Annotated in this window: 50 protein-coding genes and 1 pseudogene (1 of these 51 only partly in view); 11 read left to right on the plus strand and 40 right to left on the minus strand. The window is 69.6% G+C overall.

Annotated elements, in window-relative coordinates:
• Positions 1–536 carry the 5' portion of a hypothetical protein gene (locus MFF56_RS14495; protein ID WP_238230215.1) on the minus strand. Its footprint begins 427 nt before the window's first position, so 536 of the gene's 963 nt are visible here — the first part of the coding sequence; the start codon lies at positions 534–536; its stop codon lies off the left edge, out of view.
• A gap of 120 nt (positions 537–656) precedes the next feature.
• On the opposite strand from MFF56_RS14495, the gene MFF56_RS14500 reads away from it, so the two are divergent.
• Together MFF56_RS14500 and MFF56_RS14505 are read left to right on the plus strand one after the other, a co-directional pair.
• Positions 657–1,094, plus strand: coding sequence for a hypothetical protein (locus tag MFF56_RS14500; RefSeq protein ID WP_238230216.1), 438 nt, complete (start codon positions 657–659; stop codon positions 1,092–1,094).
• A 413-nt stretch (positions 1,095–1,507) separates the two neighbouring features.
• A complete protein-coding gene (locus tag MFF56_RS14505) occupies positions 1,508–2,422 on the plus strand; it encodes an EF-hand domain-containing protein (protein WP_238230217.1) in 915 nt (304 codons plus the stop codon).
• Here the strand turns inward: MFF56_RS14505 and MFF56_RS14510 are convergent.
• Positions 2,419–3,366 carry an HD-GYP domain-containing protein gene (locus MFF56_RS14510; RefSeq protein ID WP_238230218.1) on the minus strand — a complete coding sequence of 316 codons (948 nt, stop codon included), beginning with the start codon at positions 3,364–3,366 and terminating at the stop codon, positions 2,419–2,421. The two genes, MFF56_RS14505 and MFF56_RS14510, sit on opposite strands and share 4 nt — an antisense overlap.
• A 121-nt stretch (positions 3,367–3,487) precedes the next feature.
• Positions 3,488–3,640 (minus strand): hypothetical protein, encoded by a 153-nt coding sequence (locus tag MFF56_RS14515; RefSeq protein ID WP_238230219.1) that lies wholly within the window; start codon positions 3,638–3,640, stop codon positions 3,488–3,490.
• A gap of 481 nt (positions 3,641–4,121) precedes the next feature.
• Here MFF56_RS14515 and MFF56_RS14520 point away from each other — a divergent pair, with 481 nt between their 5' ends.
• Positions 4,122–4,847 carry a hypothetical protein gene (locus MFF56_RS14520; protein ID WP_238230220.1) on the plus strand — a complete coding sequence of 242 codons (726 nt, stop codon included), beginning with the start codon at positions 4,122–4,124 and terminating at the stop codon, positions 4,845–4,847.
• On the opposite strand, the gene MFF56_RS14525 is transcribed toward MFF56_RS14520, so the two are convergent.
• From MFF56_RS14525 to dnaQ, 3 genes and pseudogenes are all read right to left on the minus strand, one after another.
• On the minus strand, positions 4,844–5,362 hold the full coding sequence (locus MFF56_RS14525; protein ID WP_373324081.1) for a MucR family transcriptional regulator: 519 nt from the start codon (positions 5,360–5,362) through the stop codon (positions 4,844–4,846). The genes MFF56_RS14520 and MFF56_RS14525 overlap by 4 nt on opposite strands.
• Before the next feature lie 63 nt (positions 5,363–5,425).
• Positions 5,426–5,560, minus strand: a pseudogene (locus tag MFF56_RS32300) (MucR family transcriptional regulator); the annotation flags it as partial.
• A 350-nt stretch (positions 5,561–5,910) separates the two neighbouring features.
• Positions 5,911–6,660 carry a DNA polymerase III subunit epsilon gene (gene dnaQ, locus MFF56_RS14530; RefSeq protein ID WP_238230221.1) on the minus strand — a complete coding sequence of 250 codons (750 nt, stop codon included), beginning with the start codon at positions 6,658–6,660 and terminating at the stop codon, positions 5,911–5,913.
• Between the two features lie 69 nt (positions 6,661–6,729).
• Between dnaQ and MFF56_RS14535 the strand changes: the two genes are divergently transcribed.
• Genes MFF56_RS14535 through MFF56_RS14545 form a run of 3 tightly spaced genes read left to right on the plus strand, consistent with a single transcriptional unit; the run spans position 6,730 to position 8,316 of the window.
• On the plus strand, positions 6,730–7,122 hold the full coding sequence (locus MFF56_RS14535) for a hypothetical protein (RefSeq protein WP_238230222.1): 393 nt from the start codon (positions 6,730–6,732) through the stop codon (positions 7,120–7,122).
• Positions 7,123–7,138: 16 nt separating this feature from the next.
• Positions 7,139–7,816, plus strand: a complete 678-nt coding sequence (locus tag MFF56_RS14540; protein WP_238230223.1) for a RusA family crossover junction endodeoxyribonuclease — start codon at positions 7,139–7,141, stop codon at positions 7,814–7,816.
• Complete coding sequence (locus MFF56_RS14545) at positions 7,813–8,316, plus strand: L,D-transpeptidase (protein WP_238230224.1); 504 nt, start codon at positions 7,813–7,815, stop codon at positions 8,314–8,316. Before MFF56_RS14540 ends, MFF56_RS14545 begins: the two co-directional genes overlap by 4 nt.
• Positions 8,317–8,407: 91 nt before the next feature.
• Here the strand turns inward: MFF56_RS14545 and MFF56_RS14550 are convergent, their stop codons facing one another.
• The gene (locus MFF56_RS14550; protein WP_238230225.1) at positions 8,408–9,085 is read right to left on the minus strand and encodes a hypothetical protein; all 678 of its coding nucleotides are present in this window, start codon (positions 9,083–9,085) and stop codon (positions 8,408–8,410) included.
• A gap of 124 nt (positions 9,086–9,209) precedes the next feature.
• The gene (locus MFF56_RS14555) at positions 9,210–11,330 is read right to left on the minus strand and encodes an ATP-dependent helicase (RefSeq protein WP_238230226.1); all 2,121 of its coding nucleotides are present in this window, start codon (positions 11,328–11,330) and stop codon (positions 9,210–9,212) included.
• 165 nt (positions 11,331–11,495) lie between these two features.
• Between MFF56_RS14555 and dnaE the strand changes: the two genes are divergently transcribed.
• A complete protein-coding gene (dnaE, locus tag MFF56_RS14560) occupies positions 11,496–15,449 on the plus strand; it encodes a DNA polymerase III subunit alpha (RefSeq protein ID WP_238230227.1) in 3,954 nt (1,317 codons plus the stop codon).
• Positions 15,450–15,452: 3 nt separating this feature from the next.
• On the opposite strand, the gene MFF56_RS14565 is transcribed toward dnaE, so the two are convergent.
• From MFF56_RS14565 to MFF56_RS14590, 6 genes are all read right to left on the minus strand, one after another.
• Entirely contained in the window at positions 15,453–16,895 is a 1,443-nt protein-coding gene (locus MFF56_RS14565; RefSeq protein ID WP_238230228.1) for a hypothetical protein, read from the minus strand.
• 11 nt (positions 16,896–16,906) lie between these two features.
• The gene (locus MFF56_RS14570; RefSeq protein WP_238230229.1) at positions 16,907–17,668 is read right to left on the minus strand and encodes an HNH endonuclease; all 762 of its coding nucleotides are present in this window, start codon (positions 17,666–17,668) and stop codon (positions 16,907–16,909) included.
• Positions 17,669–17,684: 16 nt separating this feature from the next.
• On the minus strand, positions 17,685–19,385 hold the full coding sequence (locus tag MFF56_RS14575; RefSeq protein ID WP_238230230.1) for a hypothetical protein: 1,701 nt from the start codon (positions 19,383–19,385) through the stop codon (positions 17,685–17,687).
• Between the two features lie 16 nt (positions 19,386–19,401).
• Positions 19,402–20,505, minus strand: a complete 1,104-nt coding sequence (locus MFF56_RS14580) for a DotG/IcmE/VirB10 family type IV secretion system protein (protein WP_238230231.1) — start codon at positions 20,503–20,505, stop codon at positions 19,402–19,404.
• 76 nt (positions 20,506–20,581) lie between these two features.
• Positions 20,582–21,475, minus strand: a complete 894-nt coding sequence (locus MFF56_RS14585) for a DotH/IcmK family type IV secretion protein (RefSeq protein WP_238230232.1) — start codon at positions 21,473–21,475, stop codon at positions 20,582–20,584.
• 38 nt (positions 21,476–21,513) lie between these two features.
• Complete coding sequence (locus MFF56_RS14590) at positions 21,514–22,308, minus strand: DotI/IcmL family type IV secretion protein (RefSeq protein ID WP_238230233.1); 795 nt, start codon at positions 22,306–22,308, stop codon at positions 21,514–21,516.
• Positions 22,309–22,507: 199 nt separating this feature from the next.
• Here MFF56_RS14590 and MFF56_RS14595 point away from each other — a divergent pair, with 199 nt between their 5' ends.
• Together MFF56_RS14595 and MFF56_RS14600 are read left to right on the plus strand one after the other, a co-directional pair.
• Complete coding sequence (locus MFF56_RS14595; RefSeq protein ID WP_238230234.1) at positions 22,508–22,987, plus strand: hypothetical protein; 480 nt, start codon at positions 22,508–22,510, stop codon at positions 22,985–22,987.
• A 344-nt stretch (positions 22,988–23,331) separates the two neighbouring features.
• The gene (locus MFF56_RS14600) at positions 23,332–23,535 is read left to right on the plus strand and encodes a hypothetical protein (protein ID WP_238230235.1); all 204 of its coding nucleotides are present in this window, start codon (positions 23,332–23,334) and stop codon (positions 23,533–23,535) included.
• Between the two features lie 9 nt (positions 23,536–23,544).
• On the opposite strand, the gene MFF56_RS14605 is transcribed toward MFF56_RS14600, so the two are convergent.
• The 4 genes from MFF56_RS14605 to MFF56_RS14620 all read right to left on the minus strand — a co-directional run bounded on the left by MFF56_RS14605 (position 23,545) and on the right by MFF56_RS14620 (position 30,140).
• Positions 23,545–25,245, minus strand: a complete 1,701-nt coding sequence (locus tag MFF56_RS14605; RefSeq protein ID WP_238230236.1) for a hypothetical protein — start codon at positions 25,243–25,245, stop codon at positions 23,545–23,547.
• Positions 25,246–25,269: 24 nt separating this feature from the next.
• Positions 25,270–26,433 carry a hypothetical protein gene (locus MFF56_RS14610; RefSeq protein ID WP_238230237.1) on the minus strand — a complete coding sequence of 388 codons (1,164 nt, stop codon included), beginning with the start codon at positions 26,431–26,433 and terminating at the stop codon, positions 25,270–25,272.
• Between the two features lie 137 nt (positions 26,434–26,570).
• Positions 26,571–29,237, minus strand: a complete 2,667-nt coding sequence (locus tag MFF56_RS14615; protein WP_238230238.1) for a DNA topoisomerase 3 — start codon at positions 29,235–29,237, stop codon at positions 26,571–26,573.
• Between the two features lie 60 nt (positions 29,238–29,297).
• A complete protein-coding gene (locus MFF56_RS14620) occupies positions 29,298–30,140 on the minus strand; it encodes a DUF6551 family protein (RefSeq protein WP_238230239.1) in 843 nt (280 codons plus the stop codon).
• A 169-nt stretch (positions 30,141–30,309) separates the two neighbouring features.
• Here MFF56_RS14620 and MFF56_RS14625 point away from each other — a divergent pair, with 169 nt between their 5' ends.
• Entirely contained in the window at positions 30,310–30,684 is a 375-nt protein-coding gene (locus tag MFF56_RS14625; protein WP_238230240.1) for a hypothetical protein, read from the plus strand.
• Positions 30,685–30,703: 19 nt separating this feature from the next.
• Here the strand turns inward: MFF56_RS14625 and MFF56_RS14630 are convergent, their stop codons facing one another.
• From MFF56_RS14630 to MFF56_RS14705, 16 genes are all read right to left on the minus strand, one after another.
• Positions 30,704–31,729 carry a hypothetical protein gene (locus tag MFF56_RS14630; RefSeq protein ID WP_238230241.1) on the minus strand — a complete coding sequence of 342 codons (1,026 nt, stop codon included), beginning with the start codon at positions 31,727–31,729 and terminating at the stop codon, positions 30,704–30,706.
• A gap of 39 nt (positions 31,730–31,768) precedes the next feature.
• A complete protein-coding gene (locus tag MFF56_RS14635) occupies positions 31,769–36,025 on the minus strand; it encodes a strawberry notch C-terminal domain-containing protein (protein WP_238230242.1) in 4,257 nt (1,418 codons plus the stop codon).
• Positions 36,026–36,109: 84 nt separating this feature from the next.
• The gene (locus tag MFF56_RS14640) at positions 36,110–37,297 is read right to left on the minus strand and encodes a hypothetical protein (protein WP_238230243.1); all 1,188 of its coding nucleotides are present in this window, start codon (positions 37,295–37,297) and stop codon (positions 36,110–36,112) included.
• 155 nt (positions 37,298–37,452) lie between these two features.
• Positions 37,453–37,833, minus strand: a complete 381-nt coding sequence (locus MFF56_RS14645; protein WP_238230244.1) for a response regulator — start codon at positions 37,831–37,833, stop codon at positions 37,453–37,455.
• A 68-nt stretch (positions 37,834–37,901) separates the two neighbouring features.
• Positions 37,902–39,737 carry a shufflon system plasmid conjugative transfer pilus tip adhesin PilV gene (gene pilV, locus MFF56_RS14650; RefSeq protein WP_238230245.1) on the minus strand — a complete coding sequence of 612 codons (1,836 nt, stop codon included), beginning with the start codon at positions 39,735–39,737 and terminating at the stop codon, positions 37,902–37,904.
• Positions 39,738–39,802: 65 nt separating this feature from the next.
• Positions 39,803–40,342, minus strand: coding sequence for a hypothetical protein (locus tag MFF56_RS14655; protein WP_238230246.1), 540 nt, complete (start codon positions 40,340–40,342; stop codon positions 39,803–39,805).
• A gap of 16 nt (positions 40,343–40,358) precedes the next feature.
• Positions 40,359–41,414 (minus strand): ATPase, T2SS/T4P/T4SS family, encoded by a 1,056-nt coding sequence (locus MFF56_RS14660; protein WP_238230247.1) that lies wholly within the window; start codon positions 41,412–41,414, stop codon positions 40,359–40,361.
• The gene (locus tag MFF56_RS14665; RefSeq protein ID WP_238230248.1) at positions 41,414–42,487 is read right to left on the minus strand and encodes a type II secretion system F family protein; all 1,074 of its coding nucleotides are present in this window, start codon (positions 42,485–42,487) and stop codon (positions 41,414–41,416) included. Before MFF56_RS14665 ends, MFF56_RS14660 begins: the two co-directional genes overlap by 1 nt.
• Positions 42,484–44,361, minus strand: a complete 1,878-nt coding sequence (locus tag MFF56_RS14670; RefSeq protein ID WP_238230249.1) for a GspE/PulE family protein — start codon at positions 44,359–44,361, stop codon at positions 42,484–42,486. The genes MFF56_RS14665 and MFF56_RS14670 overlap by 4 nt, the downstream gene beginning before the upstream one ends.
• Before the next feature lie 58 nt (positions 44,362–44,419).
• On the minus strand, positions 44,420–45,331 hold the full coding sequence (gene pilP, locus MFF56_RS14675) for a type IV pilus biogenesis protein PilP (protein ID WP_238230250.1): 912 nt from the start codon (positions 45,329–45,331) through the stop codon (positions 44,420–44,422).
• A gap of 3 nt (positions 45,332–45,334) precedes the next feature.
• Positions 45,335–46,726, minus strand: a complete 1,392-nt coding sequence (gene pilO2, locus MFF56_RS14680) for a type 4b pilus protein PilO2 (protein WP_238230251.1) — start codon at positions 46,724–46,726, stop codon at positions 45,335–45,337.
• 7 nt (positions 46,727–46,733) lie between these two features.
• Positions 46,734–48,557, minus strand: a complete 1,824-nt coding sequence (locus tag MFF56_RS14685) for a secretin GspD/PilQ domain-containing protein (protein WP_238230252.1) — start codon at positions 48,555–48,557, stop codon at positions 46,734–46,736.
• 23 nt (positions 48,558–48,580) lie between these two features.
• The gene (locus MFF56_RS14690; protein WP_238230253.1) at positions 48,581–49,318 is read right to left on the minus strand and encodes a TcpQ domain-containing protein; all 738 of its coding nucleotides are present in this window, start codon (positions 49,316–49,318) and stop codon (positions 48,581–48,583) included.
• Positions 49,315–49,797, minus strand: a complete 483-nt coding sequence (locus tag MFF56_RS14695; RefSeq protein WP_238230254.1) for a helix-turn-helix domain-containing protein — start codon at positions 49,795–49,797, stop codon at positions 49,315–49,317. Before MFF56_RS14695 ends, MFF56_RS14690 begins: the two co-directional genes overlap by 4 nt.
• A gap of 223 nt (positions 49,798–50,020) precedes the next feature.
• The gene (locus MFF56_RS14700) at positions 50,021–50,209 is read right to left on the minus strand and encodes a hypothetical protein (RefSeq protein ID WP_238230255.1); all 189 of its coding nucleotides are present in this window, start codon (positions 50,207–50,209) and stop codon (positions 50,021–50,023) included.
• 82 nt (positions 50,210–50,291) lie between these two features.
• Positions 50,292–51,077, minus strand: a complete 786-nt coding sequence (locus MFF56_RS14705) for a hypothetical protein (RefSeq protein ID WP_238230256.1) — start codon at positions 51,075–51,077, stop codon at positions 50,292–50,294.
• A gap of 129 nt (positions 51,078–51,206) precedes the next feature.
• Here MFF56_RS14705 and MFF56_RS14710 point away from each other — a divergent pair, with 129 nt between their 5' ends.
• The gene (locus tag MFF56_RS14710) at positions 51,207–51,494 is read left to right on the plus strand and encodes an HU family DNA-binding protein (RefSeq protein WP_238230257.1); all 288 of its coding nucleotides are present in this window, start codon (positions 51,207–51,209) and stop codon (positions 51,492–51,494) included.
• On the opposite strand, the gene MFF56_RS14715 is transcribed toward MFF56_RS14710, so the two are convergent.
• The 6 genes from MFF56_RS14715 to MFF56_RS14740 form a co-directional block, all read right to left on the minus strand.
• Positions 51,472–51,921 carry a hypothetical protein gene (locus tag MFF56_RS14715; RefSeq protein ID WP_238230258.1) on the minus strand — a complete coding sequence of 150 codons (450 nt, stop codon included), beginning with the start codon at positions 51,919–51,921 and terminating at the stop codon, positions 51,472–51,474. The two genes, MFF56_RS14710 and MFF56_RS14715, sit on opposite strands and share 23 nt — an antisense overlap.
• Positions 51,887–52,333, minus strand: coding sequence for a hypothetical protein (locus MFF56_RS14720; RefSeq protein ID WP_238230259.1), 447 nt, complete (start codon positions 52,331–52,333; stop codon positions 51,887–51,889). The genes MFF56_RS14715 and MFF56_RS14720 overlap by 35 nt, the downstream gene beginning before the upstream one ends.
• 71 nt (positions 52,334–52,404) lie before the next feature.
• Positions 52,405–52,815, minus strand: coding sequence for a hypothetical protein (locus tag MFF56_RS14725; protein ID WP_238230260.1), 411 nt, complete (start codon positions 52,813–52,815; stop codon positions 52,405–52,407).
• On the minus strand, positions 52,812–53,219 hold the full coding sequence (locus MFF56_RS14730) for an RDD family protein (RefSeq protein WP_238230261.1): 408 nt from the start codon (positions 53,217–53,219) through the stop codon (positions 52,812–52,814). Before MFF56_RS14730 ends, MFF56_RS14725 begins: the two co-directional genes overlap by 4 nt.
• A 171-nt stretch (positions 53,220–53,390) precedes the next feature.
• Entirely contained in the window at positions 53,391–54,782 is a 1,392-nt protein-coding gene (locus tag MFF56_RS14735) for a hypothetical protein (protein ID WP_238230262.1), read from the minus strand.
• A 6-nt stretch (positions 54,783–54,788) separates the two neighbouring features.
• Positions 54,789–55,880 (minus strand): replication initiation protein, encoded by a 1,092-nt coding sequence (locus MFF56_RS14740; protein WP_238230263.1) that lies wholly within the window; start codon positions 55,878–55,880, stop codon positions 54,789–54,791.
• Positions 55,881–55,905: the final 25 nt, after the last annotated feature.

Here is a 55,905-nt window from a genome sequence, read left to right on the forward strand (position 1 = left end):
CCGTAGGCCGCATGTCGCGGTCCCAGAGCCTCGATCTCCTGCCGCGAGAGCCATTTCGGCGCCTGACGGGCGACGTGTTCGACGTCCCTGTCGAGATCGGGAATCGTGGGCCGATCCTCCGCCCCCCGCCCCCGCGCGGCTCCCGCCTCGAGCCTGAGGCGGCCCGCACCGAGTGCGAGCACATGGGCTTCCTCGTCCGCCAACAGGCGTCGCGCGTCCGCCAAGGCCGTGACGAGAACGGGATGTTCACGGACGTCAGGGCTGCGCCGACCGGGGGTTCCCGATCCCGCCAGCCACCAATCCACCCCGCTCTCGAAGTAGGCCGGCGTCCAGGGCGCATCGAGACCTTTGCGCGTGATGTCGAGGAGGTACGTCCCCTCGAGGCTCGCCGCGCCTTGGATGCGGCCCGGCACCCAGACGGACAGAACCGCCTCCTCCGGCGAGCGGATCATCATCCGGACGAGGTTCCTTCCGTGCCCGGGAATCTCCAGATCGGGCTCGAACCACCGGATCTCGTCGCGGCGCTTGGTCTGCATGGTGCGTCCTCCGTGGCTTCCGGGCTAACGAGGCTCGGCGCAACGCGCCAGCGCTTGTCCTTTGCAAGGAACCGCAGTGTCATCCCTCCGCCGGACGGGCGGGTTTTTCAGGAGAGCGAGATGACGGGCTACTTCCACCGGTCGGGGCTCGTCGCGCGCGAGGAGATCGAGGGGCGTGTCCGGCAACTGCTGGCGAGCGCCGAGACGGATCCGAGGCCGGCCATCCTCGACGAGATCGACGTCCTGCTCCATGCCGCCCACGTCGATCCGGCGGTGGAGACCCGGACGGGCGCGATGCCGCTGTCGCGGGCCTACCGGACCTTCCAGGGGTCCTCCGCCACGGTCTTCAAGGACGTGTTCGCCATCCCTTCCTACACCCGCTGCCGCGATGACGCGGAGGCGCTCGTGCGCGACATCGCCGGTCCCGGAACAGCCGCGGGCATCGCATCGGACGCGAGGGCCGAAGGTTGCGACGACCTGCTCGCGCTCCGCATCGTCCAGCGCTTCATGGACCCGGGGCGTCGCAACGTGCGGATCGCCCGACGCCTCGCGGCCTGAGCGGCTCGGCCATTCCTTCTTGACGGACGAGCGCATCCACTCGATCGTTCGACGGGACGAAGGAACAGTACCGCATGGCGCGCACAACTCTCACTCTGGCCGCGGCCGTCGCGGCGGCGTTCGCCGCGGCCACGGCCTCCGCGCAGAACGCGCCCGCCCCGCCGTCGGCGCAGGGCCCCGCTTCGCTCGCGCCCGCCACGTCGGCAGGTTCCGCGGAGCGGAGCGCCCGGAAGATCCGACGCCCGCAGCCTGCCGTCCCCGCCGCCGTATCCGCTCCGGCATCCCCCGATTCGATTCCGCGCGGTGCCGATGCGACGCCCCGGCGGCCGGGAGTCCCAGCCGGGGCGGCCACGCTCGCCGCCGCGCTGGCGCCGGATCTCCGCTCGTCGATCGGCGTCCAAAAGGCGATCTTCGTGCAGCGGTTCGTGGCCGAGAGCCTCTACCGGTTCGACCGCGACAACCGCAGGCTCGTCACCGCCGAGCAGCTCGCCCAGAACATCGCTCTGATGGAGAGGAACGTCCGCGAAGGCGCGGACCGGTGGTGGCGCGAGACCGACGGGGCGAAGGCCGGAAAGGTCGGCCGCGAAGATGCGCTCGCCGCGGCCGCCGAACAGTTCCGCAAGCAGACGGGCTTGGCCGCCGATCGGACCGAAACGCTCCAGCAGGCCGGCATCCGCGAAAGCTTCGAGCGCGGCGCGGCGCAGCAGTTCGCCCGCTTCGACGTCGACGGGAACGGGGTCGTCGACCGGTCCGAGGTGGATCTGCGCATCGCCGAGGAGATCGAGAGGATCGGGCGGTCGGCCCGCATCGCGAGAGCTCTCGTCGAGGACGGGACGCGCGGCCGCAAGGGCTACCTGGACCTCGACAAGGCGACGCTGGCGCTCGGAGAGGCCTTCGACGAGCTCGACGCGAACCGCGACGGTACTCTGGGGATGGAGGAGCTTCCCGCCGCGGCACGTGCGCCCGAGCCCAAGGCGCTCGCTGCCGCGAAGCCGCAACCCCAGCCCAGGACCGGCGCCGTCGCGGCCAAGCCTCCGGCCGCGATCGCCGCGGCGCCAAGCAGGCCCCCGGAGGCGCATCCGAAGACGCCGACTCCCAAGCAGGGCTCCACACCGGCCGCGTCGGCGCCCGCTCCGGATGCCCGATCCGGGGAAGCCACCGACGCGGCGGTGGCGCGTCAAGCGGTCAAGGTCCGCCCGCAGCCGAATCCGAAGCCCGCGCCCGCGGCCGCCCGGCAGCCCGGCCCCGGTCCTTCCTTCTTCTCCGAGCCGCTCCCGAAGGTGCGCGGCTACGGCGTCACCGGGGCCTCGTCGACGGAAGCCCGTTAGGCGGCGCAGGCCCCGGGGACCGGGGACGTTTCGGGCTGGGACGACAGGGCAGTCCGCAACGCGTCCGCCGAGATCCCGCCGACGACCGAGCCGTTCGGCTGCACGAGCGCCAGCAGGCGGACCTTCGCGCCTTCGCCGTCCATCTCGTAGAGCAGACGGGCGCCGCTCGCCTTGAGAACGAGCCCGTCCGGCAGTTCGCCGGGGCCGAAGTCGAGCATCGGGTCGGAAGCGACGTAGTCCCGCAGGGTGCGGATCTTCTCGCGCCGCGCCGCCGCGTCCCGACCGTTCGTCGCTTCCGCGGCGAGAGACGGGTCCGTGTCGAGCCGCAGGCGCACGAAGACGCGGAGAAAGCCGGGATCGAAGGAACGGCGACCGAAGGCGGGCGAAGGGGCGTCGCCGCACATCGCAAGCAGCGCGTCCTCGGCGGCCATGGGGCCCTTGTAGGGGCGGCGGGCGGTGAGCGCCTCGTAGACGTCGGCGATCTGGACGATCCGCGCCGCGAAGGGAATGTCCTCGCCCTTGAGCGCATGGTAGCCGTACCCGTCGTACCTTTCGTGATGGTAGCGGGCGATCACGGCATGAAGGGGAGGCGCGCCTTCGACGGAAAGGAGTGCGGCTCCGTAGGCCGCATGCAGCCGCATCTCCTCCGCCTCCGCCGGATCGAGGCGGCCGGGCTTGTAGAGGATGGCGTCGTCGATCGCGATCTTGCCGATGTCGTGCAGCCGTGCGGCCTCGTAGATTTCGGCCGCCGTTCCGGGATCCACGTTCAGCGCCCTGGCGAGGTTCCAGGCCAGGAGGGCGACCGCGTAGGCGTGGTCCGCGACCTCGGGCCGCCGAGCCGCCTCCTCACGCGCGTAGAAGGCCTCCCGCTGACGCCACGCCGGGAGGGCTGCGGCCTGCTCGATCAGGACGCGCGCCGCATGGTTCTCGATTGCGCCTGACAAGAGCCGCCCTCCGGTTGCCTGGGCATTGGAGCGGCTGTGGACGCAAGGCGCAAGCCGCGCCCCGGCCGGAGGGAGCGCCTCGGCTCCGTTCCTACGACGCCGCGCTTCCTGCGGGCGTGCTTCAGGCCGCGGGCTGCTCCGGAAGCCCGGCGTTCCGGCGCTCGCGGCCGATCTCGTCGAGCAGGAGGCCGAGGCGTTCGACTTCATCGACGGCCCCTTCCGCGACGGCTTGGTCGTGGGCTTCGACGATGTCCGCGATCTCCGCGGCGGTCATCGACGTGAGACGTTCTGCGCGCGGCGGCTGCTTCGGCCTGGGGAACTGCAAGACGATGCCCATCGGTTGGCCCTCAAATCTGCAACAGGCCGGGAGAGGCCCAGAAAAATGCCGCGGCTCCGGCCGCCGAAACGGCATCGCATGCGAGGCGCAGGCCGGGATCGCGCCTATCGCGCGGACCTCGCAGCAGCACCGTCCCGAACGCGATCCCGAAGACGGCCGCACACGGAACGGCGGCGGCGGCTGCGCCTGACAGGATCTGTCCGGCGAAAGCTCCCGTCGCGACGGCCGCAGCGGTGGCTGCCGCTTGTCCGACGAGCTCGGTATCGATCCACGTCCTCGCAACTTCCACGCAACCGACCTCCGACCGAAAGCCATCCTGCCCTAGGGGAATGAAGGAATCGTTGTCCCAATCGGGCCATGTTGACGGAACATTCCTTCGATGCGCTATTGGTTCCGCAGCGAAGGAGCGCACAGCCAGATGTCAGTCCCCATGTATCACGGTACGGTCGCTTCGAAGAAGGGCGGGCTCGTCTTCGCTCCCGCCGGAACGCCGGGCGAACTCTCGTCGGCGCGCATCGGCGACGTCGCTGCGGCGCTCGCCTCCGTGATCGACCTCGGAGGCCGCGAGATCCGCTGGTACGCCTGCGACGACTTCCGCAAACTCGGCCCCTCCGACGGACGGGTGGCGTTCCTCAACCCGCGCATGACCGACCTCCCCCGGGACGTCCTGCACCTCGCGGTCAACGTCGACCGCAAAGCCCTCAAGGCACCCTTCGAGGCGCTGGTCTGCGCGGTCGAGATCGCCGGCCGCTTCGTCGCGTTCGCCTCCGGACTCGGCGACTGCATCTCCCGTCCGGCGCTCGCCTGGGTCGCGGCCGCTGGCGCGATCGCGACGTCCCATCCCGATCTTTCCGTCCGGACCATCGCCCGCGGATCGACCAAGGGGCAGACGTCCGACGTCCAGTTCGCGCACGCCTATACGGCCACCGCCCTGAACCAGGAGTTCTCCCTGGCGGGTCTCGTGGCCGGACTGGCCGTCGCGCCCGACAAGGGGCTGAAGCGGCTCGTGGCGGACCTGGAGGCCATCAGGAAGAGCTTCGAGGTGGAGACCCTCCGGCTACCGGTCGCACCGGACGCTCTCGCGGCGCGCGTGCGCGTGGCAGCCTCGAACCTCCAGGCCGTCCCCGTCGATCTCGCGGCCTAGGAGCTCTTCGGGTCCCCGTCGAAGCGTGCGTCGCGTTCGACGGGGCCGCTCGACAGGCGTCTGAACGTCACCGGATCGATCTCGCTCACGCGGCCGCGCGTACGGATGAGCCGCGGCGCCATCATCGGATATTCCTTCGGCAGCCCGAACCGCCTGCGGTACGCCTCCGGATCCTCTCCGCGCGCGTCCGCGATGAAGCGGCCCAGGTTCCCGTGAGCCTTTCCGCCCGCGAGATCGATCACTGCGTCGGGGCTCACGCTGAGCGCCGGCGGCACGGCGGGGGCGTCGTCCGGCAGGGACGCCAGAGGCGGAGGAACGGCGACGGCACGCTTGCGCCGTGCCGCACCCTCAAGCGTCTCCGGGGCGAGCGATGCCGGAAGGGTGGCGTCGGTCTTCGCGCCGGCCGCGGGTGCGGCGGCCTCGACCGGCGCGGGAGGTTCGTCACGCTTGGCGTAGGCGGCCGCGACGACGGAGGCCCGCTCCTCGGGTGAGGCCAGGACGGCGGCGGGCGACATGGGTATGGGACCTGCGGCGCCGGCCGGCCGAGGCTCCGAAAGAGCCTTCAGCGTCCCATGCACCTCCAGGATGAGGGTTCGGAGCATCTCGGGGGGCACGTCGGATTTGGAAACGTGCGCGCGCACGAGGTCGGCCGTCAGGTCCAAGATGTCGACGTAAGGTACCCCTGATCCTGATTCCTGCATCTCGCCTGCCATTGGATGTCCCCTGGCACGCTCCGGAAGCGCGTCCAGAGTGCTTGTCGCACCGTCGCACCGATGCCGGTGCTCCGATCACTCGCGGCACCGCCAACGGTCAAGCTTCCCGCCGTCGGTAGGTCGCTCCCCATGCCGTTGGAAACTGCCGATGGTCCGCTTCGGCCGTCATGAGGTGGACGCAAAATCGCAGATCGGACCGGTCACGCAACTGGACGATCCCGAGCAGAGTGGAATGAATGACGAACCGATCGTCAACGAAGCGTGAAACCAACGCTGATTTGACTTCATCTAACGGTTAGCGCGACATGCTGCCGCAGGTTTGGAGCCGTCCAGCGGTTATCGGTGGATCGTCACGGAGATGGCGTCGGCACCGCATCCGTCGGGCGGGTCGCCCAGATCGCCTTGGTGAGCTGATCCGCGACGAAGGCCGAATGTCTCTCCGTCTCGTGCTCGCTTGGGACGAGGCGCATGAGAGTGGCACCTACTTCCGGGCCGTGCCTGCGCAGCACGGATGGTGCGGCGCCCCGCTCCGTGTCGCCCGCCTGCGCGGCAGGGCCGAAACCGTGTGCGAGGCCGCCGGTGCCCGTCATGGAGAGCCACACGTCGGCCAGCAGCTCGGAATCCACGAGAGCGCCGTGCTTCGTCCGCTGGGTCCGGTCGATGCCGAACCGCGTGCAGAGCGCGTCGAGGTTCGCCTTCGATCCGGCGGGAAGACGCCGGCGCGCCTCGACGAGCGAGTCCGTCACGCGCCCACGGTCGAGCGATGGCAGGGACAGGAGGCCGAACTCGAGATCGAAGAAGCCCAGATCGAACGGAGCGTTGTGGAAGATCGTCGGACTGTCCCCGATGAACTCCACGACGTCGGCCGCGACCGCGGCGAAGATGGGAGCATCCTTCAGCATCTCGTCGGTGATGCCGTGGATCGCGGTGGCATCCGCCGGTACCGGGCGCTCCGGGTTGACGTAGGTGTGGAAATGGCGGCCGGTGCGGAAGCCGTTCACGATCTCCACCAAGCCGATCTCGATGATGCGATCGCCGCTCCTCGGATCCGTGCCCGTGGTCTCCGTATCGCCTACGACGATCCGCTGGCTGTAGATCATACCGGCGTGCCCCTTTCAGAAGGAATGGTGATAGGATCCCGCGCCGCACCCGTCAACGAAGGAACGACCATGAGGTTCTCGACCCTTGCATGCCTCTGGGTCGGCGCATGCCTCGCCTCCTACCCGCTCGGCCAGGGAGCGGGGGCCCCCACGGGCCGCGTCGGGGATCTGGTCCGGGAACTCGCCGACGCGCGCGGCGGTCTCTCCGACGGCTGCGCATCCATGCTGCAGGACCTCGCCTCCGCTCAGATCCGCAGGTACGGCTCCTACGAGCAGCCGTCGCGGCCGCTCCACGCCCGCAAGGCGGCCGAGCGGCTCCAGGCCTACCTCGACGCCCATTGCCCGCTGGGACCGGCGCTCGCGATGCGGGCCGCGGCCCACGACGAGGCGGGGGCTTGGCGGGCGGCCGCCGGCCTGCCTCCTCTCGCGCTTGAGCCTTTCGCCGCCCCGGGCCATCCTTGAAGGAACGGAGTGACCGATGGGCGCGAGAATCAGCGAGTCCGAAGCCCGTCGGCTGGGCATCGCCTGCGCAGCCCCCGGCGCGAGGACGAAGGCGGCCGCAACCGGCCGGCGCGCCGCGCCTCCCCGGAAACCCGCCAAGGGCGGTCGGCTTCCGAATGCCCTCGCCCCTTTCCCCGAGGTCTCGTTCGCCGTCTCCCTCGAGCCGCGCCCCAAGGAACGACCCCGCACGTTCCTTCCGCCCGCCGAGCTCGCCAGGGCGTTCGCGGCCGCCCAGGGCAATCCGAGCCGCTTCCTCTCGATCGTCCGGGGCGGCGACGAGGATACACGGATCCGCCACCACACCTACACGCCGAAGCAGACTGCCGCCTTCGAGGGCGCCGTCCGGATGGCGGGAGCTGCGGCGATGCGCGGCCGCGAGCCCATCGCCGTCTCGATGGGCATCGACGCCATCCTGGCGTTCGATGGCGACGCCGGTCTCTGGCCGACGGACAACACGGACGGGGATCTGGACAACCTCGTGAAGGCCGTTCTCGACGCGGTGAACGGGGTCGTGTTCAAGGACGACCGTCTCGTGGTCGAGATGCGCCTCGCCAAGATCTGCCTGCCGGAGCCCGCCATCGCGCTGCGCGTCAGGCCCGCGGACCCGACCCTCGGAGGCCTCCTCGACCTCCTCACCCACGGAACCCGCCGGTGAACGCCTGCCTGCTCCCCGTCGCCGCCGCGGCGTTCCTGCTCGCGGGCGCGGCGCTGGCCGGCGAGGCCGTCCCGTACGACGGCGGCGAGGAGCCCGGAACCGTGGTGGTCGACACCCGCGGCCGGACGCTGCTCCTCGTCACGGGACCGGAGGACGCGATCGCGTACGACGTCGCGGTCGGGCGCCGCGACGAGCAGTGGACGGGCGTCGTCTACGTCGGCCGGAAGACCGAATGGCCCTCGTGGTCGCCCACGGCCGCGATGCGCCGCCGGGATCCGAAGCTGCCTGCTGTCGTGGCGGGCGGCTCCGGCAACCCGCTCGGGTCCAGGGCCCTCTACCTCTACGTGGACGGCAAGGACACCGCGTACCGGATTCACGGGACGAACGCGCCGGGTTCGATCGGCCGCGAAGCCTCGTCCGGCTGCATCCGCATGCGCAACGCGGACGTGGAGGATCTCTACGGGCGCGTCGACAAAGGCGCCCTCGTCGTGGTGCGCTGACCGCCGGCATCGGCTCCGCGGAACTCCGGGACGGTGCCGGCGGGTCCCGCCCGCCGGAAGGAGCGGGCCCGAGCCGAGCCTTTCGGCCCGCTCAGGCCCGCGGACCCGGGGCCGACGTCTCGGCGACGTCCGGCGGCGCGATCACGGTGCGCGCCCGTTCCACCCGTTCCTCAAGGGAAGTCGCCGACCAGCGCAGGCTCTCGACGACGCGCGCGGCGGCCTCGACGACCAGGGGGCGCACGGGGGCCGACATCTCGTTGATCTGCGAGAGAGCGTCGTCGAGGAGAGCCAGCGGCGGGGCGTGGCCGCAGCAGACGTAGGCTGCCGCGAGGTCGTGGGCGAGGTTCATGCCGCCGCCCGTCAGGGCGATGCCGACGAACTCCTCGCCGCCGATGCTGTAGCTGACGAGGCAGGTCGCTCCCCCGTGCTCCGCCATCCGCTGCGCCGCCGTCTCCTTGCTGGTCCCGTAGGCCATCTCGCAAGGCCAGACGTAGTTCATCATGGGCTGGTTGGCGTCCCGCCACTCGTCGTGCCCGCGGGTGCCCTCGAATTCCTCGATCGCAGCCTCCAGGCCCTCTTCGGTGGTCAAGTCCTCGTCGCCCTCGTAGCCGTGCTCCCGCAGAACGTCGGCCGTGGGCTTGGGATGAACGACGATGTCCTCGTAGTCGTTGTCGCTTCTGATCTTGTCCCAGTCGACGTGAATGGACGCGACGTCGCGGTGTCGGAGACCGAGGCGGGAGGCGTCGGTCGGGAGCGTGCAATCGGACATGATCGGTCTCTCGCGGGACGGGTGGGCCGGGGCGCGGACCCGAAGCTGGCGGGAAGCGGACGGCCTCCATGCCGCGGACCATAGGCGGCGGTCATGCAAGGCGCCACGACCTCACCGGCCGACGTCACCGGCCGCGGCGGGCCGGCATCCGCGAGGTCCGCGAGGCCTTGGCGGGCCTCAGATCGCCGTTCGGGGCGGCCGTGAGCTTGAGGTCGGCCTCGGCGATCAGCGCCGACGGGCCCGCCCCCAGGAAGGCTCCGAATCCGATGCGGTTCGTCGCGTAGGAGATCCGGACCCCGTTCCGGGCGCGGGTGAGCGCGACGTGCGCGAGGCGGCGTTCCTCGTCGACGCCTCCGCCGATCGGTCCGTTCCAGGCGTCGCCCGGCCGCCCCCGCATGCCCTCGTCGACGGCGCGAGGGTTGGGGAAGACGCCCGATTCCCAGCAGGGCAGGAAGACCTCGTCGAACTCGAGGCCCTTGGCGGCGTGGATCGTCGAGATCCTTACCCGGGCGCCCTCGCGCAGGCCCTCGAATTCGAGGTCCGACATCAGGGCAAGCGTCTCCAGGAACTCGTGCAGTTCGTCCGCGTCGCGGGCAGCGCGTCGCAGCATCGCCACCGTGGCGCGCCGCTCCTTCCTGTCGCCCTCGCTGCGGTCCAGGTGCTCCTCGTAGCCGGTGCGCGTCACCGCGATCTCGACGAGCCCTTCGGGCTTCGTGCCGGCGGCCCGGGCGTAGAGGAGGCGCAATCCCTCGGCCAGGGTCTCGAGCCTCTCGCGGGCCCGCTCCTCCAGATGCCCCGCCTCGGCTACGGCGAGGCAGGCCTCGTGGAACGTCCTGCCCGAGGCGGCGACGTGGCCGACGACCGCTTCGACGGCAGCCTGGCCGAGCCCGCTCGCGGGCTTGTTCGCGATCCGCCGGAAGGCGAGGTCGTCGCGGGGGCTCGTGGCGAGGCGCAGGAAGGCTACGACGTCCTTGGCCTCCTCGCGGTCCAGCGCGTTGCGGCCGCCGACCACCGCGAAGGGCACCTTCGCGCGCAGGAACGCCTCCTCGTAGGGCTTGAGCACCCAGGCGCTCCGCACGAGCACGGCGATCTTCGCCGGGTCGGCGCCGTCGGCGATCAGCTGCCGCGCGGCCTTGGCGACCCCGTGCGCCTCGGCCACCTCGGAATCGTAGGCCACGACCTGAGGAGCGGGGCCCGACCGACCCGATACGAGAGCGCCGGGACGCGCGCCCCCGTTCCAGCGCACGACCTCGTTGGCCGGCCGCAGGATCTCGTCGGTGCAGCGCCGGTTGCGGGTCAGGACATGGAGCTTCGCTCCGGCGCCCGCGATGGCCTGCATCGCTCCCGGGTAGGCCCCCTGGAAGGCCATGATGTTCTGGTTCTCGTCGCCGACCGCGAAGACGCTGTCCGCGGAGGCCGCGAGGGCTCGGGCGAAGCGGACCTGGACTGCGTTGGCGTCCTGCGCCTCGTCGACGAGGAGGTGGGCGACGGAACCCGCCTCGGCGCGGGAGATCCGGGAATCCTCCTCCAGGAGGACGAGCGCCTTCAGCACGAGATCGCCGAAATCGGCCATGTTGCGGACCTCCAGCGCGCGCTGGTAGGCGAGGTAGGTCGCCGCGAAGACCTCCTGGCTCTGATCGCGCCGTCCCCGGGCGGGGTCGGCCACCATCGAGGCGGTGAGACCCCACGACTTCCATCGGGCGATGGCCCTGGCGGCCTCGCGGACGAAGGCCGTCGTCTCGCGGCGCCGATCGCCGTCGTTCTCGGCGGAGAGCCGCTCCCAGTCCTCGTCGGAGAGAGCCGGATCGCGGTCCGGCAGCGGCACCGCCCGCAGGAGCCTCCGATCCTCGACGACGCTCCTGAGAAGCTCGGCGGCCTCGGCCTGGGGCAGGACCGTGAAGGATCGGTCCGGAAAGCCGGCATCCGAGGGGTGCCGGCGCAGGATGCGCGCGCCGATGGAATGGAACGTGCCCAGGCGCAGCGCCGCCGCCGCCGCGCCCGCGCTCGACCCGACGCGCTCCCGGATCTCGCGCGCCGCCTTGTTCGTGAAAGTCGTTCCGACGATCGACGAAGGATCGACGCCGCGCTCGCGAACGAGATGCGCGATCCGCGCGGTCAGCGTGCGGGTCTTGCCGGTGCCGGCGCCGGCCATCACGACATGGCCGCCGGCGACCGCGGCGGCGGCCGAGCGCTGCTCGGGATCCAGGTCGTCCAGAGGGGAACGAAGGAGTGAAACGAGATCCACCGGAACTCCGAAGCTGGGGCGCTATTTTCTTGACGGGTGCATCGCCCGGCGTCAAGTTTCGTTCCTTCGATACGCGGGGGACGCGCACCTGGGGCGCCCCCGGGGAGCTGGCGCCTTGCGTCGATTCCTTCTTCCATCGGCGCCTGCGCCGGAACACGACGGGCCATGACCGACCGACCGTTCGTCCACCTCAACGTCCTCAGCGATTTCTCCTTCTCGCACGGCACGCGCGGCGTCAGCGGCGTGAAGGAACTGGTCGCCCGCGCCGCCGCGCTCGGCCAGCCCGCGCTGGCCCTGACCGACGACATGAACATGTTCGGCGTCTACAAGTTCTCCTCGGCCGCGGCCGAGAAGGGGGTGCAGCCGATCGTCGGGACGAAGATCCGGGTTCGGGCGGGGGCGACGAACGTCTTCGGCACGATGCAGCTCCTCGCCCAGTCCGAGACCGGCTACGTCAATCTCTGCCGTCTCCTGAAGGTCGCGCTCTTTCCCGACGCCGAGGGTCGGATCTCCGCGCACAAGGACCGGTCCTACGTCCAGCTCGGCCATCTCCTCGACGCCGAGTACTCCCAGGACGTGATCTGCCTGTCGGGCGGCAAGGACGGCTTCATGTCCCGCATCTGGGACGCCGCCCGCCAGAACGCGCCGGGCGCGGCCGACTGGCTGTCCTGGGTCGAGGATCCGGGCGGTCTCGCGGCCATCTTCGGCGACCGCTTCTTCGTCGAGATCTGCCGAAACGGCGTGGAGACCGACGAGGATCTCGCCCGTGAGGCGTGGCTCATCGACACCGCCTACCGCCAGGGGCGCCCGGTCGTCGCCACCTCGCAGGTCCTCTACGCGGGCGAGGAGCGGCACGACGCCCTGGAGATCCTCTCCGCCGTCGCCCGCAAGGAGACGGGCTCCATCACGGTCGGCCCCGGCACCCTCCGGGCGCGGGTGGAGGCGCGCTACCACATGCGGAGCGACGCGGAGATGCGCGCGCTCTTCGCAGACCTGCCGACGGCCTGCGACAACGCGCTGGAGGTCGCGCGCTGCACCGCCTTCAAGGTCGCCAAGCGCAAGCCGCGCCTGCCGCGGTTCGACGCCGCCGGCCGCAGCGAGGAGGACGAACTCGTCCATCAAGCCCGAACGGGTCTGGAGGAACGCTTCGCCGAACTCGGCACCGGCGAGGAGGCGAGGCAGGAGTACCGCGACCGGCTCGAGTTCGAGCTCGACGTCATCGTCAAGATGAAGTTCCCGGGCTACTTCCTGATCGTCTCCGACTTCATCAAGTGGGCGCTCGCCCACGACGTGCCGGTGGGACCCGGCCGCGGCTCGGGCGCGGGCTCGCTCGTCGCCTACGCGCTGCGGATCACGAACCTCGATCCGCTCCGCTTCGGCCTCCTCTTCGAGCGCTTCCTCAACCCCGACCGCGTGTCGATGCCGGACTTCGACATCGACTTCTGCATCCAGGGCCGCGCCTCCGTCGTCCAGTACGTGCGAGAGCGCTACGGGAGCGACCTCGTCAGCCAGATCGCCTCCTTCGGCGAGATCAAGTCCAAGACGGCGATCAAGGACGCCGGACGGGTGCTCACGCACGAGCGGGACGGCGGCTACGGTTTCAACGAGACCGACGGGATGACCAAGCTCGTCCCGATGGTCCAGGGCAACCCGTACCCGCTCAAGCGCGCCTACGACGAGATCCACGACCTGCGCCAGTTCGTCGACGCCTCGGAGAAGACCCGCGTGCTGTTCGACAACGCGCGCAAGATCGAGGGCCTGCTGCGCCAGCGCGGGGTCCATGCCGCCGGCATCCTGATCGGCGACGTGCCCCTGGAGCAGCTGCTGCCGGTCACCTGGAACGCGACGGACGGCATGCCGCTCGCCCAGTTCGACCTCAAGGGCGCGGAGGACGTCGGGCTCGTGAAGTTCGACTTCCTGGGCCTCGAGACGCTCTCGATCCTGAAGCTCGCGCGGCAGTACGTGAAGGCCTCCCGGGGGGTCGAGCTCGACTTCGACAAGATCCCGCTCGACGACGCGGGCGTCTACGAGATCTTCGCGCGCGGCATGACGAACGCGATCTTCCAGTTCGAGAGCGGCGGCATGAAGCGCGCGCTCCGGGAGATGAAGCCGACGCGCATCGAGGATCTGATCGCAGCCAACGCGCTCTACCGGCCGGGCCCGATGGAGATGATCCCGGTCTACAACGACTGCAAGAACGGCCGCCAGGAGCCCGACTATCCCGAGCCGCGCGAGAAGACGAAGCCGATCCTGGAGGAGACCTTCGGGATCATGGTCTACCAGGAGCAGGTGATGGCCGTCGCCCGGGCCGTCGCGGGCCTGACGCTCGGCGAGGCCGATCTGCTGCGCCGCGCCATGGGCAAGAAGATCAAGGCGGAGATGGACGCTCAGAAGGCGGGCTTCGTGAAGGGCGCGCTGGCGAACGGAACGTCGGCGCGCACCGCGGAGGAGCTCTTCGACAAGATCGCGAAGTTCGCCGAGTACGGCTTCAACAAGAGCCACTCGGCGGCCTACGCGCTGATCGCCTACCACACGGGCTGGCTGAAGAAGCACTATCCGCACGAGTTCTACGCCGCGGCGCTCTCCTTCGGAGCGACCAAGACCGACGCCGCCGCCGAGATGTCCCTGGTCAAGGAGGATCTCGACGCCTTCGGGATCCCGCTGCTGCCCCCCGACGTGAACCGGTCGGTGGGGCGTTTCGCGCCGGAGCGCTCGGAGCAGGGCGCCGCCATCCGCTTCGGTCTCGTCGGCATCAAGGGCCTCTCGGGCGGCATCGACGCCATGGTGGCCGAGCGGGAGGCCAACGGCCCCTTCCGGACGGTCGCCGACTTCGGCCGCCGCACGGTGGGCCTGTTCAACCGCAGCCAGATCGAGAACCTCGCGGCCGTGGGCGCCTTCGCGGGCCTGCCGATCGTGGCCGGCGGGCCGCCGGAATCCAACCGCGCCAAGGCCGCGGCCGCCGCGCAGTTCTTCGCCAAGGGTGCGAAGCGCGAGGCGAAGTCGACCGACCAGTTCGGCCTGTTCGCGGCGGAGGAGACGGCCCGGGAGGAACTCCCGGCCGAGATGCACGCCACGGCCGAATGGCCCGACATCCCCGACCGCGAGTACCGTGCCGTCGGGTTCTACTTCGATCAGCACCCGCTCAAGATGCTCCGGCCGCGGATGGCGAAGGCCGACATGGAGAGCCCCGACGTCCGGGTCGGCACCCGCGGCTCGATCTACGAGGTCATGACGGCGCGGCGCGAGAGCGAGACGCGCGCGGTGGTCGTCGCGATGATCGAGAACGTGCGCAAGACGACGACGGAACGCGGGCCGCGCCTCGACGTCGAGGCCTCCGACACCGGGGGCAACTACCGCGTCTTCATCTACCCCAACCGGCGCGGCCAGACCCGGTCCCTGGACGAGATGCACGCGATCCTGGACGCGGCCCGGGGATCGCGCCAGCCCGCGGCGATCCTCGGGCGCATGGTCTGGCAGGCCGACGACCCGCGCCTCCACGTGGACGACGTGCAGCCCGCCAAGGACTTCCTCGCCCCGTACGCCACCGACGTGCGCATCGATCTCGACCCGCGGCGCATCCGGCTCGGCATGGCCGAGATGGGCGAGCTGCGGGCCCTGCAGCAGACCGCGTCCGAGGCCCGCGCCCGCCTCGAGCGGGCCGATGCCGGAAGCCAGGAAGCGCAGATCCGGGCCCGGGACGTGGCGGACGCCGAGGCCGCCGTGGAGACGCGTCGGCGCTCGCTCCTGGACGTGGCCGAGAACGCCCGCTTCGACCAGATCCTCGGGCTCGTCGAGCAGATGAAGCTGCCGCCCCATGCGCGGGAGGGCGTGCGCATCGACCTGTTCTGGATCCAGAACGGCCAGAAGCAGAAGCTCGCCCTCGACGGGCGCTTCGCGCTCACCACGGCCCGCAGGAAGGATCTCGAGGCCGTCGACATCGTCGAGCAGGTCCGGGAGTATCTGCGGGAGGACGTGAAGACCCAGGCGCCCGCCGGTGCCGCGACGCGGCGTCAAGCCGTGTCGCTCGCCCCCGCCGCCGTCCAGGCGGCCCGGCCCCGCGCGCGCACGCCGTCGGCTCCGCCGCCGCGGGTCGCCGTCTCCGCCCCCGTGATGCGATGACGCTCAGACGGGCGCGAAGCGCTCGCGGTAGCGCATCAGGATCGCGGTCCGGTCCGTCCTGTCCATGGTGATCAGGCGGTCCATGTCCCAGAGGAAGTTGATGTCGCGGCGCAGGAGGCCGGCGACGTAGAGCGCCATCTTCTTGTCGCCGCCCCAGGCCTGGGCGATCTCGGCCTCGCCGACGTTGAAGCTCTCGGGCACGTCGGCGATCTGAGGCACCAGTCCCAGGGTGACGGCGTCGCGGATGAACGCGTCCTTCTGCTCGTCGAACACGGCGCAGCGGACCCAGCCGATGCCGTAGGAGACCGGCGGGTAGCCGAGCTCCATCAACCGCGTCGCGTGGACGAACATCGTCCCCTTGTCGAAGCCGCGCACCCAGACGCCCTGCCACGAGGTGTGCGGGCGTTCCTCGCCCGCGCGTCCCTGGCTGCTCCGGCCCTTCTCCTCCGGCAGCGCGGCGGCGCGCCACAAGGCCTCCGCGACGATGCCGGCCGACCACGAGAAGTCCGAGAACCGGCCGCTCATGAAGTCGATGACGCCGTCCGAGCAACGGTCGACGATGGAGTCGCCGTAGGTCTCGCCGACGTAGGCGCCGCGCACGACGAGATCGGCGAACTTCGAGAGCTGCGTGAATTCGTTCTGCGGGATCCAGTTCCTGCTGCGGCGCTCGCTCTGGTTGGTCGCGTTGCCGAAGCCGAAGATCGGCGCGTGCCGGTCGTCCATCTTCTTCACGGCGATGTCGGAGAAGACCGGCTTCTCGCTGTCGACCACCCACTCCGACGGGGAGGCGAGCCGGCGCAGGCGGGACTTGTCGACGAACTCGAAGGGGCCCTGCGGCGCGGGCTGCTCGAGGATGCGCCACGCGTGCGTCAGGCGGGGGATGCGCAGGGTGATGCGCTTGGTGTCGCGGGGCGCGCGCACCATCGTGTTCGTGAATTCCTCGTAGGCCACGCCCCGCTTCAGCGCCTGCGCCGCCTCCTGGCGCGGATACTCGAATTCCGGGAGCAGGCCGCGCAGGTCGTCGCGCAGGGTCTTGCCCTTGAACGCCTCGTCGACGGACAGCCGCGGCCTGTTCTCGCGCAGGAGCCCGAAGGCGATGTTCATCACCCGGTAGAACAGCATGGTGAGGATCGCGCCGGCACGCTCCGGCGGCTCGTACTTCAGGTCGCAGTTCCACTCGCGGAGGGCCTCGCCGGGCCCGACCGGAAGGTACTTGTCGTGGCGGAGATGGGAGGCCTTCCACATCTCGGTCTTCCGGAAGAGCACCTCGTAGGGAAGGTTCGACCACCAGAGAACGTCCGTGGCGAGCTCGTGCGGCCCCGAGATGCGGTCGTAGGTCGTGCGGACCCCGTCCTCGGTCACCGTCGCGATCGCGTTTCCGGGGTCGTCCTGGGTGTCGTCGAAGATGACGACGCCGAACCGCCGGTCTGTCCCTTCCAAGGCCACGTGTCGCGCTCCTAGGCCTGGGGCAGGAAGGGCAGGGCGCCGAGGTAGAGCTTGAGGGTGGTCATCCAGGTTCGCGGCTGACGCGCCCCGAAGGGGCCGCCGGTGGAAAGCCAGAAGTCCACGATCTCGTTCATCCGGTCCTCGCCCGAGCCGCCCCTGCGGACGCCGGTCGGGAGGAGCCGGATGCCGTGGAGCCTCTCGTGGCGCTCCGCGTAGAGGTCGTCGGGCATCAGCATCATGATGTTGGCGAGGTCGGAGGGATTGCGGACGCCGCCCAGGAGCTCCTCGGCCTTGGCCCGCCGGTCGTCCAGACGCTTGAGGATCGCCGTGGCCACGTCCCTGTACTCCCGCAACACATCCTGGTCGGCGCGCGGACGCGCCGCGTCCGCCCCCGAGAGATCCGCCGCGCGTCGCGCGATCTGGCAGGCCCGCACGAGGCAGTTGAGGTCCGCCTGCTCCATCTCGGGGAGGAAGATCAGGACCCCTTCGCCCTTGTGCCCCGCGAGGCCGATGTGGAAGCAGGCGTGGCAGTACATGCAGGCGACCGCGAGGTTCTCGGGCCTGTTGTCGTGATGGTCGTCGTTGCGGTGATGGATCTCCTGCCATTTCTGCGATTGGAAGCCGCAGTACTGGCAGGTGTACTTCTGCGTATCGAGGACGCGCTGCCGACCCGTCTGGAAGACGTGGTCGGCTTCATGGGCGTCCGGGTCGTGCATGCGCCAACCCTGCGTCTTGCAGGACAGGACGATCGGCAGAAGCTTCTTCTGGGACATCGCGCGTCCGGACTCCTCACTGCTGGACGATCACGCCCTTGCCGACGACGACGACCCAGTCCGAACCGTAGCGGCGGATGGCCTTGACCTCGCCGACGCCCGGAATGATCTGGCCGACGCCCACCTCGACGACGCCGCCCCGGCCCTCGACGGAAGCGACGCCGCGGCTCACGCCCTTGAGCGAGAAGCCCTGCACGACCTTCGGCTTCGGCGGAGGCGTGCCGTCGTCGGCCGAGGCCTCCCGGTAGACCGCGCGGGACTCGCCCCGCCGGTCGGGGCGGCCCTGACGCTCGGTCGACGCCTCGCGCTGCACGCGCTCGGCGCGGCGGGGGTTCGTCTCGTCCCTGTCCGGCAGCGACGCCTGCGGACGCCGCGTCTCGCCGATGCGGCGCTCCAGGTCGCCCATCCGGTTGCGGAGATCGTCCCGCTCCGATTGCGCGGAGCGGGCGGCCTCGTCCTGTCGGCCGCGGAGCGCCGCGAGATCCGAGGCGATCGCGGCGAGCTTCGACTCGATGTCCGTCGACGGCACCGTGCGCCCGTTCAGTCCGCCGCCGAACGAGGGAGCGGACGCGGCGGCGGTGCGGGACGGCTCCGGCGGCGCGAATCCGGTGGCCGCCGGCTGCAACGCCGCGACCAGCTGCGGGGCCTGCGCCTGCGGGAGCTGGGCGGCCGGGAACGGCTGGGGCTGGATCTGGGCGGCGGGGAGCTGGGCCGCAGACGCCTGCGGCAGCGCGGAGCTCTGCGGCAGGCCCACCGGCCGGGGCTGCATGGGAAGCTCCGGCACGGAGACCGGCTGCTGTCCCGGAAGCGCGGGCAGGGCGGCGGCCGCCCCCGGAAGCGCCGGCCGCTGCTGCGCCTGCGCGGAGGGCGGAAAGGGGGGAAGCCCGGCGACCGGCTGCTTCGGCACAATCGGCGCGGCCGCCTGGATCGGCGCGACGTCGCCCGACGACAGCATGGGCGACAGGAGAGTCCAGCCGACGTAGCCGCCGCCGCCGATGGCCGCCGCCGCGGCGGCCGGGAGGGCGAAGCGCTTCAGACGATCGACCAGCGACGGCTTGGCCTCATCCTGCTCGTCCGCATTCTCCTCCTCCGGACCGGGCTCGTCGTCCAAAGTCAGCGCCGGATCGTCCTCCTGGCCATCGCCCTCCTCGTACGTCTCGTCCTCGCGGTAGAGGGAGCCCTTGGGGATCTCGCCCTGGCCCTCGTCGTCGCCGAACGGCATCACGACGTCGTCGTGACCGGCCGCCTCGGCGCGGTAGCTTCCCTTGGGCTCCGGCTCCTCGGCGCGCCGCCCGAGCGACGCGACGCTCCGGGCGCCGCCGAAGTTCGCGAACTCCTCGGCCGGATCGCCATCGGGTTCGCCGCCGCCGAAGCCGGCGCCCCGCGGGGTCGAGCCGCCGATCTCCTGCATGGACGCCCAGTCGCCCGGATCGGGCCGGTGGCCCTGAGCAGGCGGAGCGGATCGGACGGGCGCCTCGAAGGGAGGCGGCCCGCCGAAGGGGTCCCCTTCGAACTCGGGAAGATCGTCCGGTTCCGGCATCGCCTCCGGCCGCGGGCGCGCCGGAGCGGCCGAACGGACGGGAGCTGCCTGCCGCGAAGGCCCGGTCCCGAAGGCGTCGGCCGGATCGGGAGCTTCGTCCGCATCGAGGCCGAGGTCGAAGCCGGCGACGTCCATATCCTCGGGATCGCGGGCGGAGGCCCTTCTGTCCTTGGTCATTGCGGGGTCTCCGAGATCACAGGAAGAGGATGCCGACCGGCGTGCCGGCGCGGACCTTCACGGTCGTCGGGCGGGTGCCGAACACGGAGTTGAGCGTCGATCCGACCTGACCTGCGGCGGCGCCGCCCGCGACGAACAGCTGCTGCTTGGTGTTCAGCCTGGGCGTGGTGAAGGTCGAGCCGAACACGTCGCGGGTGTAGGTCGTGCCGCTCTGGGCCACGGCCTGTCCGAAGCCCTGCAGGAAGGCGGCGCTGAAGCCGAAGGCAACCTTCTCGAACAGGCGCCGGTCGACGTCCGTGGCCATCGCGGTGCCGAGCTTCTCGGTGTCCACGGCCACCGCCTTGAGCTGGACCACCCTGGCGGGCTTCCGGTTCTGGCGGTCCTCCGGGACCGTCATCCGATCGAACTCGAGGACCAGGGCCTCCTGCGCGACCCGGAAGGTGCCGATCAGACGCGAGCCGGCCAGCGGCCCCTGCAGGACCTGCACGAGAACGGGGCCGGGGGCGTCGGAGTTCGCCTCGCCGATCGTCTCGGCGTAGAGGATCGTCCCCGGCAGCGGCAGGGACGGGTCGAGCCCCGGGGGACCGGACGCGCCGGCGATCGTCTGCAGCTGCCGATCGCGCTCGCTCTCGGCCGCGACCTCCTTGTGGTCGTGGAAGTACGTGACCGACGCCGTTCCCGGCTTGTCCTCCGCGATGGCGCGCATCTGCTGGGCCATCAGCTCGACGAGCGGATTGCGCTCCGGTCCCGCCGACTGGATCGGGGCCCGGACCGGGTTGGTGTTGATCACCGGCGGGCGCGACACCAGCAGCGGGTCGACGGCCGGCGCCGGCTCGGAAGGCGCCGGAACCGCCAGCTGGACGGGCACGATCATCGGACCGTTGCCGTTCGGCACGGCGACGAGCGTCGGTTGGGTGCTCCCGCCGTCCCGCTCGGCCGCCTCCAGCCGCTGGCGATCGGCCGCGCGCAGGTTCTCCGCATATTGCGAGGAGACCTGGCTGCCGCCCTGGATCGTCTGGGTCGTCGGCGGGATCGCGATCTGGGACGAGGCCGGCTGCTCGCCGCCGCCGCCGAACATCACGATGCCGACGGCGCCGGCCATGACGACGCCTGAGAACACGAGGAACCTCCGACCGCCCTTGTTGCGGAAGACGCCGCTCTTCAGATTCGAAACGAAACCGCCCTCGGCCATCGCATCACCTCGAGATTCTGACGGTGGCCATCTGGCCGTCGCGGGAGACGATCAGGACGGGGGCATCCACGATCTGGTAGACGTTCACGCCCGAGACGTGGGACGACTTGGCCTTGAAGATCGGCGACAGGAGCTGGTTGGGCGTGCGCACGTAGAGCAGCCCGTCCATCCACCACGCCTCGACGTCGCCGCTCGTCGTGCGCATCCGCTCCGCGCCCCGGGGCGGGGTGCCGTCGAGGAAGGCGATCAGCGCTCCGTCGCTCGTCGGCGCCAGGGCCGCGCCGCCGACGGCGTCGACGGCGGCGTTCGGACCCCGCAGCTTCACCCGGACGTCCGCGCGGTAGTCGACCTGGGCGTCGCCGGTCCGCAGCGTGAAGGCGACCGGGACCGGATTGTTGACCAGGGTCACGATCATGTTGGACTCGAACTGCTGCTGCAGCGGAGAGATCACGACGATGTTCGTATCCCCGGGTTTGCCGGCGCTCTCGGCCTTGGCCGCGAGGTTGTTGCCGACCGTCACCGCCAGGACCGGCCAGGGGCGTCCCGTGATGTCGGAGAAGGTCAGCGAGGTGGCCTTGCCGGCCTGGACGCGCACGACGGGCGAGATCTCGCCCGGCTTGAGGGACACGTCGATCGAGCGGTTGATCGGCGTGCTGGGCGAGATCGGGAGGCTCTGCGCCTTGCGCTGCTCCTCCATGATCGTGCGGAATTTGCGGATCTGCTCGGGCGTCATCGGCCGCACGGCCTGCAGAGCCTGTTCGAGGGCTTCGTCCGAGACCGCGACGGGTTTGCCCGTGCCCGCTGGCGGAAGGGACGGAAGGTCGAGGCCCGCCGGCTGCGCGGACGCGGCGGCGGGCATAACGAGGAGCGCTGCCAGAAGCAGGGGTCCGATGCGCATGGATGTCACCGTGGGGAACGGACGCGTCGTCATGGCCGTCACCGGGCCACGATGGATTGGATGCCGAGGCTTTGCAGGTTCTCGGTCTCGGGTCGGCGGATGATGGTCGCTTCCACGAGGAAGCTCTGGCTCGCCCTGCCGGAGGCGCTCTCGTAGGTGACCAGCATGGGGATCTCGATGCGCCATGCGTACTTGCCCCCGATCAGGCCCTGCTGGACCACGACCGGCGCGGCGGTGGGCACGGCGGTCGACACGAACTTGCTGTTGATGATCGCGTCGAGGACGCCGCGGCCGCGCAGGGCTTCCTGGAAGCCTTTCCAGCCCGGCTCGGTGAAGTTGAACCGGATGTCCTGGAGCTGCTGCGGGTAGTTCGAGAAGCTGAGGGTGAAGGCGCCCGTCAGGGCGCTCGTAGCCCAGGTTAGCATCTCGTTCTGACTGTTGAGGGGCTTTTCCAGCGTGACGAGTTCCCGAACCCCGCCCATCGGGTCCTTCGCGATGACCTTCGTCTCGACGGGCCGGACCGCGAGGTAGACGTTGGCGACGGTGAGGAGCGCGATGAGACCCAGCGCGCAGTAGAGCGTGCGCAGCAGGAAGATGAAGCGCTCGCGGCTGTAGGCGGAGCGGCTCAGTTCGGTGGCGACCGCCTCGTCCTGGTGGTGGCGCGCCCCTTCCGACAGGACCGCGCCGCTCCGCGAGCGCATCGCGCGCGCGATCTCCTCGGGGTCCGCCTCGCGGACGGCGGAGCGGACGACGCCGACGTCGTGCGCGGAGGAACGCGCCGGCGCGGCGCGGCGCTGCCCTCTCGTTCCTTTGACGCGCGCGGCGTCCGCCATGGAATGGTTCCTCGGGGGTCGATGGTGAAGGAATGCCCGCCGCATTCCACGCAAGGGACGCTTTTTCCTTGACGCAGCTTCATTTGGTCCGAAGAGTTGGGTGGCGTCAACACGGTTCCGTTCCTTCGATATGCTCCAGCCTCAGTCCGAACGACGGCCCTGGGATGAGACAGATCTCGACCTCCTGATCCGTTGGTGGATGTGGGAGCCGAGCGTCGTCGTCATCGCGATCCTGCTCGGCCGCTCGACCTCGGCCGTCCAGACGATGGCCTCCCGCAAGGGTCTGCCGAGGCGCGACATCGAACCGGAGACGCATCGCCGTCGCTGGACCGAACAGGAGAACGCAGAATACGACGCCGAGAAGCGGCGCCTGCGGCGGGAGGACGGACGCACCCCGCTCGTCGAGCTCGCGCATGCCCTGCGCAAGAGCCTCGACACCGTGGCGATCCATTTCCTTCAGGAAGTGGGCACCACCGAGAACTTCCTGCGCCATGCATGGCTGCCCGAGCCTCCGCGGCTCGACGAGGGCCGCCAGTCGCGCCGTCTGGAATGCGCGCCCGTCGATCGGCGCAAGACGCCGATGATCCGCAAGTGCCTGAGCTGCGAGAAGGGCTTCTGGTCCGAGGGAGCTCACATCCGCCGATGCCCGAACTGCAAGGCGGAAGACGAAGGCTTCTAGGCGCCGCCCCGTACGGCCGCACCAAGGAACCGTACGCCCCGGCCGCAACTCTCGGGATGCCGTGCGCTCGCGCGAAGGAACGGCGACCGATCTCGGCCGTTTCCTTGCGGGCGCAGGCAACGTGCGCCGGGGGACCGTCTACCGGCCGTCGTGACATCCCAGACTGCCGTCTCCACGAGACGCACGACTCCGCGGCGCGGGCTGGACGTCGCGGACCGGTGCCGCCCCCGGACGGGAACATGCGGTCGGGAGCGCGCTTCCGACGGACATCGCGCCCTGGCTGCGCCGTCGCGCAGCGCGGTTACAGGTCCCCGTCCTCGCGGCCGGGGCTTCGGGAGGCAACGATGGGCGGATGTGAGGGCAAAGGTGCGCGTCGCCGGGAGACGGACGGCCGGCCCAAGCTCGGGCGGGTGGCAGCCCTGCGCATCGGCGCCGCCCTGAGGGACGTCTATGCCGCCCGGACGAGCCAGGCCGAGATGCCCGCCGACATCAGATGCCTGATCGGGAAGCTCGAGCAGGCGGACGCGGAAGGGCCCGCGTCCGCCTGACGTCGCCCGTCACATGCCCGGGGGACGGACCGCGACCGGACGGGGTGCCACGCGCATCCCGGCCTCGCCGCCCGCAAGACTCGGGCGCATCGGCGGAGCGCTCGCGGCGACCGGCGACGGCGAGACGGATCCCACGGACGGCATGCTCGGCGGAGCGCTTGCGGGCCGGGGCGGCATGGACGGCGCGGGACGCAGGTTCGGCATGGCCGGACGCGGCGGGATGCCGCCCGTCGGAAGGCCGGCGGCGACCGGCGTCGCGGGCGTCTCGACCACCACGGCCAGGGCGGCCGCCGCCGCGGCATCCAGGCCGTCGGCGTCCGAACCCTCCTCGTCGCTGCGGTCGTAGCCGATCCGCTCGCTGAACTCCCGCTCGAGGTCGGCCGCATCGTCGGTCGGCGCGCCCCAATCCTCTTCGTCGTAGGGAGGCGGCGTCTCGTCGTGCGGATCTGCGGCGGGGCCGTCATAGGGGGCGTCGGACGCGGGCGGGATCGGAGCCGAAGCCCGTACGGGAGACAGGGACGGACCGGCCCCGAACGGGTCCAGAACGTCCTCGGCTTGCGGCTCGTGCGCGCGGGCGACCTGCAACGGAAAATCGATCACGCGCCCGATCGGCGCCGCCGGTGCCTCGCCCACCGGGTTCTCCGGCGCGACCTGGGAGACGGGATCGGAAGACTCCTCGCGACCGGCATATGCCTCCTGCGCCTCGAACACGACATCCCTGACCGGCTCCGGATCCTGAGCCGGGAATTCAGGGGCCGACAGCTCCTCCAGCGAGGATGCCTGCTCGGGGATCAAGTCGTCGCGGGCATCCGCGCCCGAAGCGGATGCGGGCGAGGCGGCTTCGTCGCGGACCTCGTCGGGGGCGATCTCCGATCCGATCGCCTCCTGCGCACGGACGGGCCCGACGGCCGGGGCGGTCTCGCGCGCCGGCTCGGGAGCAGGAGGAGGCTCGACGCTCCGCTCGATGGCCGCGGCATCCATCCCGACGACCGCATCTTCGATCGGAAGAGGCGGGTTGGCCTGGAAGTGCGCGAAGGCCTCCTCGAAGAGCCTACGCCGCCAGTGGACCTTGCCGCGGTCGGCCTTGTAGGGGCTCGCGTCGAGCGTGAGGCCGTCGACCGCGGCGAGCGTGGCCTCCGCCATGATCTGTTCGGCTTCGGGACGCTTCAGCATGTCGAACGTCACGCCGAAGAAGTCGTCGGGCATGACCACGTCGTAGGCCGACAACCGCCGGGCGAGCATCTCCGTCAGGCTCGGCCGCTCGTCGTCCTGCGGGATCCGGCCGGTCTCGTGGGAAGGCGGCGAGGCCTGCTGGCCAGGAACGGCTGCCGGTCCGGCGGCCCTGGGCGGGGGGAGGGACGGGCTCCCGGACGGAGGCGCTCCGCCCAGGGCCGCGTGCGCCCCGCTCGGCGATCCGGGCGCCGGCGCGCCCTCGAGGCGCAGATCGTGCTCCTCGACGAGGAAGCCCTCGACGAACCCTTGTCCGAAGGCCGCGGCGCAGGCCTCCGGCTCCTGCTCGAAGGGCTTGCCGATGACGTCGAGCATCACTTCGACCACCTCGGGCCGACCTCCGATGACATCCGCGGTCATCTCGCGGGCCTCGGAACGAAGAGCGGCGTCGATCTCCGTCAGCCGGGCGATCTCGCGGCGGACGCGGAAGGAGGCGGCGAGGCGGAGTTCGACGGGCTCGAGAGCCTTCAGGCTGCTCATGGTTGCCATCCTGCGGGGTTCCGATCAGATCAGCGAGGAGAGGAAGAGGGCGAGGTCCGACGGGGTGCCCGTCGAGGAGTAGAGCTTGCCGTCCCGGCCGACGAAGCCGAGGAACGGCGTCTGCTGGATCGAGAAGCGCCTGATGAACTCGGCGTTGCCCTGGAGGACCCGCGTGGTCAGGTTCCACTTCTCGCTGTTGGGCTCGGGCGCCGGGCCGGCCTGCACGCCGTCGACGGAGCCGCGGCCCGCGAGCCACTCCTGACCCGGAAGGTCCGAGCCCAGGATGGCGCGGGCGGCCACGTCGCTCCCGGGCAGGCCGGCGATCATGATCACGCGCAGCTGGAGCTTGCCGCCCAGGACCAGCGGCTTCAGATCGTCCCAGGCGCGGTGGCAGAAACGGCAGTTCGGGTCGGCGACCATGTAGAGGGCGGGGGCCTTCTCGTCGCCGACGCGGAACCACGCCGCGTCGGCGACGGCCGCCTCGAATTCGGCCTTGTCGAGGCCGCTGACGTACCGGGCGGGCCCGGCCGCCGGAACAGCCGAGGCGGGCGCGGACTTGCCCGCGGGAGCCCGGGCGGGATGTCCGGCATCGGACTGGGCGTCCGTAGAGGAATGCTTCGCGTCGAGGGGCTTCGCGTCGAAGGGCTTGGCGGCGGGCTCGACCTTGCGCTCGGGGGCGGGCTCGATCTTCGCCGTCGGCGGCGCGGCCGGTCCCTCGGCCGGCTTGCCGCCGACGGAAGGAATGACCTCGCTGCCCTCCCGGACTTGGCGTTTGATGTCGTCGTTCGGTTCGCGGGAGGACTTGAGCGCCTCCTCGTAGCGCTGCTGCGCCTCGCGGAAGCGTTGCTGCATCTCGCCGATCTGCACGCCCGTCACGTTCATGCCGTCGCGTTTGAACATGAGCCCGGCCACGACGTGGTCGCCGTCGGGCGCGACGTAGAAGACCTGCTGCTTGCCGTTGGCGCTCTCGCCCAAGTACGCTTTGAGGCCCCCCTCGTCGCCGATGTAGGTGAGCTTCACGCCCTGGGTCTGGAGCCACGACAGCACGGGAGCCATCTCGGCGGCGCGCGCCGCGATCGGGTTGCGGGCGGCGGACGGGTTGACCGGTTCGTTGAGGAAGCTCTGCGCTTCCGCACCATGCGCGGCGAGATACAGGGCCGCTGCGATGACGGCGCGTGGTGGACGCATCGTGGTTCGTTCCTTCGTACCCTGCTCGTCCGCCGGGCGGCCGGCAAGCGGAATGCGGGCGTGGATCGGAAAGCTGGCCGATCATGGCCGCGTCCGCACGCACCTGTCAACGAAATTGGCCGGAATTGTTCCTTCGATCAACGTGCCTTGGCGAAGGAACGCTTACCGCCGCCCTGCGAAGCGCGCCCGCCGCGCGGACGGGCAGAGGGAGCTGTGCCTGCGCCGGCCGCCGGACGGCGACCACCATCGTCGGGGAAGATGCGGTTGTCGCAGTTGTCGCTCGCGCCGGCCTTCCAATTGGAGCAGGACAGGAACGGTTTGCCGCTGGTCTTGCCGGTCCGGCGCACCAACGTGCCTTTCCCGCACACCGTGCAGGGCTCTCCTTCGCCCTTGATCTTCGGTCCCTTCGCGGGCTTCTCGTCGAGCCACGCGAAATGCTGGCAGCCTTCGGGGTTCCCGCGGTCGACCGCGGAGCACATCGCGAACGGCCGCCCCTTGTTCGGGCCGTCCTTGCGGACGACCCCGCGCTTCAGAACGCCCTTCGAACAGACCGGGCAGGGCGTCTCGTCCTTCCACTCGAAGTGCTGGCAGCCCTCGGGCTTCTCACGGTCGACCTCGGAGCACATCAGGAAGGGCCGCCCCTTGTTGGGACCTTCCTTGCGCACGAGGCCACCCTTCAGGGTGCCTTTGCCGCAGGCCGGACAGGGGACGCCCTCGCCTTCGAGCGGAGCACGCTCCTTGAAGCCCTCGGGCCGGGTCCGGTACCGGCAGTTGTCCGCCCGGTCCTTGACCCAGTTGTCGCAACGCAGGAAGCGCCTGCCCTTGTAATCGTCCGCGAAGGGCCAGAGCTGAGTGACGAGACGCCCCGCCCCGCACTGCGGACATTCGCCGCCATGCCCGTCCAGAGGCTCGATGGAGAAGCCCTCCACCTTGATGGCGCCGGCCGCGATCGCCGTCTGCACCCGCTTGCGCACGAACTGGGTCTGCCGGTCCATGAACTGCGCCAGCGTGAACTCGCCGCTCTCCACGCGCTTGAGGAAGCTCTCCCACATCGCCGTGGTGTCGGGGGCGACGAGGTCCGAGGGCAGCAGGTCGACGAGCTGCCTCCCGGCCTCCGTCGAGACGAGGATCTTGCGCTTTCCCTTCTGTCTGCGGTCCAGGTACTTGGCGCGGATCAGCTTCTCGATCATCGAGGCCCGCGTCGCTTCCGTCCCGATGCCGTCGTTCTCGCGCAGGCGCCTGCGCACCTCGGGGTCCTGCACGTAGAGGTGGATCTTGGCCATGGCCTCGATGAGCGTGCCGTCGTCGAAAGAGACCGGCGGCTTCGTCCGCTTGGGATCGATGGAGCCAGCCTTCGCATCCACGCGATCACCCTGCTTCATCGAGGGCAGCGTGCCCTCGGCCTCCTCCTCCTCGTCCGCTTCTTCGGCGCCGAACACCATCTTCCAGCCCTGATCGACGACCCGCGTTCCGGTCGCCCTGAACCGCTCGCCCTCGCACAGGACGGTGGCGATGCTCGACACGTGGCGGAAGTCCGGATGGAACTGCGCGACGAAGGTGCGGGCGATCAGAAGGAAGACCTTGCGCTCGATCTCGCCCATCGCCGCGAGCTTCGAGGCGCTCGCCTCGGATGTCGGGATGATGCCGTGGTGGTCCGTGACCTTCTTGTCGTCGAAGGCGGGCGACTTCCGCCGCGGATCGGCCCGCCCGGCCGCGTCCCCGAGCTCGCGCACGCCCGCGAGATTGCGCAGGATGCCCGCGGCCTCGTCGCTGTGGATCGAGTTCGGCAGGTGCTGGCTGTCGGAGCGCGGGTAGGTGATGGCCTTGTGCTTCTCGTAGAGCTCCTGGGCGACGTCGAGCGTCTGCTGCGCGGTCAGGCCGAACTTCTGCGAACAGGCCTTCTGGAGCGTGGAGAGCGCGAAGGGCAGGGGCGGCGAGGTCGATTTCGGGGTCTCGGCATAGCTCTCGATCGTGCCGGTCTTGCCCGCGATCCGGGCGACGAGGGCCGTGGCGACGGCCTTGTCGAGGAGGCGGCCTTCCGGATCGAGGCCCTTGGTGTCCGGCGGGAACTGCCAAGCGGCCTTGAAGGTCCCGTTCTCGTGCACGAACGTGATGGAGGGAGCGAAGTGGTCGACGGCCTTGAAGGCCTCGATCTGCCGGTCGCGATCGACCACGAGCTTGAGGGTCGGCGTCTGCACCCGCCCCACGGAGACGCGGAAGCCGCGCGCCCCGCCCAGCTGGATCAGGAGGCCGAAGACGCGCGACATGTTCATGCCGAGGAGCCAGTCGGCGCGCTGGCGCGCCACCGCGGCCTCGTAGAGGTTCCTCTTCCTGTCGTTCGGGAACGCCCCGGCGACCGCGGTCGCCACGTCCTTCTCGACGAAGGAGCTGACCCAGATGCGCGAGACCTTCGGCGAGAACGGGTCGATGCCGTTCTCCAGGAGGATCTCGTCGACGATGAGCTGCCCCTCGCGCTCGGCGTCGCCGACGTTCACGAAGTGGTCGTAGCGTCGGATGCGCTCCTTCAGCACCGCGATCTGGTCGGCGATGTCGGCGTTCGGGACGAGCTTCCACCGCTCCGGGATCATCGGGAGCACGTCGAGGTTCCACCTGTCCCAGGTAGACGAATAGTCGCCCGGCTCGGCGGTGTCGTAGGCGTGGCCGATCGTCCAGGTGACGCAGTCGCTCCCGACCTCGATGAAGCCGCGGCCGGGGCTCTGCCGTTCGCCCGAGAGCGTCGCGAGCGCCGTGGCGATCGCCCTTCCGAGGGCCGGCTTCTCGGCTATGAACAGCCGTTGTGGCAAGGAATGAGTCCTTCGGACGGTGACCGGTCGCCGGAACTGTCGGCCGACGAAGGAACGGCGTCAAGCCGCGGCGCGCATCCGCCGACCCGCGACCGCGGTCCGATGATAGATCTGTCCCAGCGCCCGCCAAGCGGGGATCTTGTTCTGCCTGGCCTCGCGCCGGGCGCGGTCGTCGACGTCGGGGCCGAGCCGCTCGACGGCCCGCGCGATCTCGTCGGGCGTCGTCTCGCCGGCGTAGAGCGGATCGTAGAGGATGAGCGCGCAGGCCTTGATGGCGTCGGCCGAGAGCGGAGCGCAGCCGCCCTTCACGAGCGTTTCGAGGACGATCCGGGCCTTGGCCGGGTTGAGGGACGCCACGGCCGACTGCACCGCCCGCACCGAGACGATGTCGCCGACCTCGTAGGCGCCGTTGCGGGGCGGGCAGCGCAGGATGCGAGCACCGGCCTTGGCGACCGTGCGGGCGACGACCGCCGCTTCCTGGTCGCCCGCCGCGAGGGACGCGTGGAAGATCTGCATCGGGGTCACCGCCACCCGATCCTTGTTGTGTCCGATGAAGGCCTGGGCGCGGGAGGCCATGTCGGCGGCCTCGACCACCATCACGGGAATCCGCAGGACCTTCGGATGCGACGCGGCCGAGATGGCGGTGTGCTGGCCGTCGATGACGTGGAGGTGGCCCTCTGGGGTGCGCGTGACGACGGGTGGCTTGAAGCGCCGCCAATCGAAGATCCGCAGGATGCGACGGATGAGGGAGAAGGACCTCTCGGACAGCCCGCGTTGATACCGCTCGTCGACCCAGAGGTCGCGCGGATCGACGAGCTCGAAGACCGGCATCGGGGTATCCACGAAGCCGCAATCGGTCGAGGCGACGTTCAGGGGCTTGATCCTGCGGAGGACGGCGTCCATCGGCTCGCTCCATTCCTTCGATGCCGTTTGGTTCCTTCGGTAACCATGAATCCGCGCGATGAAATCCGCAAAGCGGAAAGCCCCTCCGAATGGTCGCACGTCGGCCTGCGCCGGCGTAAGCCGGTGGAGCCGGCGGAGCGACCGCCGATACGGACCACGGGATTTCGCCATGATGCGCCAATCGGCATTCGTTCTGCTCGCCATGCTGTGCGTCCCGCACGCGCAGGCTGCGCCCCGTGCCGACTACGAGGGGATCTGGGCCAGGACGGAGGCGGAATGCCGGGACCGCGATGGACCGAACTCCCGCACCTTGATCGAGATGGGCGGCAAGGACGGACCGCTCTTCGACCGGTACGAGAACCATTGTCGGATCGAGAGAGTCACCGGCGGAGCCGGCAGCCACGAGCTGACGCTGCGGTGCTTCGAATTCTGGGAGGAGTTCCGGAAGAACGGCGTGTCCAACCGAGCGACCGCGAGGCTCGTCCAGAAGAGCGCCCGGTCGCTCCGGATCGACGGCGAGTCCTACACCCGCTGCCGGCGGTGACGGCCTCGTGCCGCGCCGGTCACGGGCGGAGCGCTGCGGGAGCCGGGGTGTGAGGCTCCCCGAGTTCCAGGGCGGCCCTCACCTCGTGGCGGGCGCTCCACTTCCAGGCGGCCTTGAAGCCGGGGCCCCCATCGTGTTCGCGGGCCAGGGCTCGTGCCGCGGTCAGAACGCGTTTCAGACCGTCGGCGCCGGAGGCGTCCATGATCGCTTCCGCGTTCGCGCAATCGTGCCACCGGAGCACGTCGCCATCCGGGAGATCGGCAATGCCTGGGCGCAGGGTCTGGTCGACGGATTCCGCGAGACAGAGGGCGGCGGCGGGCGCCGAAACGTCCGGTACCGGGGCCTCGGGCGCGCTGATCACGCGGCCGCGTACCTGGGGCTCGCCGCCGAGGCGACGCGCCATCTCGAGCGCATCCTCCAGCCGGCCGAGACCGAACGCGTCGACGACCCGCTCCGCGGACCGGGATGGCCGTGAGAGTGCGACGACGTCGCCCCCGTTCGAGACGACCCAGGAGGGATGGGGCTGGCGGTAGGCCAGCCCCCGCGACGTCAGCAGGACGTTGCGGGCGACGACCGCCCGGAGTTCCTCCACGCGCGCGGGAACGGCCGACATGTCGAAGATGCCGTCGAGGTACGGATCGCCGACCCGGCCCTTCGGATCCGTGTTCCAGCTGTTCACCTTGGCGCCCGTGACGCCGTGCCGGTCCGTACGCTTCATCAGGTACCTGTTCTCGCTGGCCCCCTGCAGCACGTCGAGTTCGTGCGCGAGGTCCCGGAAAGGCTTCTGGTACCGGTCGAGACCGAACCGCAGGACGTACAGACCGCCGCCGAGACGCAGGTAGTCCAGGGTGCTGAAGCCGTCGAAATCCTCGACGTCGAAGACGCCGTCGGTCCTGGCCTTTCCCTCCTCGTCGTAGGGAATGCCGACGATCGTCAGCAGCGTGATGCGCATCGGCTTTCCGGTGGCCCGGCCGACCACGTCGAAAGTCGCCCCTATCTCCTTGCTGACGAGCGGCAGATCCGGGACCGCGTCGGGACAGGTCATCGATGCTCTCCGCCGGCGCCGGCGGCGGCGCCCTTCCGATCAGGCCGAGACGGCCGGGCGCCGCGACGGCGCCGGTTCGGCGTCGTTGGCCGCCGCCGTCTGAAGCGCGAGATGCCGGTAGCGTCCCGCGAAGTGCATCCGGCCGGCGAGGTCCAGAACGGCCGCGGCTGCCGACGCGCCGGCATCCAGGGGCAGGCGGTACTCTCGGAAGCCGCCATCGTCGCGCGAGGGCGCGCCCGAGACGGCGGCCAGGAAGGCCTCCGATGCGAGATAGGCCTTCGCGGCCTTGCGGTTGCGCCCGCCCGGCAACTGGATCACCAGCGAGCGCCCCTCGACCATCATCGATACGGCTTGGCTCTTGTCTGAGGCCGCCGTCGAATCCAGCCGCCCGCCCGCCCGCAGCACCGCCAGGGCGACGCGAGGCTCGGAGGTGCTGCCCGGAAGGTTCTGCAGTCGGTTCTGCTTGCTCTTGGGGATCAGGACGCCCTTGCGGCGGATGCCGTCCTCCCCCCTGAACGCCACGGCGCTGCCGAAGGTGCCCTCCGCGCTCTCGGCCGCCGCCCGCACTGCCGCCACGAGATTGCCGTCCAGGATCTTGCGCTCGACCTTCACCCGGCCGCCCGGGAGGGCGTCGAAGTTCGGCCAGCCCCTCTCGAGAGGTCTGCCCGGCAGCGGTTCGTTGAGGTTGTAGTTCTGCTCGCGCACCAGGGTCGCGATCGAGATCTCGCGCGGCTTCTCGTCCCCGGGGAGCACGTAGCGCACGGTCCAGCGTCCCGGCAGGTGCATTTCGTCGTTGCTCGGTCGGCGAACGTCGACGACGACGCCGGTGGTCTGACGCCCGTCCTCGTCCGGGGCCGAGAGCGAGAGGCCCGGTCGGACGTAGGCCAGGATCTCGCGGAACCGCTTGGCCCGCGCGTCGGCGATCTTGACGGAATTCGGCCCCTGGGCGCGCAGCGCGTGCTCCACGCTCTGGAAGCGCCGGGGCAGCGCGTGCTCGAGAAACTGCTCGCGCATCCGCTTGAGGTGCAGCACGTCCTCCTCGAACAGGCCGTAGCGCCGCTCGGCCCTCGCTCCCGCGCCCAGGCGCTGGTTGGCCTCCTCCACGGCGGCGGACACGTCGGCGCGCCGGAGGGGCTTCGTTTGCCGAAGGGTCTCGATCGTCGTGAGATAGACCGGGCGGCCGAAGACCTCGCCGTCGCGTGCGTCCGCGCCCGCGAACACCTCGCGCTCGACGACCCGCCACGCCCCTTCGAGCTCGCGCGAGCCGTGCGGGTGGCGCCCGATCGCCGCCAGTTCGCGCTCGCGATCCCCGTAGAGGTCGAGCATCTCGGCGAACAGCGCGTCCTGTTCGTCGGAGGGCAGGAGCACGAGGCGCTGGAGGATCTTGTTGACGAAATAGAGCTCGGCGTCGGCGGCCTCGGGATCGACCTTCATGGCGATGCACATCCGCTCCGCCAGGGATGGCCGCTCCTCCAGGAGGTTGCGGGCGATCTCGTTTCCGATGTCGTCGAGGATGTCGGGCACGTCCATCGCGGTCGCGTTGTCGGCGCTGCCCGAGACGTTCGCGGATAGGTCGGCGACCTTCTTGTTCTGCATGGCCAGCGGTCGGGCCTGCATGGGCAGGCCGGTGGAAAGCGTCGCGAAGCCCGGCTCGACGACCTGGCCGCGTCGATTGACCCGGCCCCAGAACTGGACGCGCTCGACGACGTTCGCCGGGATCTGGTGCTCGACCATGAGGCGGGGACGGCGGTCGGCGACCTTCTCGCTGGCGTGGAGCGAGAGGCCGGTCGAGCCGGCCCGGGTCACCACGAGACCGTCGATGCGACCGCCGTTGAACCCGGCGATGACCGTGTTGCGGTCCCGGGCCGGCATCGGCACGTAGCTTCCGCGCTCGACCTTCATGCCGCGCGCGGAGATCTCGTCCATCACCCAAGGGGCGGGAATCTCGCCCCGCTCGTGGAGATGGCGGCCGGCCGCCTCGACCCGGTCGCGGACCTCGTCGATCGGCGAGAAGGGCAGATCGGGAAACGCGTCGATCCGTGCGAGCAGGATCTCCCGGAGCGCCCGGACGTCGTCGTGCTCCGCCGGAACGCGTTCGGGATCCGCCTTGTCCCGCTTCACGATCAGCTGGGACATGCGGCCGACCATCAGGCGCAGCGCGTCCCGGAAGTCGGGCGGCCGCGCTCCCTCCTCGGCGGTGCCGTCGTCGGCTTCCGGGGGCTCCGCGCCGTCCGTTTCGCCATCGACCGGCTCGGGACGCTCGGCCGCCTCGGCGAGCTGGCGCATCAGCGCCTCCATCGTGGTCTCGATCACGACCACCGGCTTCACGCCGCCGCGCAGGCTCTCGACGCAGATCTCGACGCACTGGTCGACGAGCAACGCCGTCTGGAACTGGCGCAGGATGCCGGCGAGGCAGGCCCCGAAGTTGATGGTGTACCACTTCTCCTTCGCGGCCCTGCGCTCCGCTGCGTTGGCGGCTTGGCCGACGACGTCCTCGTTCTGCTCGTTCATGCGGTCGGCGAGGGCGTCGACGATGCGGGAGAGACGGGCAAGGTCGGCCAGGATCGGCGACAGGCTGTCGGCGTAGCTGCGGTTGCGCTCGATGCGGGAGAGGTCGTCCCGCACCTCGATGCGGATGTTCGAGAGGTCGTGCTCGCGCCGGATCAGCAGCCCCTCCTCGGCCAGCGCCTGCGAGAGCGCCTCCGCGAAGGCGTGCCCGCCGGCCTTGTAGAGGTGGGGGAGATCGGCGTCGCGAAGCGAGGGCGGCAGCACGGCGCGGTAGGTCGCGAGGTTCTCCGCACCCCGGGCGAAGGTGGCGGACGAGTAGGTCGAAGAGGCGGAGGTGGCCAGGATCCGCCCGATGCCGGCGGCGGTGGCGGAATCGCCGGCAGCGTTGTGGCACTCGTCGACGATGGCGTGGCCGTCCTCGACGCAGGCGGCGAGGAAATCGACCTTCGGTCCCGGCCGATTGAGCTGGCTGTAGGTGGCGAGGAAGAGGCTGCAGCCCTCGGGCGGCACGCCGGCGGCGACCACCTTCTTCAGTTCGGCCGGCCGGAGGGACATGTGCAGGACGTCGCCATCGGGCGAAGCCGTGTCGACGATGCGGGAGCCGGTGTTCAGGATGAAGGGGCGCCCCACCAGGGCGTCGCTGCCGATGTCACGCAGGTCGCGCCAGATGTCGGAGAAGAGGTTTTCCTTCTCGGTGAAGAACACGACCCGCCGCCCCGACAGGATGGACGCGCGGATGATGGCTGCCATCACCCGTCCCTTGCCGAGGCCCGTCTGGTCCGCGACGATCAGGCCGCGCCCCTTGTCGGCGGCGTGGATCGCGAGGGCGAAGGCGTCGATCTGCTCGGGGGAGAGCACCTCCGCCATCTGGGAGACCGACCAGCCGAGACGCCCGGCCGAGAACTCGTCGATGTCGCCGACCTCCTCGACGAGCCGCCCCAAGGCCCTGGCGGTCGGGCCCGCGAGGTTCGCCGGGATCATGGCGATGGGGCGTCCCACGCGGCTCGCGGGGACGTACTTCGCCTGGAACCGGTTCGGCCGATCCGAGTCGGCAACCTTGGTCAGGCTCTCGATCTCGTCGACGAGGTCGAGAGCGGGCCTCAGGCTGTCCGAAGCCGAGATCGTGACGTCCGCCGGAGTTCGGGAGAGGACCCGACCGGATCCCAGGGGGGAGGCGGGACGATCCCCGGGCGGAGACGCGGGGGCGGGCGGCTTGGCGGGCGCGAGCCGGACCGTCTCCCGAACGGGAGTCGCCGCAGGAGGCTTCGCGGACGGCATCCGGACCGGGAGCGGCAGCGGAGCGCGCGCCGCCGGACCTTGGATCGGCAACGGGGGCGTCGCCGCGGGCGCCGGCCGAGGCGATGGTGGGACCTGCGCCGGGCGGGGGGCGATGCGCGGCGGCGCGGATGCGATGCGGGGAACGGCCGATGCGACCGTCGGCGGTTGCGTGGACGCCGGAACCGGCGGGTTTTCGGCCGCAGGGTGGGAGGTGAAGGGCGACCTGTCCGCCCGGAAGTAGATGGCTTCCTCGGCCGTGCGGATGGCGATGATGCTGGGAAAGACCTGGCGCAGCCGCTCGATGTCCACGACGTCGCCGGGACGCGCATAGATCTCTTTGTCACGGACGATGCGTACGAAACCCATGCCCGCGAGGCGCTCGACCTGCTCGGACGACAGGCTGTTGCGGCAGTTCAGGACGGCGGCGGTCGCGCCGGCAGGTTCGCGGAAACGCGCGATGCGCAGGTGGGCGCCGTAGGTCGCGAGGTTGGGCCACGGTCTATGGGACATCGCCGGACAATGCCGCCTGTCGACGAAAGAAAGAAGAGGCGACTTGCGCCGCCCCTTCGGTATCGTTGCTTCTGCGCAGGTTCCCTACGGCCGGGGAGCCGAAGGAGCGGTTTCTTCGTTCGGCGCGGCCGCTCGCGGTTCGCGGACTTGCGGCGGGTCGACCTTGAGGCCACGCGCCTCGGCCCGGGCCGAGAAGAACTCGGCGACCTCCGGAAGTAGATTGTGCGTCGGGATCTCGGCCAGTGCGTAGAGCGGGGCCTGCCGCTGCATGGGTAGCGTCAGCGTCGAGAAGAAGGAACCGTCCTGCCCCTCGGCCTTGGGCTCCTGCCACCGGATGTGTGTGTGGCCGCGGGCGATCAGGTGGGCGAAGCGCTTCTTCTCCGGGTCCGGATTGATCGGCTCGAGTTCGAGCTTGAAGAACGAGGAGTCGTCCTTGTTCTTCTCGCGGTTGGCCGGAAGACTGTCTTGCCCCGTCCGGATGCGGACGATTGGGATGATCTCGATGAAGGGATTTTTCACCGGATCGTCCGGGTCGAAGAGGTTCTTGACGAAGTCCTGGTAGTACTGGTTCTCGGTGAACCGGGCGATCGCCTCCTCGGGGGTGGCATTCCGGTAGTTGCCCTCGCTCACCTCGATGCGGGGAAGGGTGAAGCGGGTCGCCTGGAACGCCTCGTCCTCGAAGCGATCCAGGTCGATGCCGCGCAGCACGAGGCCGGGATCGCCGCCGAGGTTGGCGGACGGAGTGGCGAGGTGCTCGGCGATGACCGCCAGGATGGCCTCGGGGGAGACGGCCTCGATCGTTCTGGCGTTGGTCACGTCGTACATGTAGCGGGCCTGGGTCTTGAAACCCCGATCGCTGGTGCGCTCGCTATCGACGCTGAAGTACTGGCCGTAGAGCAGCTGATCGATGCTCTGGGGCTCGCGGACCTTCACCGTGAGCCAGTTCATGACGACCTGGCCGGAGCGGCGGTCGAGGTACGCGCCCTCGGCGATGCCCTGGCCGCCGACCTGGGTCGGATCGAGGCGCGGCTTGGTCGAGCCGTAGAGCATGCTGTGAATGGTCAATCCGCGCTCAGGCAGGCGGCCTTGCTTGAACACCATCTCGGTGCCGGCGGGCTGCCCGAAGGCTTCCGTGAGGAGGATGGCCGTGAAGGTATCGTCGGTGGACGGCTTGAAGCGGTCCTTCACGTCGTAGCTGACGACCTCGTAGGCCACGTTCTGACGCGGGGGCAGCGGTCCGCCTGAGCCGCTGCTGCGAGACTGGAAACCCATTTTCGTTCCTTTCGGTCTAGGGCCTTATGGGACGCCCAGGTGCCATCCTGCCCGAGCCGAGCGGAGCGTCGGCGCGGTGCGCCGGAGATGAAGGAACCCGAAGGAACCGATCGCATCCGACTACCCGTTCAGGGAAGCGGAGGAGCATGAAAAGGTCAATGCGCCGCGAGGCGGCATTCTTTCGGGGGGTGCTCCGCCATCGCCGCAAGCACCGTGCGGACGACGGCGTCCGCTCTGTAGGGCTTGCACAGCACCGGAACGCCGCCGGCCGTGCCTTCCGGGAGGCTGCCGGTGACCATCACCCGCGCGAGGCCGGGCCGCAATCGCTCGGCTGCGGCGAGAAGCCCCAGCCCGTCCACACGACCCGGCATGTCGTAGTCCGTCACGAGCACGTCGAAGGAACCTCCCCCGAGGAGGCAGGCCATTCCCTGGTCGCCGTCGGCCGCCTCGACCACGTCGAAGCCGGCTTCCTCCAAGATGTCGCGCGCGATCTCCCTGACGGCGGGGTCGTCCTCGACGAGAAGCGCCTTCGGCATTGCTTCGACCCTCCCAACGCCGGGATGTCCGCGTCTGGACCCCCGCTCGGCCGAGACGTGGGAATCGGCTAGGGGAACCGATAGTGACAGAACGTCTGTGCCAAAAACTTGCGGGGCACGACCACCCCTTGGTTCCGCCCTGGGGGCGAGGAGTTGAAGGTGACGCTCCATACGGTACCATCGTCGCGGACGTTTGCCGTCGACCACAGGTCGATGTTCAGCGTTCCAGCCGAGACGCTGGTGGAACCACCCTGCTGTGAGCAGGGCCCTCCCACGCTCTCGTGCGGGGGGCAATAGACCTCACCGGGCGTCGTCGAAACGCTGATGAGTTCCCCCAAGTTCTTGCTGTAGCTATATGAATCTTCCATTTTCGAAAGATAGATCTGCGGCTCGCCGATGCCGCAACTGTTGGTAGGCTTGGGCACTACGGATGAGGTGTTGATTACCCCGAACTGAGAGCCCTGATAGGCCATCACCTCACCTGTGTCTTGGATCACGTACATGCCGCGAGCGACGTAGCTAGGTAGAAGGTCGCCAAGGCGAACGGCCGACGTCGCGGTGCCTGCTCGCGACTTCACCTCGGCATCGTACTGAGCGGAGATGTCCCGGATGTACTTCTGTGCCGCCTCGAAAGGCATGCCCTTGGCGGCGTTCAGAACCTGGGCCGAGCTTGGACTCGGCGTCGAGATGCCTTTCCCGACGGCGCTGCCGTAGACCATCGTGTCGGCGTTGAGGAAGTCGGGATTGAGCGTGGAGACGGTGGTCGTCGTCAAAGGTGAGACCGCGTAGTTCACGCCCTTCTTCGAGGCGAAGACGTCGGTATAGACCTGCCCTTCCACCACCGCGTCCCGACCGATCGTCGCGTCGCGCCCGACCGTCGCGTCCTGGGCCACGTCGAGGCTGCCCTGGCCGACCTTCAGGTCGCCCTGCAGCAGGGTCAGGCTCGGCTGCCCCGCCAGCCCGGCGCCGGCGATCGTCGCGCCTCTCCCGACGGAGAGATCGCGGCCCGTGGTCGTGTCGCGGTTGACTGAGAGATCGTCCTGGATGTCGATCCGGTTCGCCGTGCTGAGGTCGATCGAGTTGCCGCCCCCCGAGCCCGTGATGCGCTTCAGGTTGTTGATGTCGTTGGCGAGCATGTCGATGCTGGTGTGCATCCTGTTGGCCTCCGGCATGCCCGGCACGGCGAAGCGGTAGAGGAAGTCGGCCAGGATCGAGGTGCCGTCGAAGCCGAGCGTGGCGGCCACGTGCCCGGTCGTGGGAGCGGTGGCGCCCGCACCCGCGTAGTCGCCGGTGGGCGCGCGCCAGCCGCCGTAGGCGCCGATGATGTTGCCCTGCACGGTGCCGGCCGCGGTGTAGGCGGAGGCGGCCTGCGGGATGTAGCCGCCCTCCGCGCCCACGAGGGTGGCCACGCGCGGCAGGGAGCTGTCCGAGATGGCGTTGCCCCCGTAGGTGTTGACGAGGATCTCCAGACGCTCCGGGCCACCGACGGCGGCCGGCGCGCGCTTGATCACCTGGACCGCGTGCTGCTGGTTGTAGGCGTTGCGGTTCTGGAAGCTGCTCCCGAGGAATCCCGCCGACTGGAGATCCTGCAGCCCGCCCGCCGCCCCTTCGCCCGCGACGATGCCGATCTGGATCGGCGCGTTCAGCGGAGCCACGGCGACGATCTGCGGGTAGTTCGAGCGCACGTAGGCGGTCGCGGCGTCCGTGACCTCCTTCAATCGCACGGCGGTCGCCTTGTCCTTCGTGGCGAGCTGACTGTCGGCGGCCATCTGGGCGAAGCCGACGCCGGCGACGGCCACGATGCCGAGCGCTCCCGCGACCTCGATCAAGGTCAGACCGCGCTTGCGCCGGCGAAGCCGATGCAGGAGACGGAGCGGTTCCTTCTGTATGGAGCGGATGGACATCGGAACGGTCTCTCCGGACGTGCGCGGGTTCGGAAGCGGCTCGGGTGGGAGGTCTGCGACGCGCCTCATGGGGGCGTCGACGAACCGGTCTTGGATAGGCGCGTCGCCACCATCGGATCGCCGTCCTCCAGGACTGCGCCGCCCACGACCGGCGGGACGGCGAGGTTCAGCTGTCGGAGAGCACTTACGCGATCTTCGCGAAAGACGCTCCGCAGCACCATCCCGAGCTGCTCGTTGTAGCGGCCGGCGTTGGCCGCGCCGTGAAGGCGGGTCACCAGGGCCTCGGCGATGCGCCCCTTCTCGATCGGGGTCCCGATGCCGCGGTAGTAGGTCACGAACAGGTCCGCGCCGTCGTGGACGCTGAGGATCGTCTGTCCGTAGACGGTGGCGTCGCGCATGTGCAACGGCAGGGCCGCGGCCGGAAGGACGGGGCCCGACGGGCAGACGACCTCCTGGCAGAAGGCGAGGACCTGCTGGTGGTAGCTCGCCAGCTGCGTGGCGACCGCCTCCGCTCGCGCCGTGTCGACCGCGGCCCGCGCGTCCCCGCGCCAGTCCGTCACGGCGATCATTCCGGTCACGAACAGGAGGACATAGAGGATGTACACGCTCGTTCCTTCGTCCTCAGCGCCGCCTCTCGTCGGACGAAAGGAGCGGCGAGCGTCCCTGCTCGATCAGGATCTTCTGGGCCTCGAGTTCCTGCTTCAGCGCCGAGATGCTGCCTTCGCGGATCTTCGTCCGGATGGCGGGATCGTCGCCGACGAAAAGGAACTCGCCGCGCAGGAGCATGCCGTGCTCGGGATGGCGCTCCAGCTTCTGATGCACCACCGCGGACAGGCTATCAGAAAGAATGGACTGCACCAGATCCTTGTTCTCCAGGACCGAGGCGTACTTGATCAGCGACTGGATGGCGCCGATCGGCGAGTTGGCGTGGATCGTGGTGATCACGAGGTGGCCCGAGACCGCGAGGCGGATCGCCTCGTATGCGGCCTGGGAATCGCGCACCTCGCCGATCAGGATGAAGTTGGGAGACCACCGGAGGGCGTCCTTGATGTAGGGACCGAAGACGCCGTCCTCGACCGTGATCTGGTAGCAGCGGCCGTTCGGCCCCATGCGCCCCTCGAGGCCGAGCTCGGGCGGGTCCTCGACCGTCACGCCCACGCCGCCGGAGAAGGTGACGAAGGCCTGCAGCAGCGAGCTCGCGGTCGTGGTCTTGCCCTGGCCGGTCGCGCCCGCGAGAAGGATCAGGCCCTCCTTCTTCCGGGAGTTGGCGAAGCCCGCGAAGGTGTGGACGACGACCTTCGGCAGGCCCAGCGTGCCGAAGCCCGGCACCGGCGAAGGAACGCGGCGCAGGACGTAGGTGACGTTGTCCTGATGCTTCATGCGCGCGCAGCGGTAGCGGACCCCGTCGTGCTCGAGGGCGAAGTGCTTCTGCTTCTGCCCGCGTGCGAAGACGATCGGCATCACGTCGTTGAGGTCCGACACGACGCCGCGCGGGATCTGCGCGAGCACGCCCTTCGCCCCCGTGACGTTCTTGAGGAAGGCGGTGCCGTCCTCCGCGACGAAGAGGTCGGTGAACTCGAGATCGCGGAGGCGGAAGCCGTCCTTGTCGGCATGGCCCGCCGCCGCGAAGATCTCCTGCGGCGATCGGGGCAGGGAGGCCACGGTTCCTTCGGACATCACTGCACCCCGCTCTGGATCTGGGCAAGCACGCTCTGGAGACCCGCTCCGAGCCAGCCGATCACGAACGTCATCAGGACGAGCGCGACGTAGGCGAAGATCTTCATCTGACCCTGGACGCGCTGCACGCTCAGCTCGATCCACTTCACGCCCATCTTCTGCATGCGGACCTCGAACCCGGCGAGACCGGCGAAGGCGCGCAGATCCAGCACCGCCTCCTCGTCGGGGAAGGCGTGGCCCGCGAGATAGAGCGCCTCGCCGAGGTTGCGGCCGTTGGTCATCAGCTGCAGGGCCCGGCCGAGCCGCTCCCGGTACCATGGGTTCGCGTCGCGCAGCAGGGCGCGGAGCGTGTCGGTGAAGGTCACGTTGGCCTTCGTCATGGCCGACACGGTCAGCATGAAGCCGACGCCCACCGACATCCGGTAGAGGGAGAAGGGCGGCACCTTGTCGGCGTAGACGCGGATGCGCCCGGTCCAGCGCGGCATCGACCACATGCTGACCGCGACGCACGCGAAGAACGCGATGACGATCGGCATCAGCCAGATGTCGACGAAATCGGAAAGGAAGGCCAGCGAGCCGCCCGCGCCCGTCCACTTCTCGCGCGGGTACACCTCGTTGAAGGCCGGAACGACCATCACGCCGAAGATCACGAGGAAGCCCACGACGGCCGCCATCAGCAGCATCGGATAGGCCACGCCGCCCCAGATGGCTCCGCGGATCTTGGACATTCCCTCCTGGATCCTCAGGGCGTTCCGGAGGGCCTCCTCGACCTTGCCGGCCTCCTCGCCCGCCTTGATCACCATGCGGTCCGAGTCGGGGATCCATCCCTCCATGGCGTCGCCGAGCTTCACGCCGTCCCGCACCCGGGTACGCCACGTGTCGAGGGCGATCGCCGCGACCCGCTTCGGCTTGTTGCCGTCGTAGGAGGCGTGGACCCAGCAGATGTCGAGAGCCTCGGTCAGCTTGATGTTGTTGTGCAGCAGGTCGATCAGCTTCTCGTAGATGCGCGTGCGCTGGCCAGAGCCGAACTGCAGCCGGACGAAGCGCTCGTTGAGATCGTCCATGATGCTCATGGCTTGCTCCGGATGGCGATGTGGGGTGCGAGCGTCTCGATCCGCTTGGAATCGAAGTGGAACAGGGGGCCGACGCGCGAGATCTCCCGGGGGTCGACTTGGCCGCGCAGCATCTTGATGATCGCGTGCTCCAGCATGCCCACGCCCTTGAGATCCTGCTTCCAGTAGCGGATGGCCTCCAGCTTCTGCTGGGCGCGGATGTGGAGCATGAACTGCTCGTCGGGACGCAGCGTCTCGGCGACCACGGTCCGGCCGCGGTATCCCGGCGACTTCTTCCGGCAATGCTCGCAGCCTGCCGGGTTGGCGACGTGCACGTCCTGCAACCCGTCGGCGGCCTCGCAGATGATCTTGAGGTTGTCCCGGATGTCGGGGTGGATCACGTCCCAGGACCGCGAGAGGGGCGTCTTGCAGCTCGGGCAGAGCTCGCGCACGAGGCGCTGGGCGATCAGACCGGTGAACAAGGACGGATCTGCGACCCGGTAGTCCTCCAGACCCTTGTCGCGCAGGCGGTCGAGGATCGAGGCGGCGTCGTTCGTGTGCAGCGAGCACCACACTTGGTGACCGGTCATGCTCGCCTCGCAGGCGAGCTTGGCGGATGCCGCGTCGCGCACCTCGCCGATCATGATGACGTCGGGGTCCGAACGGAGCGCGGCCGCGATCGCCTTGCGGAAGGCCTCCGTGCGTTCCTCGTCCGTGTCGGCGTTCATCACCGCGAGCTGGATGGCGCCCTCGATGACGTACTCGGGCGGATCCTCGATCGTGATGATCTTTATCTCGCCCTTCTTCTCCCGGTAGAGCGTCCGCAAAGCGCGCTGCAGCGTCGTGGACTTGCCCGATCCGGTCGGCCCCGAGATGACGACGATGCCCGTCGAGAGCTGCCGCAGCAGGCGGATGTCGCGGATCTGGAAATCCTCGTAGCCGAGCTCGTCGACGTCGCGGTCGGATCCTTCCCGCTCGGCATAGAGGAGCCGGGTGACCATGTGGCGCCCGAGGCCGGGGATCGGGTTGAACTGCAGGCGGAGCGATTGGATGTCGGGCGGCAGCGAGATTCCGTGCTTCGGATCCGAGACCTGTGCGCCCTGGAAGTCGGTCAGCCGGTAGTTCACGTCGCTGACGCCCGCCATCGCGAAGGCCGCGGAGGCCATCTGATGGGCGTAGTTCGGCGTCAGCTGGGCGATCTCGGTGATGACGCCCTGGACCCGGAGCCGCACCGTCGCGGAATCCCGCCCGATGATCATGTCCACGTCGGAGGCCTTGAGCTCGGCCGCCTTCCGGACGAGATCGACGAAGGCCCGCTGCATCTTCATCTGGTCGGCGCCGCCTACGATCTGGTCGCGGCTGCGGCGGGTATGGGCGTCGTAGACCTTGCGGATGACGTCGAGATCGACGAGCCACTGGTGCTCGATGCGGACTCCGAGTCGCGCGATCAGGGCCCGCACGGCCATGACGTGCTGGTTGATCGGGTCGGTCCTCGGGACGAGCAGATAGCCGTTCTCCAGGACGACGCAGTGCTGGCGCTGCTCCTCCGTCGTCGTGATCGCGCCGCCAGGCGCGGTGAGGACGTCGCCCACGTAGGAGAGGATCTGGGTGACGACCCTCTGGTCGGCCGCCGTCGCCGCGGGGATCGTCACCTTGCGGCCGGGCTCGATGAAGCGCTCCGGGTCCGCGGACCTGCCGACGCCGTTCCCGAAGGTCTCGATGTCCCGAGCCGGCACCGCCGGCAACGTGCCCGCGCCGCGCGGCTCCGCGCGGTTGGGCCGGTCGGCGCGCTCCTGCTTCGGAAGCGACGTCTGCCGCGGCCGCGCGGCCGAGGGTTTGGGGCCGCGCGCCTTCGCCTGCTTCGGCTTCCCGGCGCGGAGCCTCAGCTTGCTCATGATGCTTTCGACGAACGCCATGGGGCCCCCTCGGTGCGGTGCGGGCTGGGCTGCGGCCTCAGCGCGAGCCGAAGCCGCCCATCGGGAGCGGGGACGCGCCGATCGGCATCTGGACCGTCCGGGCGGGGAGGCTCTGCGGGCCGGCCCCGGGCTGGGGCCGCATGCCCGGCACGACGGTCCCGAAGGCGAGCGGGAAGCGCTTGCCGTTCTTCACCACCTCGACGCCGTTGTCGGTGACGGACGCCACGCGCATGCCTTCCGGCAGCTGGGTCCCGGCCCGCACGGTGAACTGACCCACGTAGGGCACGAGAACCACCGCGCGGAGCGACCCGCCGCTGCCGTGGATGGAGGCCACCAGGGGCTTGGGGGCGTTCTCCTCCTCCAGCTTCCGAGCGGCGAGCGCCTGCTGCACGGCCTCGTCGACCTTGCGCTTCTGATCCTCGTCGGAGGCGCCGCCGCTCTTCGAGCCGTCTCCCGAGATGTCGTCGAGGACCTTCAGGACCTCGGCGAGGGCCTTCGCTTCCTGCCCCATCATCAGCGTCTCGCGGATGCGCATCTGGCGCTGCTGCATCTGCTGGAGCTGGGAGCCCGAGAGGATCGGGGCCGCGTTGTCGAGCGCCGCGAGTTTCTCCTCGACCTTGGTCCTCAGCGTCTCGAGGCGCTGCTGAGCCGGGCTGGACGCGGGGAGAGCCTGGGCGTCGCCCTGGGGAGAACCGAAGCCGGGCTGTACTTGGCCGACCGGATTCGGCGGCACCGCGCCGGGGCCCGGTACGGCCGCCGGAACGATGCCCGGCTGGACGGGGAGGACGTCCTGCCGGACTGCCGCGGGCTGCGGGAAGCCCGCGGGGCTCTCGGGCGAGGGGACGCCGGTCGCGGCGACCGGCAGCACCCCCGCGGGCGGCAGCTGCACCTGCTGGGCATGGACCGCCGTCGACAGGAGGGCGGCGGCGAGAACGGCGGGCGTGCGCATGGCCTAGGACCTACTCTGCATGTTCGGGGCGGGGCGGACGCCGGGCTTGGCCTTGACGCCGCCTTCGGGGATCGGCTTCGCCTCGTGGAAGGCGCCTTCCACGATCCAGATTCCGGCAAGGTTGTTCTGCGCGTAGTCGAACGTGATCTTCTGCATCGTCATCCCCGCGACCTTTTCGAGGATGGACAGAAATTCCCGCGGATCGAGCTGAGTGCGGAACGTGTACTTGGTCGTGATGTAGTGCTCGGTCTGCTGGCCCGCGGCGATGTCGAGGCGCGTGAAGGTTTCCTCGAACTGCGACGCGAGGTAGCTCTGCACCCGAGCGACCTTCTCGGTCTTGAGGTCGGGAAGCATCGTGCTCTGGGCGCTTCCGCTCCAGGTCGCGGCGGCCTTGTCCGCCGAGGGCCGCGTGATCTGGGGCTGGAAATCGCCCTTCTTCAGGCTCGCTCCGATCCAGTTGGCGGAGGCGATCGTCCCCTCGCGGTCCATCAGGGCCTCGACCCTGACCACGAGTCCGCCCGGCTGGCACGTCACCGTCGTCGGCTTCCAGCCCGCGACCGCGAAGGGATAGCGGCCGATCTCGTCCAGGCAGGATCGGACGAAGTTGGAGGCGACGATCTGGCCGGCCCAGGGGGGCGGGGGCGGAGGTTCGGCCTGCTTGCCGGGCAGCTTGACGTTGGCCGCCTGCTTGCGGAGACGCTCGAGCTCGGCTTGGTACTCCTGCTCCTTCACGTGGCTCCAGTAGACGAAGCCGCTGCCGATGATGGCCGCACCGATCAGCAGGATGCCGATGAGCTTGATCGTCGCGCCGGCGCGTCTGACGTCGACGAGCTTCGGCCCGGTCTTCTTCCCGATCAGGGCGTCGAGCGCGATCTCGCGGGTCTCGTGGAAGCGGAATTCGTCCGGCGCGAAGGCCTCGCTCCACCCTCCGGCGTTGCCGTAGATGTTGTTGAAGGCCTCCATCGCGTCCCGCTTGTCCGCGAGGAAGCGGTCGCACGTCGCCAGGACGGCGCCGTCGCGGATGGCCACGAAGTAGAAGCCACCCTTGACGGGGAAGACGCCGATGAGGTTGTCGCGATCCTCGCCGACCGCGGCCGCCAGGGACGGCATGCCGGCCTTGTGGCCCGCCGACCTCCAGCCGACCGCGTACTGGTGCGTGCCCTCGGACCGGACGAGGTAGAAGTCGCCCTCGACGCTGTTCTGCGCCATGGCCTTGGCTTCGGCCACGGCCTTGGCGGGGTTCTCGACCGCCTGCCAGAGCAGGCCGACGGCCCACTCGCGGCCGGCGGCCGTGACGGTCCCGACGTCGGCCGGGGCGGCCGCCGTCGGGACCTCCACCTCGATGCCGAAGCCTGAATCCTTCGGGTTGGATCTGCGGATCGCGCTCTTGGCCATGGCCGCCTCAGCGCAGTGCGTTCGCCTGCGACGTGGCCTTGCCGACGTCGAGCAGGGTCGGAGTGATCAGGATAACGACGACCTCGCGGCGGTTCCTGGCCGACCTGCCGCCGGACAGGAGCCAGTTGCGGGGATCGCCGACGCCCGACTGGGCGCTGGTGCTGCGTGCGGTCTCGAAGCCGGCCAGTACCAGGGTGGACCGGTTCGGCACGATGGACTGCTGCACGAAGTTGCGCTGGTTGACGTTCGGCAACTGCACGGTGGAACCGTTGACCGTGAAGGTGTCGAAGCCATCGTCACGGCCGACGAGCTCGGAGATGTTCATGCCGTATTGCAGCAGCAGGCTGCCGTCGTGGAGAATCCGCGGCACCATCTGAAGGTTGAAACCCGTGGAGACCGTGTCGGTCTGGATCGTTGTGGAAGCGACCCCTGAAGAGAGGCCTGTGCCTTGCGTATTCGTGACGTTCTTCACGAAGTTGCGCTTGTTTACGACCTGTAGTGGAACCGGCGAGCCGTTGACGGTCGTCAACGATGCGCTGGTCACCACCGAAACGTTGCCTCGCTCAGAGAGCGCCGAGATGGCGCCCTGACTGTTGGCGAATGGACTCGTAGGATCGAGAATGGCGTAGCCCAAGGAAGGCGTGGCACCGTTCAAGTTGCCGATCGCGCTGCTGCGCGGATCCGATGCGTTGAAGCCAGGCGAGCGGCGTCCGAGCGCGAAGGCACCCTTGGTGCTGCCGGTGAACAGCGCAGCGACGTTGTTGTCGAACGAGTCGATGTCCTCCAGCGCAACGTTCAGCACCTGAATGGAGAGTGCGATCTGACCACTCATCCGCTTTTTCATGACGTCCGCATAATCTTGGACGCGTTGCACGACGTTGGGGCTGGCTGTGACAGTAATCGTACCAGTCGCGGGAGAAATTTCGAAGCGACCGTACGGCCCAACAATGGACCCGAGCGTTTCTTTTATCTCCTTCCAAAGATCGACGGCGGAGTTGATCGATGCCTTCTGATCGAGCACGCCCTTGGTCTGCTGGCCACCCGCGCCGCCGCCGGACGTCTGCCCATTGCCGCTGGATAGGTTGAACTCAAGTTCCTGGGCGCCCGGAAGGGCGGGGAGTTCGAATGTTCTGGTAATGAGTTTGGAGAAAATGATTCGGCCGTTCTTGTGCTGCCAAGATTGATTGAAGTGCGTCCCGACGATATCGAGAAACTCGGAAAGTCGCCCAGTATAGTCGACCTTCATTTCGGACGGATTGGCTTCGCTGAAGCGGATCAGTGGCCCAGCTGCGCCAAGTGGCGCCCCTGGGCTACCGGGGCCTGCGAGAGCGGCAAGCGCGGGCGCTAGGTCCGAAGAATTGTAGGCGGCACCGATCGTCATGCCGGGGACGGGTCCGCCCCCGGGACCACCGGAGGCACCCTGCGCGACAGCTTGGTGAACAGCGCCTGCCGCGGCTGCGCTGGAGCCTGTCACCTCCTCCGGCGCCACGACGAACGGAATCCGGGTCGCCTCGGTCAGAGCTGCGGCGATCTGGGTCAAGCGCATGGGAGCCGCACGCTTGAGGGTGATGCCGCTCGGCGTCTCCAAGCGAGTAGGCAGCGGATCACCGTAGTCGAGAGCGGAAACCTTGGCGCCGACGAAGGCGGCATCCTTCACTCGGACGGGCGAACTGTCGGCAGCGGGCATAGGCCGCTCCGATTGCCGGCGCAGTTCGTCCGCACGGGTCGAGTTCAAGATGATGTCGTGATCAGCCTTGCGGGTCGCATCGCAACCGCCAAGAGCGGTGCCGGCTGCAAGGAACAAGGCTAGAAACGAACGGGTGCGCGACATGGTCAAGGGCTCCGGATCGGGTGCTATTCGGCCACGGCGGATCCGTCGTTCGACACGACGAGGACCCGGTTGCCCTTGAAGAAGGTGACGTTGATACGCGGCTGGACGTCGCCGACGGAGCGGACGAGCTCGCCCGCCGCCTGCACGAAGTCGCCCGAGAACTGCGCGCCGGCCTGGAGGCGGTACTCGTACTGGGACTTCCAGACGATGCTCCAGCCCGAGCGGGCGGCCCACGCCTCAAGCAATCCTCGCAGGCTCGCGTCCTTGTCCGCGCGCCACGCCGCCGGCGGAGGCGGGGGAGCAGGAGGGGCGCCCGCTCCAGGCCCTCCATAGGGCTTCCACCCCTCGCCGCTTGGCGCGGCGGCCGGCGCCGGGGCGGGACCGCCGCGGTAGGGCACGAACACGATGCCGCCCTGACCCGCCGTCGCCACCTGCTGCACCGCTCGGCCCGGTTCGACGGGCGGGTTCGGGTCGCCCTGGCGGGTGATGCGGATGCTGCGTCCTGCATAGGTGACCACGTAGCCGCGGCTGGTCGCCACGCTGTCGAGGACGCGGCGCCAATCCGCGCCACCCTCCCAGGTGACGCGCTCGCGCACGTCGACGCCGTTGCCGTAGGACACCTTCGCGCCTGCCGGAGCGATCTGCCGGACGGCGAGGGAGAAGGGGACGTCCCGGCCGAAGCCGTCGATGGCCTGGGCAAGCGCGGGCGGCGCCGCGCCAGCGACGAGTGCGGACGCGACGAGAAGGCTGAAGAGTCTCATGGCTGGTCCGCCTCGATGGAAGGAACGGGTCCGGTCGGCGCAGCCGTCCCGGCGGTTTCCGGCGCCGTCGCGGCGGCAGCCGCCTCCTCGGCTTCGCGGCGCCGCAGGCGCCACTCGAAGCCGAGGCAGGCGAGCATCAGCCATTCCGGGAAATGCCCTTTGTTGATCCAGTTGTGGATCGCCTGTTTGGTCAGCCGGAAGACGTCCGCCACCTCGTCGTCGGTGGAGAGCTGACAACGCTGCTTCCAGTTGTTGAAGCTCTCCACGGACATGCGCGGGATCTGCGGAACGGGTCCGAGATTCGCCTCGACGCAGGCGTCGTATCCGTCGCAGGCGAGGGAGACCCAGTACTTGACCTCGCCGTCCTCCTTCCGCCAGTTCCTCACCGTCTGCGGGGAGACCCCGAGGACGACGGAAATCTGGCCCGGCATGGTGAGGCCGCGACGGCCGCACCAGTCGAAGAACTTGTCCCGGGACATCTTTTCCGAGGGCGTCATTCCGCTCTCTACGTGCTGGGTGAACCTCGATCTGCGCACGCCCAGCCGCGGACGCATCCTTCCACTCAAGGAACAGATGCGCTTCCACGAAGCGTCGAAGGAATGAATGCAGCCCTACCGAAGGCGACTATGTGGCGGACCCGGAGGGGCGTCAACAATTTGTTGGCGATGCCACCGTTCCTTCGTTGCGGACGCCGAGAAGAGATCAGTCGCCGCCCGAGCCGGTCGGCCGCATGTCCGGAAGCCGCTCGGGAGCGAAGACCGCGCGATCGCGATCCGGGCGGAACACCTCCGCCAAGCTGATCTCGATCCTGCGGCGCATCTCGGCCCAGCGCTGCTCGGGCGGGATGTGCTTCCAGGCTCCCAGTTCGCGTCTGGAACGCGCGGCTTCCATACCCAGGGTCCTCGGGCCCGGCCATCGGGCACCGCGGCGGGATTCTACCGAGGGGCGACGAAAAAGGCCTGGCCGGGCGCCGTCAGCGGACGGCCGCCGGTCCCCATACGAACTCGTCGTAGGCGCGCATCATCCGGCGCAGGCGGCCGCGGGCCCGTTCACCCGCCGCGGTGTCGGATTTGAGCTCGGCGCGGCTGCGGACCCCGCAATAGCGACGGACGGCCTCCGAGGCGAAATCGTAGCCTGACATCGCGTCGAGACCGAACCTGAGACCCGGCTCGTCGAGCAGCCGGGCGATGTTGCTCCGCGCCCAGGACGCGAAACGGGCGTCCCTGCAGAGGATCTGCGCCTGCTGCGTCGCGTCGAGGGTATGGAACGGCCGCCGTCGGGACAGGTGACGCGGGTCGAGGACGCGCTCGTCGTCGGAAACAGCCCAGACGGCGAGCACGAGGCGCTCACCGTCCTTGCGGCCGGAATGCAGCCCGTCGAACGGATGCAAGCCCTTGGTGCCGTCCGGTCCCTTGTCGATCAGGAAGCGAACCATCATGCCCACGTCGCAGTCGTCCGCCCAGCGCAGGAGCATGCCTTCGCCGTCGTGGACCGGGCGCTCCCCCGTCCCCGCGCCCCCCTCGTCGGTGGACGCCGCAGGCTGTGCGACGGCGAAGCGCAGGCGCTGCCCGGACGGCCCGTGCCGCATGCCCTTGAACGGATGAGATGCGAGATCGTGGACCGAGCTCAGGCAGAACGTCACCGTCATGCCCTGTTTGGCGGAATGCGACCAGTTCAGGAGCAGGGCCTCGCCTGCGTAGACCGGAGGCGGCGTGTCGTCGGTCCGATTCCGTGAAGGAACGGGAAAGTGGGCGTTCATCGCGGAAGCCTGCAACAGATCCCCGCCGAAGCGCAAGGCGGCCGGGGTCGGAGTCGTCTCGTTCCTTCGAAAACGGTTGACGCTTCGCCAACGCCGCTGGATCCTCGCTCCTTCAACGGAGCGCAGACGATGACGCTGGTCGAGCTCGAACTCGTTCTCGCCGACCGCCTCGGCCTCGACGCCCAGGAGACGAGCCGCGTCGTGCGCGGCGCACTCGCGCTCGTCGCCGAACGGCTGGCGACGGGCGAAGACGTGAAGCTGCAGGGCTTCGGACGCTTCTCGGCCAGCGAGCGGCCGGCGCGCCGCCGCAAGGATCCGCGCGACGGTAGGGATCTCGACGTACCCGCCCGACGCGCAGCCGTGTTCAGGCCGTCCCGACTTCTCCGGGAGCGGCTCAACAAGCCTGAGGGCCGCTGAAGGCCGCCGACCGGGAACACCACCCTCCGATCGCCGGATCATCCATGTAGGTCCGGGAGAAGTCGGCGTAGACGTCCGGACGGGACGAGGCGACGAGGCGCACGAAATCCCCGGAGAGGATCCGACCCTTGAGCGCCGATCCGTCCACGCATGACCGTTCGACGACCTTCAGCGCGCCGTCGTCCCCGAGCCGGGAGACGAAATGGTCCATGAGCACGAGCGCGACCGCGCGTCCGGCGAAGCCGTCGCGTGCCAGAACGGCCAAGCGATCGGCATCGAATCCAGGATCGTGGACGAGCGAACTCGCATCGAGGACGGCGCATGCGGCGCCGTCGGCGGTTGAGATCGAAGCGGGGACGACCGGGAGCACGTGCATGGCGTCGCTCCTTCGATCAGGCCGCAAACGACGGCTCGAAGCAAAGGGCATCCTCCGTCCGGACCGGAGTGAGGATGCCCTGGATGAAGGGGAGGTAGGTCAGGATGGCTTCGTAGACCCCCGTGAGGCGTCCGCGCAGCTCGCCAGCCTCGGGCGCGTCGAGGCCGCACCGTTCGATCCAGGCGGAGAAGCTTCCTGCTGCCTGGACGTCCTCTGCGTCGGCCATGAGGCAGCTCACCGCGGTGGCGGCGTCGAAGTCCGGCCAGGACTGGGTGTGATGGAACTCGATCGGGGCGTCGCCGCCGAGGCGGCAGGACCAATGGAACAGTCGGTCGCCCCCCGCGTCGCCGCCGAGCCAGAGCGGGTTGTCGGCCGAAGCGCGGAAGGCGACGGGCAGTGTCCTGCCGGCGATCTCGACGAGGATCTCGTCTTCGGCGGCGGCGCGTTCGGCGTAGGCGTCCATCGAGGCGTCCTCGTTCCTTCGTGACGGAGCGTGGCGCCGACCGTCGCTAGAGACAAGAGGTGGCGCGGCCCTCAGCCTGCACGCGCGCCCGAGGCACAGGCGGCGATGGTGCCGGCGCACAGCGCCAAGGCTTCGGATGCGGCGTTCACGCGGACGGTCCCGACCTGCCCCAGGCGGTCGGGGCGCCAAGCCACCGTCTGCCAGCCGTCCCGCGTGCGAAGGACGTCGGCCCGGACGCCCCGCAGATGCGCAAGACTGCGCGCATGGACGGGCGAGGTGGTGTAGCCCGGCAGCATCGGTGCAAGCCACGTCATCGTCCGGAGCACGTCGAGCGGGATCCGCTCCCGGGGGCTGCGCAGGGCGAGAAGACAGTGGACGAGAAGATCGGCGATCGGCGACCCGTCCGGCATCTCCATGAGGAGTCGCGCCGCGTCCTCGAGCCCGATGTCGGCGCCGTGCGGAGTTCCGCCCCGATCCGTCATGCCGCCAACCTCGCTTGCGAGCGGACGACGTGCGTTCCGCCGATGCGGTCGTGCCCGCCGATGCGGCCGGCCGAGACCTGTAGGATCAGGATGGGAGCGATGCCGTACTTCAGCAGATTGCGCAGAACCGCGTTCCCGAAGCGCGGCGGACGGCCGCCGGCGTCCACCACCCTCAGCCCGCATAGAAGCTTCCCCGGCGTCGCCCCCCACCGGGCTTCGCAGAGCGGAGGGAGAAGGAGGCAGGACAAGACATAGGCCGCCGCTTCGCAGCCCCACTGCAGGAGCCGCGGGTGGGGATCGAGGACGGCGAGGCCGAAGCTCGACGCGCCCACGATCCCGAAGATCGCGAGGGCATCGACGAAGGCCGCGGCGACCCTGTCGTCGAAATCCGTGGAGCGGGACATGAACACTTCCGGTGAAGGAACGGATCGAGCGTAGCCGGAGCACTTCAGCCCGTCAACGAAACGACGTTCCTTCGAGCGGAGGGTACTGGGCCCTGCGGGGCTCGCCGGCGGAGGAGCCTGGACCGTCCCATAGGCCCCGGGCGGGACGTCGCCTGCCCAGGCCTTGGCCTGTCAGTCGAGGAACGGCAGGTCGTCCTCGTCGGACTCGACGGCGTCGTCGGGAACCGGATGGCGCCGAACGTCGTCCAGGAGGAAGAATGCGTAGTCGACGGCCAAGTCCGACGGGACCTCTCGCCTGTTGTCCGAGATCGACTGCCGCCAGCGCGTCATCCGGCTCCATCGCGCGTGATCGAACAGCCGCCAGGAATCGGGAAGCCGATCCTCCATCCAGCGGGGGTTGACCCCGTCGACGTCGATCCGGGCGAAGGCCATGCCGCGTCCGCCGAGAGCCTCCGCTTCGGGCCGGTCGGACGCATGGGCCTCGAGCCAGGACACGAGCAGGCTCCCCGGGTCGTCGGTCGAGACCCTGGCGTCGAGCGCCCCGTCCCGTCCGATCCTGTGCCCCACGAGACGGTCCACGGCGGCGACGTACTGGTTCGGCGTGTAGCCGAGCGTCCTCGCCCGGCTGACGAAGGACACGTCCAGCCAGGGGCCCCGCCGCGTCTCGGGATCGCGCAGCTGGGCGGCGTAGCGGCGGCGGAGTTCCTCCTTCTGCTCGATGGCGGCCTCCTCGCGCGCCGAACGCACGAGGTCGTTGAAATCGGCCTTGGGCAGCCGGTTCAGTTCGCCGGCGATGTCGCCCTCCTCGGAGAGGATCCAGCGCAGCCAGAGCGGGTCGACCTGGAGCAGGTTGTCGAAATCGATCTCGATGCCGGAGGGTCCCTCCTCCATCGCTTCGAAGGCCGAGGCGGTCACGACGTCCGGGCCGCCGCCGCTCTCCACGATCTCGTCGATCTCGATCCCGTCGCGCTGGCGGTGGAGGCGCGCGAGACCGACGTAGGCCATCGCGGGCTGCTCGCGGGCCTGGGCCAGGAAGATCTGGGCGAGCGCCGCCTTCTGCTTCTGCCGTCCGAGGCGCATGACCCGCGCGAGAGCGATCTCGCGGGGCCAGACGATCTCGTGGAAGAGGTTCGCGTGCATCGCGTCGCCGAACAGCCCGGCGGCCTCGAGCCGTGCGGTCCCGGGAACGATGCGGACGAGGTAGTAGTCGTCCGGCCTCACGTGATCCTCGAACCACCGGAGGAAGGCGCCGTCCGGATCGCGACGCGCCTCGACGATGCGGGAGTGGTAGGGCCCGCCTCCGCCCGCGGTCCGGATCGCCTCGAGTTCCGAATACCAGTCCTTGTGCCGTCCGAGCACGAAGTCGGGGTCCGGGAAGCCGCAGGCGGCGGCGCGCGCCGCGCAGCGGTCGAGCGTGGACTGCGCGACGTCGTAGGCCCCGACGGCGCGCAGGATGTTCTCGACGGCGCGCTCGCCCGCCGTCTCGATGTCCTCGATGGTGCGGAAGCGGCCATCCCCCTTCGCCGGTCGGCGGGCGGTCTGGTCCAGGGCGGTCCTGCTCATGGGACCTCAGCGCTTCTTGATGAACCGGGCGACGACGCTTCCGTCGACGCGGCCGAGAGCGGGGTTGTGCTGCGCCTTCATGTGCACGTCGAGCCAGAGCAGGAATTCGTTGTGTGGATCGCGCACGGCCGACGCTCCCGCGCCCAGGCTGGCCTCCCAGAGGTTCTGGTAGTGATCGAAATCGATCGCGTCCCGCTCGACCCCGTATTTCCCCAGCAGGAGGGCGGCCAGATCCCTCGTTTCGGCATAGAGCACGAAGCGTCCCGAGCGCTGATCGTCGCTCTGGCCGTCGAAGATGTCCTGCGTGCGTCGATCGCGGGTGCGGCGCGGGCCCGTCAGCGCGGCTCCCTGCCTGATCTGGGTCAGTTCGTCCTTCGTCTTCAAGCGCGGCTCGAAGCGGATGTGCGTGACCTTGCGGCTGTCGCCGGCGGTGACCTCCTTGAACTCGAGCACGAAGCCCGCGATCAGATTGACCTCCGCGACCGCGGGCTCGAGCACCTTCTTCCGGAAGTTGTCGAAGCGGGGATACCCGTCCGGGACGTCGCAGACGCGGCGCAGATCGTCGAGCGAGACCTGCCAGACCGGATGAAAGCGCTTCACGTAGAGCAGGGCGTGCTCGTAGAGCCGCTTCGCGCCGATCCGCCGGAAGGAGCGGACGTGCATCATGTTGATGGCGGCGTACACGCTCGGCTGGTTGAGGAAGGTCAGAAGGATCGGATCGAAGGCGTAGCGCAACTCGCCGTTCTCGGCACGGCAGAGATCCGCCGACAGGAAATGCACGAAGACGGTGTGCTCCTCGCCCTCGTTCTTGTACGCGATCTCGACGTTGACGTTGCCGAGCCTGCGGAGGGACTCCTCCAGGTCGGCGAGCCGCACGCCGCTGCCGAGATAATGCAGCACGTCGCGGACGGCGACCGAATGCACGGGGCGGCTGGTCAGCGCATCGTGGGCCAGCCACAGCAGATAGTCGAACAGCTTGTGATCGGCGACGTTGAGATCGCCCTTCGGCTTCGCGGTCACGGCCTCGATGGCCTTCGGGAAGGTACGGTCGTAGGTCTGCCCGGCGCGGGTCGTCCGGATCGAAGGAACGGATGGCATGATCACCTCCAATTCCATCCCTTAT

It is taken from the genome of Methylobacterium hispanicum, from assembly GCF_022179285.1.
Lineage (GTDB): Bacteria > Pseudomonadota > Alphaproteobacteria > Rhizobiales > Beijerinckiaceae > Methylobacterium > Methylobacterium hispanicum.

What these genes read in the sequence shown, in the direction of transcription:
- MFF56_RS14585 (WP_238230232.1), bottom strand. Translation starts at nt 21,475, where the DNA reads ATGCGCATCGGACCCCTGCTTCTGGCAGCGCTCCTCGTTATGCCCGCC.
- MFF56_RS14575 (WP_238230230.1), bottom strand. Translation starts at nt 19,385, where the DNA reads ATGACCAAGGACAGAAGGGCCTCCGCCCGCGATCCCGAGGATATGGAC.
- MFF56_RS14500 (WP_238230216.1), top strand. Translation starts at nt 657, where the DNA reads ATGACGGGCTACTTCCACCGGTCGGGGCTCGTCGCGCGCGAGGAGATC.
- MFF56_RS14540 (WP_238230223.1), top strand. Translation starts at nt 7,139, where the DNA reads ATGGGCGCGAGAATCAGCGAGTCCGAAGCCCGTCGGCTGGGCATCGCC.
- MFF56_RS14620 (WP_238230239.1), bottom strand. Translation starts at nt 30,140, where the DNA reads ATGGACGCCGTCCTCCGCAGGATCAAGCCCCTGAACGTCGCCTCGACC.
- MFF56_RS14735 (WP_238230262.1), bottom strand. Translation starts at nt 54,782, where the DNA reads ATGAGCAGGACCGCCCTGGACCAGACCGCCCGCCGACCGGCGAAGGGG.
- MFF56_RS14720 (WP_238230259.1), bottom strand. Translation starts at nt 52,333, where the DNA reads ATGGACGCCTACGCCGAACGCGCCGCCGCCGAAGACGAGATCCTCGTC.
- MFF56_RS14740 (WP_238230263.1), bottom strand. Translation starts at nt 55,880, where the DNA reads ATGCCATCCGTTCCTTCGATCCGGACGACCCGCGCCGGGCAGACCTAC.
- MFF56_RS14640 (WP_238230243.1), bottom strand. Translation starts at nt 37,297, where the DNA reads ATGGGTTTCCAGTCTCGCAGCAGCGGCTCAGGCGGACCGCTGCCCCCG.
- MFF56_RS14630 (WP_238230241.1), bottom strand. Translation starts at nt 31,729, where the DNA reads ATGACCTGTCCCGACGCGGTCCCGGATCTGCCGCTCGTCAGCAAGGAG.
- MFF56_RS14590 (WP_238230233.1), bottom strand. Translation starts at nt 22,308, where the DNA reads ATGGCGGACGCCGCGCGCGTCAAAGGAACGAGAGGGCAGCGCCGCGCC.
- MFF56_RS14730 (WP_238230261.1), bottom strand. Translation starts at nt 53,219, where the DNA reads ATGTCCCGCTCCACGGATTTCGACGACAGGGTCGCCGCGGCCTTCGTC.
- MFF56_RS14515 (WP_238230219.1), bottom strand. Translation starts at nt 3,640, where the DNA reads ATGACCGCCGCGGAGATCGCGGACATCGTCGAAGCCCACGACCAAGCC.
- MFF56_RS14695 (WP_238230254.1), bottom strand. Translation starts at nt 49,797, where the DNA reads ATGTCCCGGGACAAGTTCTTCGACTGGTGCGGCCGTCGCGGCCTCACC.
- MFF56_RS14710 (WP_238230257.1), top strand. Translation starts at nt 51,207, where the DNA reads ATGACGCTGGTCGAGCTCGAACTCGTTCTCGCCGACCGCCTCGGCCTC.
- MFF56_RS14685 (WP_238230252.1), bottom strand. Translation starts at nt 48,557, where the DNA reads ATGTCGCGCACCCGTTCGTTTCTAGCCTTGTTCCTTGCAGCCGGCACC.
- MFF56_RS14700 (WP_238230255.1), bottom strand. Translation starts at nt 50,209, where the DNA reads ATGGAAGCCGCGCGTTCCAGACGCGAACTGGGAGCCTGGAAGCACATC.
- MFF56_RS14665 (WP_238230248.1), bottom strand. Translation starts at nt 42,487, where the DNA reads ATGAGCATCATGGACGATCTCAACGAGCGCTTCGTCCGGCTGCAGTTC.
- MFF56_RS14725 (WP_238230260.1), bottom strand. Translation starts at nt 52,815, where the DNA reads ATGACGGATCGGGGCGGAACTCCGCACGGCGCCGACATCGGGCTCGAG.
- MFF56_RS14605 (WP_238230236.1), bottom strand. Translation starts at nt 25,245, where the DNA reads ATGAGCAGCCTGAAGGCTCTCGAGCCCGTCGAACTCCGCCTCGCCGCC.
- dnaE (WP_238230227.1), top strand. Translation starts at nt 11,496, where the DNA reads ATGACCGACCGACCGTTCGTCCACCTCAACGTCCTCAGCGATTTCTCC.
- MFF56_RS14610 (WP_238230237.1), bottom strand. Translation starts at nt 26,433, where the DNA reads ATGCGTCCACCACGCGCCGTCATCGCAGCGGCCCTGTATCTCGCCGCG.
- MFF56_RS14670 (WP_238230249.1), bottom strand. Translation starts at nt 44,361, where the DNA reads ATGAGCAAGCTGAGGCTCCGCGCCGGGAAGCCGAAGCAGGCGAAGGCG.
- MFF56_RS14715 (WP_238230258.1), bottom strand. Translation starts at nt 51,921, where the DNA reads ATGCCCTTTGCTTCGAGCCGTCGTTTGCGGCCTGATCGAAGGAGCGAC.
- MFF56_RS14520 (WP_238230220.1), top strand. Translation starts at nt 4,122, where the DNA reads ATGTCAGTCCCCATGTATCACGGTACGGTCGCTTCGAAGAAGGGCGGG.
- MFF56_RS14600 (WP_238230235.1), top strand. Translation starts at nt 23,332, where the DNA reads ATGGGCGGATGTGAGGGCAAAGGTGCGCGTCGCCGGGAGACGGACGGC.
- dnaQ (WP_238230221.1), bottom strand. Translation starts at nt 6,660, where the DNA reads ATGATCTACAGCCAGCGGATCGTCGTAGGCGATACGGAGACCACGGGC.
- MFF56_RS14705 (WP_238230256.1), bottom strand. Translation starts at nt 51,077, where the DNA reads ATGAACGCCCACTTTCCCGTTCCTTCACGGAATCGGACCGACGACACG.
- MFF56_RS14645 (WP_238230244.1), bottom strand. Translation starts at nt 37,833, where the DNA reads ATGCCGAAGGCGCTTCTCGTCGAGGACGACCCCGCCGTCAGGGAGATC.
- pilO2 (WP_238230251.1), bottom strand. Translation starts at nt 46,726, where the DNA reads ATGGCCAAGAGCGCGATCCGCAGATCCAACCCGAAGGATTCAGGCTTC.
- pilP (WP_238230250.1), bottom strand. Translation starts at nt 45,331, where the DNA reads ATGCGCACGCCCGCCGTTCTCGCCGCCGCCCTCCTGTCGACGGCGGTC.
- MFF56_RS14635 (WP_238230242.1), bottom strand. Translation starts at nt 36,025, where the DNA reads ATGTCCCATAGACCGTGGCCCAACCTCGCGACCTACGGCGCCCACCTG.
- MFF56_RS14690 (WP_238230253.1), bottom strand. Translation starts at nt 49,318, where the DNA reads ATGAGACTCTTCAGCCTTCTCGTCGCGTCCGCACTCGTCGCTGGCGCG.
- MFF56_RS14660 (WP_238230247.1), bottom strand. Translation starts at nt 41,414, where the DNA reads ATGTCCGAAGGAACCGTGGCCTCCCTGCCCCGATCGCCGCAGGAGATC.
- MFF56_RS14570 (WP_238230229.1), bottom strand. Translation starts at nt 17,668, where the DNA reads ATGTCCCAGAAGAAGCTTCTGCCGATCGTCCTGTCCTGCAAGACGCAG.
- pilV (WP_238230245.1), bottom strand. Translation starts at nt 39,737, where the DNA reads ATGTCCATCCGCTCCATACAGAAGGAACCGCTCCGTCTCCTGCATCGG.
- MFF56_RS14535 (WP_238230222.1), top strand. Translation starts at nt 6,730, where the DNA reads ATGAGGTTCTCGACCCTTGCATGCCTCTGGGTCGGCGCATGCCTCGCC.
- MFF56_RS14625 (WP_238230240.1), top strand. Translation starts at nt 30,310, where the DNA reads ATGATGCGCCAATCGGCATTCGTTCTGCTCGCCATGCTGTGCGTCCCG.
- MFF56_RS14550 (WP_238230225.1), bottom strand. Translation starts at nt 9,085, where the DNA reads ATGTCCGATTGCACGCTCCCGACCGACGCCTCCCGCCTCGGTCTCCGA.
- MFF56_RS14595 (WP_238230234.1), top strand. Translation starts at nt 22,508, where the DNA reads ATGTGGGAGCCGAGCGTCGTCGTCATCGCGATCCTGCTCGGCCGCTCG.
- MFF56_RS14525 (WP_373324081.1), bottom strand. Translation starts at nt 5,362, where the DNA reads ATGTCGCCCGCCGCCGTCCTGGCCTCACCCGAGGAGCGGGCCTCCGTC.